The sequence below is a fragment of the Marseilla massiliensis genome (assembly GCF_016899855.1).
In the GTDB taxonomy this organism is placed as follows: domain Bacteria; phylum Bacteroidota; class Bacteroidia; order Bacteroidales; family Bacteroidaceae; genus Prevotella.
Genome location: NZ_JACJJG010000007.1, coordinates 1 through 57,671, shown reverse-complemented (window position 1 = coordinate 57,671; position 57,671 = coordinate 1). Strand labels below are relative to the sequence as shown.

The 57,671-nt window shown below is 43.1% G+C and carries 50 protein-coding genes and 1 tRNA gene; 33 read left to right on the top strand and 18 right to left on the bottom strand.

What is annotated here, in order from left to right; translation table 11 throughout:
• Positions 1-202: 202 nt before the first annotated feature.
• The 11 genes from H6A34_RS03135 to H6A34_RS03085 form a co-directional block, all read right to left on the bottom strand.
• Positions 203-778, bottom strand: a complete 576-nt coding sequence (locus H6A34_RS03135; RefSeq protein ID WP_420870800.1) for a transposase — start codon at positions 776-778, stop codon at positions 203-205.
• A gap of 444 nt (positions 779-1,222) precedes the next feature.
• Positions 1,223-1,296, bottom strand: a tRNA-Arg gene (locus tag H6A34_RS03130).
• 292 nt (positions 1,297-1,588) lie between these two features.
• Entirely contained in the window at positions 1,589-1,888 is a 300-nt protein-coding gene (locus H6A34_RS03125) for a glutaredoxin-related protein (protein ID WP_205103392.1), read from the bottom strand.
• A gap of 402 nt (positions 1,889-2,290) precedes the next feature.
• A complete protein-coding gene (locus H6A34_RS03120; protein WP_338088584.1) occupies positions 2,291-2,533 on the bottom strand; it encodes an aldo/keto reductase in 243 nt (80 codons plus the stop codon).
• 71 nt (positions 2,534-2,604) lie between these two features.
• Positions 2,605-3,582, bottom strand: coding sequence for a bile acid:sodium symporter family protein (locus tag H6A34_RS03115; RefSeq protein ID WP_205103391.1), 978 nt, complete (start codon positions 3,580-3,582; stop codon positions 2,605-2,607).
• 372 nt (positions 3,583-3,954) lie between these two features.
• Positions 3,955-6,384: a ferrous iron transport protein B gene (gene feoB, locus H6A34_RS03110; protein WP_205103390.1), complete on the bottom strand. Its 2,430-nt coding sequence runs from the start codon at positions 6,382-6,384 to the stop codon at positions 3,955-3,957.
• Between the two features lie 306 nt (positions 6,385-6,690).
• A complete protein-coding gene (locus H6A34_RS03105) occupies positions 6,691-10,173 on the bottom strand; it encodes an Ig-like domain-containing protein (protein WP_205103389.1) in 3,483 nt (1,160 codons plus the stop codon).
• A 502-nt stretch (positions 10,174-10,675) separates the two neighbouring features.
• The gene (locus tag H6A34_RS03100; RefSeq protein ID WP_205103388.1) at positions 10,676-11,404 is read right to left on the bottom strand and encodes an ABC transporter ATP-binding protein; all 729 of its coding nucleotides are present in this window, start codon (positions 11,402-11,404) and stop codon (positions 10,676-10,678) included.
• 114 nt (positions 11,405-11,518) lie between these two features.
• Entirely contained in the window at positions 11,519-14,893 is a 3,375-nt protein-coding gene (gene secA / locus H6A34_RS03095) for a preprotein translocase subunit SecA (RefSeq protein WP_205103385.1), read from the bottom strand.
• Positions 14,894-15,000: 107 nt separating this feature from the next.
• A complete protein-coding gene (locus tag H6A34_RS03090) occupies positions 15,001-16,440 on the bottom strand; it encodes an alkaline phosphatase family protein (RefSeq protein WP_021948606.1) in 1,440 nt (479 codons plus the stop codon).
• A complete protein-coding gene (locus H6A34_RS03085) occupies positions 16,440-17,681 on the bottom strand; it encodes an Lnb N-terminal periplasmic domain-containing protein (RefSeq protein ID WP_239480733.1) in 1,242 nt (413 codons plus the stop codon). The genes H6A34_RS03090 and H6A34_RS03085 overlap by 1 nt, the downstream gene beginning before the upstream one ends.
• 504 nt (positions 17,682-18,185) lie before the next feature.
• On the opposite strand from H6A34_RS03085, the gene bamG reads away from it, so the two are divergent.
• The 3 genes from bamG to H6A34_RS03070 all read left to right on the top strand — a co-directional run bounded on the left by bamG (position 18,186) and on the right by H6A34_RS03070 (position 22,441).
• Complete coding sequence (bamG, locus tag H6A34_RS03080; RefSeq protein ID WP_021948609.1) at positions 18,186-19,490, top strand: BamG family beta-barrel-assembly machinery protein; 1,305 nt, start codon at positions 18,186-18,188, stop codon at positions 19,488-19,490.
• On the top strand, positions 19,490-20,152 hold the full coding sequence (gene lptC, locus H6A34_RS03075; protein ID WP_205103384.1) for an LPS export ABC transporter periplasmic protein LptC: 663 nt from the start codon (positions 19,490-19,492) through the stop codon (positions 20,150-20,152). The genes bamG and lptC overlap by 1 nt, the downstream gene beginning before the upstream one ends.
• Before the next feature lie 147 nt (positions 20,153-20,299).
• The gene (locus H6A34_RS03070) at positions 20,300-22,441 is read left to right on the top strand and encodes a peptidylprolyl isomerase (RefSeq protein ID WP_021948611.1); all 2,142 of its coding nucleotides are present in this window, start codon (positions 20,300-20,302) and stop codon (positions 22,439-22,441) included.
• A 230-nt stretch (positions 22,442-22,671) separates the two neighbouring features.
• Here the strand turns inward: H6A34_RS03070 and H6A34_RS03065 are convergent, their stop codons facing one another.
• The 3 genes from H6A34_RS03065 to H6A34_RS03055 form a co-directional block, all read right to left on the bottom strand.
• Entirely contained in the window at positions 22,672-23,454 is a 783-nt protein-coding gene (locus H6A34_RS03065; RefSeq protein ID WP_420870801.1) for a carboxylesterase family protein, read from the bottom strand.
• A gap of 48 nt (positions 23,455-23,502) precedes the next feature.
• Entirely contained in the window at positions 23,503-24,384 is an 882-nt protein-coding gene (locus H6A34_RS03060) for a nucleoside phosphorylase (RefSeq protein ID WP_205103379.1), read from the bottom strand.
• Positions 24,385-24,537: 153 nt separating this feature from the next.
• Positions 24,538-25,701 carry a TolB-like translocation protein gene (locus tag H6A34_RS03055; protein WP_205103377.1) on the bottom strand — a complete coding sequence of 388 codons (1,164 nt, stop codon included), beginning with the start codon at positions 25,699-25,701 and terminating at the stop codon, positions 24,538-24,540.
• Between the two features lie 967 nt (positions 25,702-26,668).
• Here H6A34_RS03055 and rplU point away from each other — a divergent pair.
• From rplU to H6A34_RS02990, 13 genes are all read left to right on the top strand, one after another.
• On the top strand, positions 26,669-26,986 hold the full coding sequence (gene rplU / locus H6A34_RS03050) for a 50S ribosomal protein L21 (protein WP_021948616.1): 318 nt from the start codon (positions 26,669-26,671) through the stop codon (positions 26,984-26,986).
• An 18-nt stretch (positions 26,987-27,004) separates the two neighbouring features.
• A complete protein-coding gene (rpmA, locus tag H6A34_RS03045; protein WP_021948617.1) occupies positions 27,005-27,268 on the top strand; it encodes a 50S ribosomal protein L27 in 264 nt (87 codons plus the stop codon).
• Between the two features lie 274 nt (positions 27,269-27,542).
• The gene (serS, locus tag H6A34_RS03040) at positions 27,543-28,832 is read left to right on the top strand and encodes a serine--tRNA ligase (RefSeq protein ID WP_205103375.1); all 1,290 of its coding nucleotides are present in this window, start codon (positions 27,543-27,545) and stop codon (positions 28,830-28,832) included.
• Between the two features lie 129 nt (positions 28,833-28,961).
• Entirely contained in the window at positions 28,962-31,334 is a 2,373-nt protein-coding gene (locus tag H6A34_RS03035; RefSeq protein WP_205103374.1) for a bifunctional dihydroorotate dehydrogenase B NAD binding subunit/NADPH-dependent glutamate synthase, read from the top strand.
• Positions 31,331-31,699, top strand: coding sequence for a DMT family protein (locus H6A34_RS03030; RefSeq protein WP_021948620.1), 369 nt, complete (start codon positions 31,331-31,333; stop codon positions 31,697-31,699). Before H6A34_RS03035 ends, H6A34_RS03030 begins: the two co-directional genes overlap by 4 nt.
• A gap of 30 nt (positions 31,700-31,729) precedes the next feature.
• A complete protein-coding gene (locus H6A34_RS03025) occupies positions 31,730-32,461 on the top strand; it encodes a tRNA 2-thiocytidine biosynthesis TtcA family protein (RefSeq protein ID WP_205103372.1) in 732 nt (243 codons plus the stop codon).
• A gap of 186 nt (positions 32,462-32,647) precedes the next feature.
• Positions 32,648-33,064 (top strand): helix-turn-helix domain-containing protein, encoded by a 417-nt coding sequence (locus H6A34_RS03020; protein WP_205103370.1) that lies wholly within the window; start codon positions 32,648-32,650, stop codon positions 33,062-33,064.
• Between the two features lie 29 nt (positions 33,065-33,093).
• The gene (locus H6A34_RS03015; protein WP_205103368.1) at positions 33,094-35,055 is read left to right on the top strand and encodes a dipeptidyl-peptidase 3 family protein; all 1,962 of its coding nucleotides are present in this window, start codon (positions 33,094-33,096) and stop codon (positions 35,053-35,055) included.
• Between the two features lie 3 nt (positions 35,056-35,058).
• The gene (locus tag H6A34_RS03010) at positions 35,059-35,679 is read left to right on the top strand and encodes a DNA alkylation repair protein (protein ID WP_205103366.1); all 621 of its coding nucleotides are present in this window, start codon (positions 35,059-35,061) and stop codon (positions 35,677-35,679) included.
• A gap of 63 nt (positions 35,680-35,742) precedes the next feature.
• A complete protein-coding gene (locus H6A34_RS03005; RefSeq protein WP_021948625.1) occupies positions 35,743-36,252 on the top strand; it encodes a Fur family transcriptional regulator in 510 nt (169 codons plus the stop codon).
• A complete protein-coding gene (locus tag H6A34_RS03000) occupies positions 36,233-37,507 on the top strand; it encodes an adenylosuccinate synthase (RefSeq protein ID WP_205103364.1) in 1,275 nt (424 codons plus the stop codon). The genes H6A34_RS03005 and H6A34_RS03000 overlap by 20 nt, the downstream gene beginning before the upstream one ends.
• Before the next feature lie 140 nt (positions 37,508-37,647).
• Entirely contained in the window at positions 37,648-39,015 is a 1,368-nt protein-coding gene (hisS, locus tag H6A34_RS02995) for a histidine--tRNA ligase (protein ID WP_205103362.1), read from the top strand.
• A gap of 96 nt (positions 39,016-39,111) precedes the next feature.
• Positions 39,112-40,014 (top strand): rhamnogalacturonan acetylesterase, encoded by a 903-nt coding sequence (locus tag H6A34_RS02990; protein ID WP_239480732.1) that lies wholly within the window; start codon positions 39,112-39,114, stop codon positions 40,012-40,014.
• Between the two features lie 119 nt (positions 40,015-40,133).
• On the opposite strand, the gene purN is transcribed toward H6A34_RS02990, so the two are convergent.
• From purN to H6A34_RS02970, 4 genes are read right to left on the bottom strand one after another with little or no spacing between them, the layout of a single operon-like run.
• A complete protein-coding gene (gene purN, locus H6A34_RS02985) occupies positions 40,134-40,706 on the bottom strand; it encodes a phosphoribosylglycinamide formyltransferase (RefSeq protein ID WP_205103358.1) in 573 nt (190 codons plus the stop codon).
• A 50-nt stretch (positions 40,707-40,756) separates the two neighbouring features.
• Complete coding sequence (locus tag H6A34_RS02980) at positions 40,757-41,203, bottom strand: RNA-binding S4 domain-containing protein (RefSeq protein WP_021948630.1); 447 nt, start codon at positions 41,201-41,203, stop codon at positions 40,757-40,759.
• Complete coding sequence (gene pth / locus H6A34_RS02975) at positions 41,193-41,774, bottom strand: aminoacyl-tRNA hydrolase (protein ID WP_021948631.1); 582 nt, start codon at positions 41,772-41,774, stop codon at positions 41,193-41,195. Before pth ends, H6A34_RS02980 begins: the two co-directional genes overlap by 11 nt.
• A 12-nt stretch (positions 41,775-41,786) precedes the next feature.
• A complete protein-coding gene (locus tag H6A34_RS02970; protein ID WP_205103355.1) occupies positions 41,787-42,389 on the bottom strand; it encodes a 50S ribosomal protein L25/general stress protein Ctc in 603 nt (200 codons plus the stop codon).
• Positions 42,390-42,612: 223 nt separating this feature from the next.
• Between H6A34_RS02970 and nusB the strand changes: the two genes are divergently transcribed.
• The 17 genes from nusB (at position 42,613) to rsxA (ending at position 57,506) form a co-directional block, all read left to right on the top strand.
• Entirely contained in the window at positions 42,613-43,560 is a 948-nt protein-coding gene (gene nusB / locus H6A34_RS02965) for a transcription antitermination factor NusB (RefSeq protein WP_205103353.1), read from the top strand.
• A 25-nt stretch (positions 43,561-43,585) separates the two neighbouring features.
• Positions 43,586-43,924 carry a preprotein translocase subunit YajC gene (yajC, locus tag H6A34_RS02960; protein ID WP_205103350.1) on the top strand — a complete coding sequence of 113 codons (339 nt, stop codon included), beginning with the start codon at positions 43,586-43,588 and terminating at the stop codon, positions 43,922-43,924.
• Positions 43,925-44,046: 122 nt separating this feature from the next.
• Positions 44,047-44,907 carry a CdaR family protein gene (locus H6A34_RS02955; protein WP_338088583.1) on the top strand — a complete coding sequence of 287 codons (861 nt, stop codon included), beginning with the start codon at positions 44,047-44,049 and terminating at the stop codon, positions 44,905-44,907.
• A gap of 10 nt (positions 44,908-44,917) precedes the next feature.
• Positions 44,918-45,472 carry a dephospho-CoA kinase gene (coaE, locus tag H6A34_RS02950; protein ID WP_205103403.1) on the top strand — a complete coding sequence of 185 codons (555 nt, stop codon included), beginning with the start codon at positions 44,918-44,920 and terminating at the stop codon, positions 45,470-45,472.
• Positions 45,473-45,540: 68 nt separating this feature from the next.
• On the top strand, positions 45,541-45,972 hold the full coding sequence (locus tag H6A34_RS02945) for a DUF5606 family protein (protein ID WP_205103347.1): 432 nt from the start codon (positions 45,541-45,543) through the stop codon (positions 45,970-45,972).
• Positions 45,956-46,606 carry an endonuclease III gene (gene nth / locus H6A34_RS02940; RefSeq protein WP_205103401.1) on the top strand — a complete coding sequence of 217 codons (651 nt, stop codon included), beginning with the start codon at positions 45,956-45,958 and terminating at the stop codon, positions 46,604-46,606. The genes H6A34_RS02945 and nth overlap by 17 nt, the downstream gene beginning before the upstream one ends.
• Positions 46,607-46,646: 40 nt before the next feature.
• Positions 46,647-47,345, top strand: a complete 699-nt coding sequence (locus tag H6A34_RS02935) for a DUF2461 domain-containing protein (RefSeq protein WP_205103346.1) — start codon at positions 46,647-46,649, stop codon at positions 47,343-47,345.
• Between the two features lie 146 nt (positions 47,346-47,491).
• Positions 47,492-48,598, top strand: coding sequence for an alanine dehydrogenase (ald, locus tag H6A34_RS02930; RefSeq protein ID WP_205103345.1), 1,107 nt, complete (start codon positions 47,492-47,494; stop codon positions 48,596-48,598).
• A 667-nt stretch (positions 48,599-49,265) separates the two neighbouring features.
• Positions 49,266-50,771, top strand: coding sequence for a glycoside hydrolase family 10-like protein (locus H6A34_RS02925; protein WP_205103399.1), 1,506 nt, complete (start codon positions 49,266-49,268; stop codon positions 50,769-50,771).
• A 66-nt stretch (positions 50,772-50,837) separates the two neighbouring features.
• Positions 50,838-51,275, top strand: coding sequence for a hypothetical protein (locus H6A34_RS02920; protein ID WP_205103344.1), 438 nt, complete (start codon positions 50,838-50,840; stop codon positions 51,273-51,275).
• Between the two features lie 626 nt (positions 51,276-51,901).
• Positions 51,902-52,327, top strand: coding sequence for a SoxR reducing system RseC family protein (locus H6A34_RS02915; RefSeq protein ID WP_239480730.1), 426 nt, complete (start codon positions 51,902-51,904; stop codon positions 52,325-52,327).
• Between the two features lie 60 nt (positions 52,328-52,387).
• Positions 52,388-53,287: a Fe-S cluster domain-containing protein gene (locus H6A34_RS02910; protein ID WP_205103342.1), complete on the top strand. Its 900-nt coding sequence runs from the start codon at positions 52,388-52,390 to the stop codon at positions 53,285-53,287.
• Positions 53,284-54,636, top strand: a complete 1,353-nt coding sequence (gene rsxC, locus H6A34_RS02905; protein ID WP_205103340.1) for an electron transport complex subunit RsxC — start codon at positions 53,284-53,286, stop codon at positions 54,634-54,636. Before H6A34_RS02910 ends, rsxC begins: the two co-directional genes overlap by 4 nt.
• A 33-nt stretch (positions 54,637-54,669) precedes the next feature.
• The gene (locus tag H6A34_RS02900) at positions 54,670-55,680 is read left to right on the top strand and encodes an RnfABCDGE type electron transport complex subunit D (protein WP_205103338.1); all 1,011 of its coding nucleotides are present in this window, start codon (positions 54,670-54,672) and stop codon (positions 55,678-55,680) included.
• Positions 55,677-56,300 carry an RnfABCDGE type electron transport complex subunit G gene (locus H6A34_RS02895; protein ID WP_205103336.1) on the top strand — a complete coding sequence of 208 codons (624 nt, stop codon included), beginning with the start codon at positions 55,677-55,679 and terminating at the stop codon, positions 56,298-56,300. Before H6A34_RS02900 ends, H6A34_RS02895 begins: the two co-directional genes overlap by 4 nt.
• 15 nt (positions 56,301-56,315) lie before the next feature.
• Complete coding sequence (rsxE, locus tag H6A34_RS02890; RefSeq protein WP_021948648.1) at positions 56,316-56,900, top strand: electron transport complex subunit RsxE; 585 nt, start codon at positions 56,316-56,318, stop codon at positions 56,898-56,900.
• A 3-nt stretch (positions 56,901-56,903) separates the two neighbouring features.
• Entirely contained in the window at positions 56,904-57,506 is a 603-nt protein-coding gene (gene rsxA, locus H6A34_RS02885) for an electron transport complex subunit RsxA (protein ID WP_205103334.1), read from the top strand.
• Positions 57,507-57,671: the final 165 nt, after the last annotated feature.

Here is a 57,671-nt window from a genome sequence, read left to right as displayed (position 1 = left end):
TACAGATTTACAGAAAATTTCTATTATATTTGTATCAGTCATGGGAATGGATGTTTTTATGTAACTTATTGATTGTCAACTATAAAGGTACTAAAAACATCTCATCCCCACAACTTTTTCAATCGTTTTCTTATACCGAACTCACGTAAATTTAGTGTGGATAAGCTCTAAGTTAGCAATACGAAATAAGAAAAACTTCTTGTCAATAACCCCATGGGGGTCGCTCTAAAGATTTTGATTTTTGCATTGGCTGATTTAGCAAGTGCTTATTGTAGAAGTTGAGTATCTCATCATAATGCTCATAGAAGGTGGCTGCGATGACATTAAAGGAGCGGAATCCCGCTTCTTCGACTTTGTTGTACCAGCGTGCCATGGATAGGCGTACGGCATCCTTGATTGTGTTTTTGGCGAAGATTGTCCGCAGTGAATGGCACAGCACGTATGCAGTCTTGATGTCAGGGTATTCTTCGAACAATATTTTGGCCCTGTGCTTTTGTCTGCCGGTCCATTTGTCTGCAACTTGAACAACAGGTAACGCGAGCGCAAGAGCTTCATGGTTAGTTACAAACGTGTGCATCTCACCGTTGGAAAGCGAGGATTCGTCGATAGACAGACGAGGGCCGACATAGTACGGGAACAGCAGCCTTTCGTCCGCATGTTCTAACTGCTCCCACTGACAGAAACCGCTTAGTACTTCCTTGTACTGCTTCTCGAACGTATGACCGTCTATGTGGTAGAAAGCCTCAAGCGTACGGCAGGTCATTGGGGACGCCTCCATACGTCTCTTTTAAAAAGCTCCAAACTCTTTGGAGTAACAGGAGTCATTGGCTGCGGTGTCAAGGTCTATCGGAATGCTTAAGCCTTTGCCGTGCGTATGTCTGTTCAACGCTTGCGACGAATCTCTAGAATCACTTTGTGGTCACGTATGGGGAAGTCTGTCACGCTTACGGCTTCAATAAAGCCATTGGATTTAAAGTGTACGTATTGCTTAATTCCGGATACATCTTTTAGTCCAGACGATGTGTATTTCCATAGAATTCTGGGATATACGCCCACTATTGAGAAATAATCCAATATCCGGATTAGCAGTACTATACTGGCCAGCAAATTCAAATAATCGTTTTCCATTCTGCAAAACCTTATAATAACGCCAAAACACGCCAATTCTAACAAAAGAAAAAAGCTAAACAGTTGGATTTCAACTATTTAGCGTTCTCTTAAGTGACCCCGACAGGATTCAAACCTGTAACCTTCTGATCCGTAGTCAGATGCTCTATTCAGTTGAGCCACGGGGCCTTTCCCTTAATTGCGATGCAAAGGTACGCACTTTTTTTTTATCCACCAAATGTTTTGCGAACTTTTTTTGAAAAAATGTTGTTTTTTGTGTTTTTGATGAATTTTCTTTGGTTTCGTGATATTTTTTGTCGACTTTAATTTGCCTTATATGATAATAAGGCAATCTTTAGCTTTTATCTAATTTATTAGCAATAAAAAGTTTCCCTATTATTATATGTTTTTATTGTTTATAAGGTGTACAATTTAGTTCAGTCATCAATGATAAGCCTCAAATCCAATGGCGGAATTGTTTTTAACATCCGCTTCCATCGATGCTGCATGAAGAACCGTCCACCTTGGGGCGTGATTTCAAACCGGCTTCCTCTGGTCTAAGTGTTACTCTTCCGTCTTCTAACACGAAGCATGGGATTCCTATTGCCCCAACTCTTTTCATAACATTAAACGCCGGTTCCTTGTCTCGCAGACGTAAAAATGTTTTAAGGTTTTTAACGTGTCGACCGATATCGATAATCTCGTAGTTGTCATTATTTTTAACCTGTTCTTCTACATACGTACAATCCGGACAGGTACTCATTCCGAAAATTTTAATCATATTTGTATTCAGTTCTAATGGTTGAAAAACTATAATATATCCAAATGCTCACAAATATACGCATTATTTATGGTACGATGGCAGAAAAAATATAAAATTTATGAATGTGGTGAATTAATATTGTTTACATATTTCAACGTTATGTCTTGTCCTGGCAAAAGTTGACACATTTTTTATTGTTCATAAATGTGTCAACTTTTGCCAGGACAAGACATTTTGTGTGGCCGTCCATTTCCTTATACGAATTAATATATTAACGGTAAGGCAAATTAATGCATTCTGATGCGCCGAGTTATACTGTCAAAGCACAGTGCTTGCCTGTTTATAAGCATTTCGAACGCATCTTTTCTTATTCTTGTTGTTCCTCCGAAATGTTCTGTTTACGATAGTTCAATCGTTCATTTAGGTGTTCAAGTAAATGCGTTCTTTGTCTTTCAGTGGCATGTTGAAGAATCTTTTTTCCTTGTTGAGCGAGCGCATTTGCCGCATTTCGTTGTCGGTCAGTGCGAAGTCGAAAATCCTGATGTTCTCTTTTATGTAGTCGGGGGTTGACGCACAGGGTATTATGGAGAATACATCTTGTATGTGCCAGCACTGTATGACTTGTGCCGGAATCTTACCGTGTGCTTCGGCAATCTTTTTGATTACTGGATCCTTGAACAGGGCTCCTTCGCTCGTTGCGCTTCCTAAAGTGAACCAGCATTCTACCGTCGTTATTAATATGTTTGTCGGTTGTTCTTTTCTTCAGCCCTTTGTTTGCGCCAAACTTGCCACGAGTTGAATATGTTTTGCCAAATTATATACGTGCCTGGAGCTACTGACAATACGGGCGTTAGATACGTATATGTCACCCAAATGGCAAAGATTGTGTTCTTCTGCCCAAGGCCCTGTCCGCCACCTATGCGTTCTCCGTACGCAGCCCCAATGCTTTTCCCAAGGCAGAATTGCAGGATGCAGGCAAGAAGGCTTACGAGAGATAGTGTCCATTTGACGTTTGCGCTAACAGGACTGTCGGCAAGAAAACGGCATGTTTGCCCTACAGACAATATCAGGCCGAAGCCCCATAAGTAGAAAGCTAGGTTGCGGCAATAGGCAACCACTTGCTTATGCGCATTCGGGAAGAACTCGCGCAGTCCCCATGCCAGGAGAAAGGGGAACACCAATAGCGGGAATACATGACGCAGTATGGTTATAAACTGGCTAAGGAAGGAGGCGTAAGCGTGTTTTTCGACCAGTGGAAAGACCAATGGTATTATCACCGCAGCCGCTAAATTACTTAGTATTGTGTACGTGGTTAATGATGTTTCGCTGCCACCGAGTTTGCCTGTTATTACCGCGGCAGCCCCTGCTGTTGGGCATACCAGGCATACCATGAGCCCTTCTGCCGGTAACACAAAACTTAAGTTAGGTTCAAAATGCAGCAATAGCGCAATGCATGTACATGCCGCTAATTGGAACAATACAAGCCATACGTGCCATCCTGTAATGCGCATGTCGCGTGGATTGACCTTACAGAATGTTGCGAACAGCATAATGAACAGTACCGTCGGCATGAGAAATTCCGCTGTAGCCTGTGTCGCCGGTTTTATAGGTGACAATGCCTTGATATAATGAAAGGCAAGAAATCCCAAAAGACCGCATGACATGCCGAGAGGTAAAGTCCAGTTTTTTAATATTCTAATAGCTTTGTTCATAACAGTGTAACGTTGTATTTTCAAATGCAAAGTTACGCCGTATTGTTGTATTAGTCAATACACGTATTACAGATTATACCACCAATTTCAACGCAGAAAACTGGATGGTAGACGATGGTTGGCTGATAAATGAATTATAAAAAATAAAAAAAGGATTATGAAGCTGGTAATTATAGTTTCCTTTTTTATTGGGTTCTAATCAAGTCAAACTTCAAAGGGCGCATAATGCTATTTTGCTTGGTGCTATAATAGCGATATACGCCCTTTGATAGTTCAATGACAAGTCTTGTTGTTACTTGGCGTTGTTTTATTTATATAGTCTTTTTTGATACGACGTTATATGGGTGTTATCGGTTAGTCCTGATTATTTCACTACGACAAGAGGCAACCTATTTGGTAAACACAGGCTGATACAACCCAGGCTAACGCCGTGGTATATATTGCAGCGAATGCAGCCCAACGCCAACTGCCGGTCTCACCCTTGACGGCTGCTATTGTCGCTATGCATGGGAAATAGATTAGGACGAACAGAAGATAGGCAAAGGCGATAAGTGGCGTTATTCCGTCCGCTGTCATTTTTTGTCTTAACAGTTCGTATTTTTTTGTGTTGTCTGCTGTCTCATCGGCTACGGTTTCATCATCGGCATAAAGCACTCCCATTGTTGATGCTACTATCTCTTTTGCTCCGACTCCTGCAATGAGGCTTACGTCAAGTTTCCAGTCAAATCCTTGTGGGCGGAATACAGGTTCTATTGCCTTGCCGATGTGTCCAATGTAGCTTTGTTCTTGTTGGGCCTGTGGCGGGAGACTGTCATTATGGGGGAAATATCCTAACGCCCATACAATTATGCTTGCCACGAGGATTATGCCTCCCATTTTTTTTAGGTATTGTCGCCCCTTCTCCCATGTGTGGCGTGCCATAGCCTTGGCCGTAGGGAAGCGGTAGGGGGGTAGTTCCATGACAAACGGGGTGTCGTCTCCTTTCACGAGCCAACGGCTGAATATGCGGCTCATAAGCACAGCTAACAGTATGCCGGCAGCATAGAGTGATATCATGATTAACGATTGGTACTTGGCGGCGAAGAAAGTGCCTATTATCATTATGTATATAGGCATACGCGCGCTGCAGCTCATCAGCGGCAATACAAGTATTGTGATTAGTCGGCTGCGACGGCTTTCTATGGTACGTGTGGCCATGACAGCTGGTACATTGCATCCGAAACCCATGATAAGTGGAATGAATGATTTTCCATGTAATCCCATTTTATGCATGAGCTTATCCATAATGAATGCTGCACGTGCCATGTATCCTGAATCCTCCATGAAAGAGATGAATGCATATAGGATCAGGATTTGTGGCAGGAATACGATAACCGAGCCGACGCCGCCTATTACGCCGTCGGCAAGCATGGCTTTTAATGGACCGTCCGGCAGTGTGGATTTAATCCAGTCGCCCAGTGCTCCTACTCCTGCGTCGAGCCAGTCCATAGGATATTGGCCGAGAGTGAACGTCACCTCGAACATTATATATAGGAACAGGAAGAACAAAGGAAAGCCTATGTATCTGTTGGTTATTATCGAGTCAATGACATGTGTTGTCTGATATGTGTCGGTCTTTGTTCCTTCCTCGCAGCCCGCCTCATGCAATGCGCCGTGTATTATGCCGTATTTAGCGTTCATGATGGCAGTCTCACTATCTTCTTTTGTTTCCTTCATGATGTATTCGGCGGCGCTGTCACGTGTGGATATTATTTCCCGTCCGTTGGGTAATGACATAACCAGCTCTTCTGCCTTTGCATCTTTTTCAAGTAGCTTTATTGATAGAAAGCGGGTTGAATACTTGTATCTGATCTGTTCGTTTTTTTGAATTTCCTTTTTAACATCCTCTATTGACTGCTCGATGTATTTCCCGTGATTCAGGTGAATGTGGCGTATTCCGCTTTTACCTGGTACAGGACGGCCTTCGTATATGTCTATGACAGTCTTGAACAGTTCCTCAACTCCACGTCCGCTCTTGAATACTGTTGGGACTAAGGGTATGCCGAACAACTCGCCCAGCACGTTATAATCGAGTTTGTCTCCACGTGATTCAAATTCGTCGAACATGTTGAGCGCACCTACAATTTTGAGGTTCATGTCGACCAATTGCGTGGTTAGGTATAAGTTTCGTTCGATATTACTTGCGTCGATTACGTTGATGATGACGTCAGGAGTGTTTTCTATGATTTGTTTTCTTACATAAAGTTCTTCAGGACTGTATGCCGATAGAGAGTATGTACCTGGCAGATCGACAAGGTTGAATTGGTAGCCTTCAAATTGTGCGTGTCCTTCTTTCGCGTCTACTGTTACCCCGGAATAGTTGCCAACCCGTTCATGTGCCCCGGAGGCGAAGTTGAACAAAGAGGTTTTTCCGCAGTTAGGATTGCCTACAAGGGCCACGTTTATAGTATGGCTTTTTTTTATGGCTGCCCTGTGCAACTGCTCGTCTGTAACGTTGCCGTCTTCCGTGCCTACACTATCTGATATTTCCGTCATGCCAAGTTTTCGTGCTTCCTCTTCTTCCAGCTGTCGTGCCTCGTTTGTAGACATCACTTCTATCATTGCGGCTTCAGTATGCCGTAATGATATCTCATACCCCATTATCTTATATTTTACGGGGTCTTGGAGTGGAGCGTTGAGCAGAACAGTGACGATTTTGCCGCGTATGAAACCCATTTCCACAATGCGTTTCCGGAAGCCGCCGTGCCCCAGTACTTTTACTATAACGCCTTTTTCTCCAGTCTTCAGTTCAGATAGTCTCATTTATGGTTCTATTAAAGTGCAATGCAAAAGTAACAAAAAATACGGACTTACAATATGTCAGCCCGTAAAATACCTAATAATGATGATGTGTACTCTGTTATTGCGTCTGTGCGGGGCTTGCTAACGGATAGATATATAATCTGATGAATGTCCCCGTTGGAAACCAACGTGTTGGTAACACGTCATGCCTGCCATTGTAAAATGTCGCCTTTTGGAATACAAAAGGCGGCATTTTAGCGTGTAATACATGGCCTTTCATGAAGCAAAAGGCCATGTATTGTATTATCAGCTATAAACAGTTGTTTGTCATCTCAATACAACCTTTACGGTAGAACGCTTCCCGGCTGCGTCAGTTGCCACAACAACGTAGACACCTGCAGGCAGTGAACCTACCTCGGCACGGCTGCCTCCAGCGGAAGCAACCTTGTTGCCGTTAATGCCGAACACTTCAATACGTACGGCGTTGTCAGCAGTAACGACACCACCTGCTACATGTATGCCCGTATCGCGTGTTGCCGTTACGTCCTCTATACCTGTTGATGTGGCTGTTATCTGGCAGGTGGCACTCAGTCCGTCTATCGAAGCTGTAATGGTGGCTGTTCCCTCTGCCATGCAGCGTATTACGGCAACGGCAGTGTTGCCTTCAGCTTCAACAGATACTATTTGTGCTACAGCTGGGTTGCTCGAGGTGAACTCGACCCTCTCGGCTGACGAGCCCTCAACGGTGGCAGTGAGACTAATCTCGTCATCCGCAACCATCTCGGCCGTAGTCTTGTCAAGTGTTATGTCTGTTGCCACGTTTTCGAAGAACAGTATCGGGAACGCTGTTTCCGTTGCCTTCCAAGGCTCTTCGGCAGTAGTGCCGTATGCAAAGCCGAGCGTTTCTTTAAAGAAGTCGTCGCTCAGATCGGCACCTGCAACATCTGCGCCTTCAACAGTGGTAGCGTCCTGTGATGTCGTCGTAGTGCCGTTTATCGTCATTTCTACTATTGCATAGTTGTTGGCCAGACCTACTTCCGTGCGCGGTTCCTCGCCTTCCATCCACTCTTCGTCGGCAATGCTGCGGCCTACGATACGGTGTACGGCCTTTGCCTCCGCATTCTCGGGAAGGGTTACAGACTCTATTGCGGCAAGGTTGCCGGTCGCAACAATAGTCGTTGAGCCGCTCCAGTCGGTTTTCAGGTCGCCTATTATTCCGCCTACGTTATAGTTACCGCTCCATCGGTCAGCCTCAGTCGCTGTTATGCTGCCTCGGCTGTAGTTATTGCTTATCAGGCCTCTTGACGATTCACCTGCAATACCGCCTATCGTGTTTTTGCCCTTAAGGGTCATGTCAGCATGGCAGTTGGTTACCGTAACGTCGTTACCGGCAGATCCGACGATACCTCCAATATTGCTGGCTGCGGTTATGCTTCCGCTTGCAGACGAAGCAGTAAACGACGTGCCTGTACGCGAATCACCAGCAAGGCCGCCTACGCCTTTTGCTTCGGGAGCGTTTATAGTAATATTATTGACTTTACACAGCGACACTGAAGAATTGCTGGTTATTTGACCCACGAGGCCGCCAATGTAGCCTGAGTATGTCTCGTCGCCTGTGATCAAGGCGTTGTTTACTTGTACGTTGCTTATCGCAGCAGCTTCACCCGACAGCATACCGGCTACAACTCCTGCATAGAAACTGTTTGACTCTACATCTATTACGGGACTGTTGAACGTTACGTTCTTTATTTCGCCGCATTCCGTAGCGTTTCCGAACATACCGGTGCTTGACTGGCTTCCGTCAATGACAAGATTGTCAATAGAGTTGCCACGGCCGTCAAATCCTCCGCTAAAAGCGTCTACCGGCTTGAATTTTCCGTAGAATTTACTCATATCGAGGTCGTTGGCCAGTGCGTAATATGCCGAAGGTGATTTACGCATTTGGTTAAGGTCGCCCGGGGTTTCGATGATATACGGGTCATCTTCTTGGCCACTTCCGCCGGCAAACATGCTGAACGGCAGGTTGTATGCATCAAGCGTGAACTCGCTCTCGTCGTTCATGAATCCTACAAGCAGTTTCGGATTGTCAGTTGTAGCCCCGCTCAGATAGCCGAAATTGTAGGCACCCTTAGTGTCGTCGCCTGCAAACTGGTATTTCAGTTCGCCATTGTCGTTAGCTATGCAGAGTATGTTGTCGTTGGAGCCGGCAGCATTCTCAAATGTTCCTATCAATATGTATTCATGCTGGTCGTCAGTGTTGAACAGATAGGGGTTGAGTGAACCTGTCACGAAATAGTGCTGGGCGAAGATTCCGTTGCTGCCAAGATTGATGTTTGCGAAGTGGTCGAGCGTGAGATCGGGGTTGTACCAGCCAATCTTCGTAATCGTATTGCCGTTGCCGTCGTCGTATCCGTTGCCGAGAGCAATGACATACTGATAGCTGTCACCCTTCGGATAGCGGTCGAGATTGGTTGACAGCAGGTCACCGTTGAGTACGCCTGGGAATGTGACTACTGTTTCACAACTCGGCACGTTGACCATTTGTATTGACTCGCTTGGTTCGTCGATATGAACGAGTGCGTACTGCCTGGGCTGACCATCTATGTCGCTGAGCTGCATCCATGTGGTAAGGTCTGAACCGATGGTGTTGACGAGTTTGCCCGATTCATCATAAACAAGAATGTCGTATTTGTAGTCTTCATCGTTGCCTACCGTGTAATCGTAACGTGTAACGATGAAATTGAACTGGTCGTCGCCGGTATAGTCGCCGCGGCAAAGGTCGTTATACGAGAAGAAGCCGAACGTGTAGAATGTGTACAGTGCACCGTCCTGCTGTTCAACGGGCAGCTTCAGCTGGCTTACCTGGTCGAACTTCCTGTCATATACGGTTATGAGGTAATTGTTGTCTTCGGTGGCGATAGGATTCCAGTTTTCGTCGTAGTCCGATACGTAAGGCTTCTCGTATTGCGAAACAACGAAGTAAGGCTCGCCGTCGATGTTGTAATAATTAAGGTAAGGACCGTCACTGTATTGAAGATTGTCAGACGGAATCTTGAACGTATGCTCAAGCACGGGTTTGTCTGAGGCGTAAGATGCCGGGGCGTACACGCTTGCGTTGAGATAGTAACCGTCGTCTTGTAGTTCTTCATTGACGAAAATGTAACGCTGGTAGGTGGTGAAATTCTCTGTAGTGCTGTAGTAAAGGGCGTTTGAGGCTGAATATGACGTTACGAGCGTACCGTCAGTTATCGAATATACATCAATCGTTCCTATTTGTGAGTAGTCTGCTCCTATCTCATGGAGATATACCGTAAGCTCATATGTGTTGGCGTCAAGATCGAAAAACCTGTTGGTAACCGTACCGAACACCTGTATGTCGTTCACTCTTCTTTCCGCGGGAATGTTGATTGTAAACGTGCCAACCTCTTGATAATCATTATTGTAAATCGTTATCTCCGATGTCCTGATATTCGAAAATCCCTCAATGGTGTTCGACTGCTTGAACAACCATTCAGAATTGTCCGGACCATTGATAACGCCCCAACTTGTAGTCGGACCGATTGTGACCGACGGGTCTATGGACTCATTTCGAGGCGCAATGTATCGTGCATCACGGAATTTGTCAGCTCCGAACACCGGAACAAGTGGTTTTGCCGACCGTGGAGCGGCAAAGGCTACAGGTTTACCCCCACCCGTTAATTTTTGTAAAATGGGACTCTTTACTTTGTTTTCTTGTGCCGTGATCGTTGTTGCGGACACAGTGGCAAATGCCAATGACAACAAAGCAATACATCTTGTAATACTTTTCATACGCATTAATTTTATTAAGTTAATAATAAAGAAAAACATTGATTTGTTTTTTGCAAAGATAATATTTTATTTACAATAAATTACTTTTTTTGTCGCTGTTTTTAATTAAAATTTTTATATTTAGTCTGACTTTCTGTGTGTTTTACTTTCAAAAACAGGGTTTTGTCGATGTTATTCATGTCATTTGTGGGTAAATATTAAGGAGTCAGATGTACTGCGTAAACAGATATCTCTGTAATTGTCTGGTGGTCAGCTGTTTAACAATATACGGCAAATCACGTTGCAAAAGGTGGCATTTTAGCATGCGAAATAGGGCCTTTTGCAACGTGATTTGCCGTATATTTAATGTTTATCCGCTGTTCTGTTGTATAGAATCAGCTTAACCGCATACACAGAGTAGTCTTTGTGATTAGTTATGATTAAATGAGTAGGTTACAAATATCTCAAGGTACCTACAGTTGTCTGCATTTCGGATTTCAGTCGGCGGGCTTTGTGTCGGGTGTCAACGGTTGAAATAGTCTTCAAGTACTTTGGCTGCACTGCCCTCTGTGTTGGGCAGGTCGTTGATTATCAAGCCGCTTTCGAGCAGCGCTATGCGTGTTGATATTTCAACTGTATGTGTCAGGTTATGGCTGCTTATCAGTATTGTTGCGCCAGTCTTGGCATTGTAGTCCTTGATAAGGTGCATCAGTATGTTCTGGCTTGTGGGGTCAAGGAAGTTGAAGGGTTCGTCGAGTACGAGCAGTTGTGGGTTGTTGATGAATGCCGATATTATCCCTATTTTTTGCTTGTTGCCAGCTGAATAGTTGCGTATCAGTTTCTTTTGTCCGAGTACCTCACCATTCATGAAGTGTTCGAAGGAGGCTACGCGGCTGTCGGTTTCGTTGTCGGTAAGGCCGTTGACCTTGCCGATGAACCTGAAATATTCCTCGGGCGTGAGGAAGTCGATGAGGAATCCCTCGTCGATATAAGCCCCAGTGACGGGTTTCCAATTTTCCGATTCTGAGGGGTTGATGGTCACCTGCGTTCCGTCATCGTTGTTTATGGTCATTGTTACCGTTCCGCCGTCGGCCTTTATCAGGTCGAGCAGCAGGCGGAACAGTGTGGTCTTGCCAGCCCCGTTGTTGCCTACAAGACCGAGGATTTCGCCGTCGTAGACGGTAAAGGTTGGTATATCTACGGCTGTTTTATCTCCAAATGCCTTTTTCAGGCCGTTTATGTCGATTTTCATATTTTTCGGTTTATGGGATTGTTGGATAAAAACAAGAGCCAAGAAAACTATTGCCGACGTGGTTGTACGCCAATGCATTTTTTCCTGGCTCTTGGTCGTGTTTATGTATGGTTGTTATACAAGTCCTCTGCCATGGCAGTTCTTGAACTTTTTACCACTTCCGCATGGGCATGGATCATTGCGTCCCGGCAACTTATCCTTGCGGATGGGTTGCCTCCTTACCTCTGCATTCTGTCGAGTATCCTGGTTTGCTGCGGCACGCTGTGCCGGATTGTCGAGATCTGCTTTTTGTTCTGTGTATCTCTGGCTTCTCTGCTCCGGAGCGGCCTCGCGAACCTCCTCACGTTGTATTTCCGGTATTTGGGCTCTCATCAGCACGCCTACTATTCGATTATTCATCTGGTTAACCATATCATCGAACAGTTTGACACTTTCGAGCTTGAAGATTACCAATGGGTCTTTTTGCTCGTATGAAGCGTTTTGTACGCTATGGCGCAGTTCGTCAAGAGCACGTAGGTTCTCCTTCCAACAATCGTCAATGGTGTTGAGTAGGATGGCCTTCTCGAATTGTTTTACAACGCTTTTACATTCAGTGTCGTAAGCCTCTTTCAGATTACATGGGATGTTATATATTCGTTTTCCGTCGGTTATCGGCACCATGATACGTTCGTAGCGGTCGCCTTGATTCTCATATACTTCCTTAATGACGGGCCATCCCACAGACTGAATGCGGTCGGTTTTGCGTTTGAAGTCGGCCATTGACATCTGGAACGCCTTTTCAGCCAATGTGTTATGGTCCTCATTTGTGAACTCTTCGAAAGTAAACGGGCATTCCATTGCAAGCACTTTCAAGAACTCGTCCTTGCATCCTTCGTAATCATTCTTGTCGATAATTTCGACCACACGGTCCCAGATTATATTCGTGATATCCATGCCAATGCGCTCGCCCATAAGTGCGTGACGGCGTTTTTCGTATACAACGGTACGCTGTTTGTTCATGACATCGTCATATTCGAGCAGGCGTTTTCGGATACCAAAGTTGTTTTCTTCCACTTTCTTTTGTGCCCTCTCGATATTTTTTGTAATCATCGGGCTTTCGATACGTTCGCCGTCCTTAAATCCGAGACGGTCCATAACCCTGGCAATGCGCTCGCTTGCGAACAGGCGCATAAGCTTATCTTCAAGGCTTACATAGAAGACTGAGCTTCCAGGGTCGCCTTGTCTACCGGCACGTCCGCGCAACTGTCGGTCCACACGGCGGCTTTCATGACGTTCAGTACCTATAATAGCAAGACCACCAGCGGCCTTAACCTCTGGTGACAGCTTGATGTCAGTACCACGACCGGCCATGTTGGTAGCTATGGTTACGGCTCCAAGCAGACGTTCCTCGGTATGGGTGGTTCCGTCTGGGTCAGTGATGGTTACCTTGCCGAGTGTACTTTGACCAGCCTCAGCTACGATATTAGCTTCTTTCTGGTGGAGCTTGGCGTTAAGGACATTATGCGGTATATGGCGCATCTGGAGCATTTTGCTCAGTAATTCAGATATTTCCACGGACGTGGTACCTACAAGACAAGGACGTCCAGAGTTGCGCATTGCTTCAATTTCCTCGATTACTGCATTGTACTTCTCACGTGCTGTCTTGTACACGCGGTCGTCCATGTCGTTACGTATTACAGGCTTGTTGGTTGGAATTTCAACCACGTCAAGCTTGTATATGTCCCAGAATTCGCCTGCTTCAGTGATGGCAGTACCTGTCATACCTGACAGCTTATGGTACATACGGAAGTAGTTTTGCAGGGTGATAGTGGCGAAAGTCTGCGTAGCCTCCTTCACTTTTACGTGCTCTTTGGCTTCTATTGCCTGGTGCAAACCGTCACTCCATTGGCGTCCTTCCATGATACGACCGGTCTGTTCATCGACGATTTTTACCTCACCGTCCATGACTACATACTCGTCGTCCTTGTTAAACATAGTGTACGCCTTTAGCAATTGTTGCAATGTATGCACCCTTTCGCTTTGTACGGCATAGTGATTGAGCAGTTGGTCTTTTTTGTCAAGGCGCTGCTGGTCGTCAAGATCTTTCTCGTTTTCAAGAGCCGATAATTGTGTGGTTATGTCCGGCAAGACGAACAAGTCTTTGTCGTTGACTTGTTTCGCAAGCCAGTCGGTGCCCTTGTCTGTTAAGTCTACGGAGTTAAGTTTTTCGTCAACAACGAAATACAGAGGCTCTACAGCCTCGGGCATTTTGCGGTTGTTGTTCTCCATGTAATACTCTTCAGTTTTCAACATGCCTGCCTTTATACCTTCTTCTGAAAGGTATTTTATGAGTGGCTTGTTTTTAGGAAGAGCCTTGTGTGAGCGATATAAGCTAAGGAAGCCTTCGTCCTGTAACTTCTGGTCGTTTTTCTCGCGGCCTTCTGTTATCTTCTGTTTAGCGTCGGCAAGGTATTGTGTAGCCAGTTTGCGTTGTACGTCAACAAGCCGTTCAACAAGCGGTTGATACTCTTCGAACATCTGGTCGTCACCATTAGGAACCGGACCAGATATAATGAGTGGTGTACGTGCGTCGTCTATGAGCACAGAGTCAACCTCGTCGACTATGGCATAATTATGTTTTCTTTGCACAAGGTCGGCTGGAGATATCGCCATGTTGTCACGCAGGTAGTCAAATCCGAACTCGTTGTTTGTTCCGAATGTGATATCCGCCTGGTATGCCTTTCTTCTTTGCGGGGTGTTCGGACGGTGTTTGTCTATGCAGTCAACTGACAAGCCGTTGAATTCATATAATGGTCCCATCCATTCAGAGTCACGTTTAGCAAGGTAGTCGTTCACGGTGACAACATGAACACCGTTGCCTGTGAGTGCATTGAGGAATACCGGCAATGTCGCTACTAATGTTTTACCTTCACCGGTGGCCATCTCGGCAATCTTACCTTGATGAAGTACTACTCCGCCAAATAACTGGACGTCATAGTGCACCATGTCCCACTTCATGTCGTTGCCGCCGGCCATCCAATGGTTACTATAGATAGCCTTATCGTCTTCAATTCGGACAAAGTCTTTTGTTGTAGCCAATTCTCGGTCAAAGTCGTTGGCAGTAACGATAACTTCATCATTCTCCGCAAAGCGGCGTGCCGTGTCTTTCATTATGCTGAAAGCTACGGGCAAGACATCATTGAGTGCTTTCTCGTATATTTCGAGAACCTCGTTCTCCAATTTGTCTATCTGGTTGAACAGGCCTTCTCTTTCGTCTATAGGTATATCCTCGATTTGTGCCTTTAGTTCTTCAATCTTTTTCTTCTGTTCGGCAGCTGAGTCCTGTACGTATTTTTGTATTTCTTTAGTCTTTGCACGCAGGGCGTCGTTGTCGAGAGCCTTTATTGCAGGATATTCAGCCTTGATCTGTTCGACTATAGGCTGTATCTGCTTCATGTCTCTTGCGGATTTGTCACCGAAAAGTGACTTTAAAAAACTATTAAATCCCATTTTATCTTAATTTCTTTTCTTCTTGATTGTGATATATTTATGCAGAAATTACCGGTTCTGCCGTTCATTCCGCACGTTGTTTCCTAATTCTGTTGTTTGATGATATGTTAATATAAAGGCGCGGCCGTGCATGCGTTTGGCGCCCTTATGCGGATTGATTTAGCTATCGTTGGTGCAACCCTGTCGATAGTGATGGGTGTGGTTATTTCTTTCGCGACAAAGCCCGTACCGTAGAATATAAGCGGAAAGGGCATTGTGCTTTCCTTTGATAAGTATTGTTGGAAATTCTCTTCGTTCAGAAGTTTCCATCCTGGGGAAACTTCGATGATTATGTCTCCGCAATTATTAGGGTTGTACCAGTTTCTAAGTCTTGAGCCATTGTCACCTGAAGACAGAAGCAGGTTTTTGCTGGTGAATACGTTGCTTACGCCAGACAGCTGCATAATGAATGTCTGTGCACGGCTAAGCAGCTCACTGAGGTTGATTCGTTTCAGCTCAATTTGCCTTATATTAAAGAATATCTGGTTGTAAAAACAGTTCTCTACGTATTTGTCTTGCCCATAAATGGCTCCGAGATAAACGTTAAGAAGATTTGCCGTACGGTCCATGTAGAATGTTCCGCTCGGTATTCTGTATTTTGCGTAGTCTACCTCTTTCTCGTTACAATATCCGGTGCTGGTAACGATGAAAAGTACATTATGCTTGCCAAGCTTGTTCTCTATTTTTGTAGTGAGCTTTTCAAGTTCCTTGTCCAGTTGGATATATTTATATTGCAGTTGTTGCTTGTTGAGGACGTCCTTTTCTATAGGTACCTGCGCATCGTATGTCAGTGACAGCATGTCAGGCACGTTGTCTGCTCCCATGCCGTTTGAATCGATGCACTGCAGGGCTACATTTGTTATGTTTGCGTTGATGTTGTCATTTGTAAATGAGTTGACGTACAACAAGTTGTATGATTCGAGCCAGCTTGGAGCTTTTTTATAGTAGTATGTCGACGAGCACCAGCACATATTGTCCTTGTTGAACCATATTGCGCCGTCTGCCGCATGGCCGCCGCCAATGATGGCCGCATCGCGGTCCATGGCAATGCTGAACACCTTACCATCACCGTCAGTAGCTATCTTGAGTTCGTCGGTGATAGTAGTCGTCGCGATGTTCTTTGGAGAGGATTTTTCCTTTGTGAATATCCCATCATACTCGTTGTCGTCAACACAGTTGACCGGTATGAGTGAATTTTTGTCAAGCCACTTAAATCCTGTAATGCCGTTGTGCGACGGTGACGTGCCTGTAGCAATCGACGCTATGGATGATGCACGGTCGACAGGGGCGAATGTATATTGGGCATTGTAATATACAACGCCGTTTTGGAACAACTTTTTAAAGCCATTGCTGCCGTATGAAGGCATGAAAGCCTCAATATAGTCTGTGCGCAACTGGTCTATTGTTATGTTGACGACAAGTCGCGGCACGGGCCTTGATATCTGGGCTTCAGCCAGACTGCTTGAAACTACGGCCAGGATTGTGGCTGTTATATATTTGTTTATCATCACTTCCCGGGTAAAAATCTATTTTGGTAAACAATATTCCATACACATCTTATCAGCAAAGATAATGCCAAGATGTACATTCCTTCGGCATAGCTTTGGAAAAATCCTCCGATAAGGAACATTACCAGCATGCATGCCGCATATTTCCATAATGGCTCATAGCGTTTCTTTATAGCCCGTTTTGCAATGCCGTAGGCAAAGAATAGAGGCAATGGATTGAACAGGAGGATTTGCAAGTTTGTGCTTGTGGTCGGGTGTTCCGAGAAAAACATCAGGAAGATTATTATTCCCACGCAGCCGTCTAATATTAATAATAAGGTGTCAAACGGCCATAATTTCCTTTTTGTAATTAGCTCGAATGCCGAGATAATTATTACTAAGGCGAAAATTATCCATGCACATGCGCTTGGGCTAAGTGGAAATCCGCTGTTGTGTTCCTGTGCGCCAGCCGGTATTATGTACGAGCTCTTGATGACAAGCGGTCTTGTCGTGCCGTCGGGAGACTTGATTTTAGCGTGCTCAAAATCTTCCATCAGCCGCAACGGCAGGAATTGTTGTTCCTGCAGGTCTGTCTTTTTGTCAGACTTTACGCCGAGCAGGAGGTCGTTGCCGAAACGGGCCCATGGGGCGTTCCCGTTCATCGAGTGTACTAACTCGCGGTATGAAGGATACTCTTCTTTTGCGTCAGGAAATACAACTGCCCCTTTTATATTGTCAATAATTATATCGCGCGGGCGTGTAGTACAGTTGTCGTAGAAGTAATTATACCTGTACGTCCTGTTTTCGGGAAGGAAATTATTGTCAAATGCCCTGCGCATTTCGGCTTTCTCTTCGTTTGTAAGGTTCAGTTCCTGCTGGTACACCCATCTTCCTTCCGACCTGTATTCGTCACAGAAATAATCGAAAGGCACTATTCCCATCTCGTAGTCGGTTATACCGAAGATGAATCTCAATACGAAAAACGGCTTGTTGAACGAAAATACGCCATAGTTTATGGCAACGTCTATATTTTTGCCATAATCCGTATATCTAACGGCTGTATGTCCGTAAAGGCTGTAAACTTCAGTACCTGGTGCGCAGGTTAGCAGGCTTATCCTTACAGAATCAGTGTCTGCAAATGATTGCTTTTCTTGTGCGTACGCCCGTATATTGCTGAATATCAGCATTATAGAGCACGCAATGACTGCTATTGGAATGTATCTTGAGCATTTCACGGTGCAAAAATAGCTTATATTTCTCATTTTGCGTACGTTTATTCCAAAAATTTTCAATAATTTTGCAAGCCGTAAACCAATCGCTCGTAAAGTACGATGGCATGCATTTAGACGAAATGTTGCAGGATGCGATACATTTGTTTATTTATAATGCCGTAACTGTCTGGAAAACAGATGTTTGTTACTGAAGTTTTAAAATGTGGCCTTTTATGTTCCGAAAAAGCACCTTTTGCACGGTCGAAGGCCATCTTTTGCACAGCAGAAGGCCTCCTTTTATCAGGAGATTTGTCTATAGGCTGCCATTAAGTACGTATATAATGCCGGAATGAGTGCCGGAAATGCCTTTTAGGCAAATAAATCATTCCACACTCCTGGATAAAGGAGCGTAGGGTAGGGTATTTGAAAAATATCCTTAACTTTTGGTTTATTTAACTGCCAGGGCGCATATTGATTTGGTATTTTCATAAAAAATCCCCAACTTTGCAGGCGATTTTGTCGTCCTTTGGGGCATAACAGATTATAAGAAAAAAGATGGGTTTTTATAAAAAAGTATTAGGCGCAGGCATTTTAGCGTCAGTCTGTATCACTCCGGCGGTGGCCCAAAGTGGCACTAATTCGCCTTATAGCCAATACGGACTCGGCTTGCTTAACGAGCAGTCGAGCGGTTTTAACAGAGGAATGAATGGTCTGGGATTGGCTTTCAGGGAACATAACCAGGTGAATTACATAAACCCCGCTTCATATTCGGCGCTTGACTCGTTGACGTTTATCTTTGATGCCGGCTTGTCTGGACAAATCACAAATTTTAACGAGAACGGCCATAAGATCAATGCGAACAACGCCGATTTCGAGTATGCAGTCGCAGCTTTCCGTGCATTCAAACACGTAGGAGTAAGTTTCGGTATCGTTCCTTTCACCAATGTGGGTTATAACTATGCAATAACCGATTATCTTAATGACGACAGGGATGTGGCATACACAAACACTTACAGTGGAAGCGGCGGTATACATCAAGTGTATTTCGGCGCTGGATGGGAATTTTTGAAAGGCTTGTCTGTCGGAGCCAATATCTCATATCTGTGGGGCGACATTGACCGTTCCGTGATCAACAGTTACAGTGACGGCTCGATAAATACCCTGTCAAAGTATTATACGGCCTCGGTAAAGAGCTACAAGCTTGATGTAGGACTGCAATACCAGCTTGCCCTTGACAAGAAAAACGCTTTGGCTATAGGACTGACTTACGGGCTCGGGCACAAACTTGGCACGGACCCGACATGTAACATCATATCGACAAACACGATGACGGCTGTGGCCGATACTGCTTCATTCACGGTAAACAATGGTCTTGAGATTCCGACATCATTCGGTGCCGGCGTGATGTGGAATCATGCTAACAAGCTTAAGTTGGGCGCTGATTTCTCATACCAGCAGTGGGGCTCTCTGCAATATCCGGTTTATCGTGTCGTGAATGACGAACCGAGGTATGAGCTGACTGACGATTATTATAAAGACCGTTATAAAGTGACGGTCGGTGGAGAGTTCTGCAACGACGAGATGAGTCGTAGGTTCTTTGACCGAATCCGTTTCCGTGCCGGAGTTTCTTACGCTACTTCATATTATAAGATCAACGGTCTTGACGGTCCAGATGAAATCAGCGCGAGCATAGGTTTCGGCATTCCAATAGTGAACGCCTATAACAACCGGTCTGTGCTGAATATCTCCGGGCAATGGGTTCACTCGGCCGCAAACGGATTGCTTACTGAAAACACGTTCCGCATAAATATCGGCATTACGTTCAACGAACGGTGGTTCATGAAATGGAAAGTCGATTGATGTCATTTTTCCCAAAACTGGCAGTGAAACTGACTCCTGTATTGTTAGTTTGTGGCGTGTCTCTGATGATGGCATGCGAGGAGAGGCGTGAACATACGGCTCCTGCTGTTAATCCGAGAGATTCGGTGGCAATGATGACGTCATACGGCGTGAACACGCTTGTGTCCGATTCAGGAATGATGAAATACCGTATTGTTGCTGAGTGTTGGGAAGTTAACCAGGTTCGCAATCCTTCACGTTGGATTTTCGAAAAAGGACTCTTTTTGGAACAGTTTGACCCTAAGTTTCACGTTGAGGCTTATATACAAAGTGACACGGCTTATTATTATGATCAGCAGAAGTTGTGGGAATTGCGTGGACGGGTTAGGGTAAGGACTGTCGACGGATTAAGATTCTCAAGTGAAGAGTTGTTCTGGGACCAGAATAAGCATGAGCTTTATAGTTTTAAGTATTCAAAACTCATTACTCCGGAGAGGGAAATGGAGGGTACATACTTTCGTAGCGACGAACGGATGACGCGTTATACGGTCACAAACTCCAAAGGTTCGTTCGTTAAGGGAGGAATGGGCGAGAGCGAAGGCGACTCTATATTGACGGCGCCTGATACCGTTAAGGCGAAAAAGCGTTTACCTACAACTCCGTCTGCGAGGAAAACACAATAGGAAAAGTTGGATAAACCGCTTAAAATCAACATGAAAGAAAGTTTTTAACTGAAATATAATTGTTTTTATATTCTTTTTTGTAATTTTGTGCGCTAAATTGTTCAACCCCGAAAAGAAAATAAATAAAAGAAATAAATAATTGTAATAATGGCAGTATTAGGAAAAATTAGAAGCAAAGGCGTAATCCTTATCGTAATAATAGGACTTGGCCTTTTTGCGTTTATTGCCGAAGAGTTCTTCAGGTCTTGCGATGCCGCAAGTAATGAAAGAAGGGCGCAAGTAGGCGAGGTGTTAGGTGACAAAGTTAATGTCCAGGACTTCCAGAAACTCGTTGATGAATATACCAACGTTATCAGGATGACCCAAGGACGTGACAATCTCACCGATGAGGAGCTTAACCAGGTAAAGGACGTAGTTTGGAATACTTTTGTCCAGACTGAGATTATTAGCCATGAAGCTGAGAAACTTGGTTTGACCGTAACAGATAAGGAGTTGCAGAATGTCCTTAACGCTGGAACAAACCAGATGCTTCTTCAGACACCATTCGTTAATCAGCAGACAGGACGCTTCGACGCAAACATGTTAAAGCAGTTCCTTGCAGAATATAAACAGGCTCAGGCTGCAAATCCTCAGATGGCTGATCAGTACCGTAATCTTTATAATTTCTGGACATTTGTTGAGAAGTCATTGCGTCAGCAGCTTCTTGCACAGAAATATCAGGTTCTCTTTGCTGGTTGCCTGCTTTCTAATCCAGTGTCAGCCCAGATGGCATATAATGACGAGAATCAGGAAAGCAACATACAGTTGGCTTCATTTGCCTATTCTTCAATCAATGATAATAAGGTAAAAATCACGGAAAGCGACCTTAAGGCTAAATATGATGAACTTAAGCCGCGTTTCAAGCAATACGAGGAGACCCGCTCAATCAAATATGTTGATTACCAGGTCGTACCGTCTCAGGCAGACCGTAAGGCGTTGAACAAGACCGTTAACGAGTATATGGTTGCTCTTAGGGATACGGCTGATCCTTCAGGTGTCATAAGAAAGAGTGGCTCGACCGTTCCTTATTTGGGAATACCGCAGACAAAGTCTGCCTTCCCGTCAGACATTGCAGCAAAACTTGATTCTATTTCTGTGGGCTCAACAACCACTCCTGTGGAGAACAAGATAGATAACACATTGAATATAATAAGGTTGATATCTAAGACTCAAATGCCTGATTCTGTACAGTTTAGAGCAATTCAAGTTATGGGTACCACGCCTGATGAGGCTGCTAAGCGTGCTGACAGTATTTATACAGCATTACAAGGAGGGGCGGAATTTGAAACTATTGCCAAGAAGTATGGACAGACAGGCGCTAAGAATTGGATAACTTCCGCACAATATCAAAATGCGCCGTCTATGGATAATGATACCAAGTCATACATCCAGTCTCTTAATACTTTGGGAGTGAACGAGACCAAAAATATTAAGATGGCGCAAGGAAATATAATACTTCAGGTAACTGACCGTAGAGCTATGACCGATAAGTACGTAGCTGCAGTGATAAAGAAACCTATTGAGTTCTCAAAGAATACATATTCAGACGCATACAACAAGTTCAGCCAGTTTGTTAGCGAAAATCAGAGTCTTGAGGCGATGCAGAAAAATGCTTCAAAGTATGGATTTACGGTTCGTGAGCGTGCTGACGTTCGTAATTCAGAGCATTATCTCGTGGGTATAAGTGATACTCGTGAAGCTATGAAATGGCTGTTTGAGGCTAAGGAGAATGAAGTTTCTCCACTTTATGAGTGTGGAGAGAACGACCGTCTGTTGGTTGTTGTACTTACGAAGATAAATAAAGAAGGCTATCGCACTTTGGATGACGAGAACGTAAAAAATTATGTACGTAGCGAGGTTATTCGTGACAAGAAGGCAGAAATGCTTATGGCACAAGTTAAGGGTGTCAAGGATGTCAACGGTGCAAAGTCTAAAGGTGCTAAGGTCTCTACAGTAAATCAGGTTACGTTTGCTGCACCTGTATTTGTTCAGGCTACCGGAATGAGCGAGCCTGCACTTAGTGGTGCTGTATCGGCTATCGCAAAAGGAAAGTTCTGTGCGCAGCCTGTAAAGGGTTACGGAGGTGTTTATATGTTCAAGGTAACAGACAAAAAGACACGTCCGGTTAAGTACAATGCCAAGGAGTATGAGCAGCGTCAACGCCAAAAAGTGATGCAGTATGCTGGCAACTTCATGCAGGAGCTTTACATTAAAGCTAATGTAAAAGATAACCGTTACATGTTCTTCTAATTGTAATTAAGTATATTAAACAACAAAAAAGCACGCAAATCCTAGCGTGCTTTTTTGTTGTTTAATATACTTAATGGTAATAAGTGCCTTATGAAAATCAAAGAAATAAAATTCCGATAAACTGTTGTCTCCTGTCTGTTTACGATGTATTTATTATTGATAAAAATTCTTTTATATCCGTTCTTGTAATAAAATTTACATCTTGTTAATTTCAATACGCATCATGCCGCTTAGTAAATGGTCTTGTCGTAAATGATTTCAGGATCCGGAGCTCCTGTTATCATGTCGTCATAGGCGTCTGATAAATCGCTTTTGTCAATGTTTATTTCAGTGTTAACCATTCGTTCTTTATCAAGCAGTGAATGCGAAAACAGCCATTCGTATGTTTTTTTCAGATAAAATATTCTTGCCAATGCGCCGTGGGATGCACCTTTCATCCACGTGAATCTCAGGCGTTTGTCGTTTCCGTCTCTTTGCAATGACTCGACAACTACTTTTGAATACTTTATAGGAACGGCACGGTCAGCTGTTCCGTGCATTATCCATAAAGGAAGTTTTCCAAGTCCGCTGACGTCGTTATATGAGCAACCACCACACAAAGCCATTGCTGCTGCTATTTTGTCTGGATATGTAGCGGCGAAGTCAAGTGTACCATAGCCTCCGAGGCTCATGCCCATGACATATACGCGTGTGGAGTCCATGGCATAATGTTTTTTTGTCCATTCGAGTACATCGTTGATTTTCTTTGGATTCCATGCTCCTCCAGGATTTTGCGGAACTATTACAAGAGCCTCTATTTGGCGTCCCTTTACTATGGCGTCCAGCGGTCCGTAACGTTTTACCCTGTTCAGGTTGTTGCCGCATAGGCTGCGGCCATGCAGGAAGATAATAACCGGTGTACTGTCGTACGAGTAGTAATAATCCTGCGGAGTGTAAATCCAGAAATCATAACCGCCCGGTATTGAGTCTTTTACCGGGCGTAGAAAATCGTATTGTGCGAAAGTCTGATGCATTGCGCACAATGCGAATATTAGTAATATGATATGTCTTTTCATTTCATGTTATATTCTGTCGAGAACAAGTTTTATCAAGTTGTCTATGTGATTTTTATATCCTGTGTCACTTTTTTGTGTCACACGGTTAGCTATTACCATGCAGCATGTAGTAGCCTTGTGTCCCATAAGACGTGCCAGTCCTGCGAGTGCAGAACTTTCCATCTCGAAGTTGGTGATTTTCATTCCGTTATATTCGAATTTCTCAATCTTCTCGTTCTGTTTTGGGTCGGCTAACGGAATGCGCAGCTGTCGGCCTTGTGGTCCAAAGAAACCGCCGCATGCTACCGTCACGCCGCGCACCATATCGTTGTCGGCTATACGGTCAACGAGTTCGGCATCGGCGTCTACGACGTATGGCGCAGGTGCGCAGATGTTGCCAGTCCAGCCAAGGTGGTTAAGCAGGGCACGCTCCATTGGCAGGTCACATACAGCGTTGCGCCCTTCATAGAAATTCAGCAATCCGTCAAAACCTACCGACTTGACCGAACAAATGAACGTACCTTCAGGCGTGTATGGCTGTAGTCCGCCGCAAGTGCCAATGCGCACTATTTCCAGTTGGCGTAATGTGTCTTTTTCCGTGCGTGTGTTGAAATCTATGTTGGCAAGGGCGTCCATTTCATTTATTACTATGTCGATATTGTCACAGCCGATACCTGTCGACGTTACGGTTATGCGTTTGCCGTTGTAACGTCCGGTTACAGTGTGGAACTCGCGACTCTCCACTTCGCATTCTTTCGTCTCGAAATGTGAGGCTACAAGGTTTACGCGCCCCGGGTCACCTACGAGGATTATTTTGTCGGCCAAGTATTCCGGTTTCACATGCAGGTGGAACACGCTGCCGTCAGGATTGATTATCAGTTCTGATTCGGCGAAATATCTTTTTACCATAGTTTTATTGGTTTATGAGTTTATAAATAGAGGATTGAAGCAACAATCCTATGTCATTTATTCACGCCTGCAGAGCGTAATGATGGATTAGAAATGCAGCTATCCGCCTATTCCTTGTCGCGTTTTTTATTAATGTAGGAAGCGACCGTGTTTTCACATGCTCAGGTTTTCAGCGTTTCGTATTTCCTTTTCCATTTCATGTATTTGCGCATCAAGGTGCTCAAGCTGTTTTTCGGCTGTCATGATGTTGTCGGCTAACCGTTTTTTTTTTGTTGCGTTACTTGTGGAATATGTACGGCGCAGTGCTTCAAGCTTTTCATCCATATTTCTGGCCGTTGTTTTCATTTGCTGTAGCTTTCCGAAGCGTTCACGGTTGGTGGGTGATTTGAAATCGTTGATATCATTATATACGGTGTTGTCGTTGACAACGAACGATATGCGGTTCGTGCTGATGTCCGTATTTCTTGTTTGCAGGTTTTTCACTCGGTTGCGTGCAGCCTGCAATTTGGCATTGTCGGTCCAAGTGTCGGTAATGCACCTGATATCGGCCAGGCTTCGTAACATTTCGTCGCCAATAGCGTCAACGTCGTAAGCCGTGCGTGTATCAGCAGGTACAAAAGTATATATGCAAACCTTGCCGGCAGGCTGGTGGCGGTCAGTCACGAGCCATCCAATGTTGTCAAATTCGTCTATTGCGCAATAATAGTCGTTGGCTGTAGAGTTGTATGGCAACCCTACATTCTCCGGACGATAGAAGCGGGCAGAGTCTGTGTCGTACCGAGTTACGTAAATGTCGTATCCGCCAAGGCTTTCCTTACCCTTTGCCGCAAAATACAATGTCACTCCGTCTGCCATCATGTACGGATAACTTACGTCCTCAAATTCGTTTCCGAATTCATCGATTAGTCTTGCCGCAGTCCATTCGCCGCCCAGTTTGTCCGTAGAATATAAGGCGTAACGCCCGTCATTACCTACTGTTGAGAAGTATATCCTGTTTCCGAATTCATTGATATAAGCAGCGCCGCCAGCCAGTCCCGTGTCACCTGTAATGCCGGCAGTGGTGCCGATACGGCCCGACTCGCGGTTGAGCGGTATCCGGCTTATGAAATCTGCCGAGTCAACCACTATGCTGTCTATGAACATTACTTGCGCTGTCGAGAGCAACATCGTTTCGTATAATTCCTGGGCCGCTTCCTGTTGGGCTGTCATTTCTGTTTTAGGCTTGCCCTTGGCGCGTTTGTTCTTTACTTGGGCATGTGACTGTACACCGGCCATGAGCAACAGTATGGAGAGGATAACGGATTTAGTTTTCAGCATATTATGTTTTTGTTAAATGTTTGATTGTTAAGCGCTTTTGCGGCGCAGACTATCTGCAAAGATAATGTTTTTCGGCGAAACGGTTGCCGTGTATGCCTGTTTTTTCGCTTCGACAGTTTACGTTTTAACTAATTTTATGTACAATGAGTCCCGTTGCGTGAGGCGTGTTGCAGATATTACGTAATGCAATAAAATTGTCGCTAATGGTTTCATATTGATTTTCGTTGGATGAAATACTGGGCGTTTTTGCGACTTATAAATTTCCGGTCGTAAATATCTCCATTTTGAGTGTGCAACGCTAGTGCGTTGATAACAATGAAATTAAGCGTAGTACATTGTTATTTGTGCAATATTCTGTACTCGGTAATGTTAGTAAAAGCCGTCCAAACGCATGCTTTTAACGGCCTAAACGTGCTTTTTTGACGGCTTTTTAGCTTGTCATTAGTGGTCTTTCGCATTGTAAAACATGGCCTTTTACATTTCTGTTGACCGTCTTTTGTTACTCAATATGCCGTTTGTCTCATGCCGTTATACGAAAGAATGTCCTTTTACCGTTCTACTTTCAGTTTTTCTGTGTACATTTGTAATTTGACAAATTGTTTCGGATTTTTTGTTTTTCATTCCATTTTTGTTGTTTATGTAAGCGTGAAAATTTTGTAATTCCATTCAATTATTTTATTCGGAATTGCATGTTGCAAATCGGTTGTGGATAGGTGCATATAGTAAATTTCTGTATTCTTAATTTCTGTATGTGTAAATCTGTAGGCATTAAGACAAGAATGTAACGATAGAAAGTTTTGGTTTGCCGTGTCAAAATTACTTAATGCTTATATTATTTCGGTTGATAAAATTTGGGTGTTTCGAATAAAAGTTGTAATTTTGCCGCCGATTTAGTCCGCAAAGGCCGATTCAAGTTGTGGCAGGTGGCCATACGCCTTACGGAAAAACCCGTTTAACATATATATTAATGTACGCAATTGTAGAGATTAACGGTCAGCAGTTCAAGGCTGAAGCTGGTAAGAAGCTGTTTGTCCACCACATGAAGAACGTGGAGGAAGGCCAGGCTGTTGAGTTCGACAAGGTACTGCTTGTCGACAAGGAAGGTTCAGTACAAGTCGGCGCGCCGACAGTAGAGGGCGCCAAAGTAGTGTGTGAGGTTGTGAATCCTCTTGTCAAGGGTGACAAGGTCATCGTATTCAAGATGAAGCGCAGAAAGGACTACCGCAAGAAGAACGGTCACCGCGCTCAGTTCACCGAGGTAAAAATCAAGGAAGTAATCGCTTAAATTCAGGAGGAACAGAAAATGGCACATAAAAAAGGTGTAGGTAGTTCTAAGAACGGACGTGAGTCAGCTTCTCAAAGATTAGGCGTTAAAATCTGGGGCGGCCAGAAGTGTATCGCAGGTAACATTATCGTTCGCCAGCGTGGTACGAAGCATAACCCTGGCAAGAACGTCGGTATAGGTAAGGATGATACGTTGTACGCACTGGTTGACGGTGTTGTGAATTTCCACAAAGGCCGTAGGGATAAGAGCGTGGTATCAGTAATCCCTGAGACGGAAGCCTAAAAAGAGTTTTTAATTATTTATTCCAAACAAACAACAAAAATCCCGATTCTCAAGCGAGAATCGGGATTTTTGCCGTTATATGTACACTCGTAAGGAATATTTTTGTATTTTTGCAGGACGAAAACGTAGTGTGTAATATGGCAGGACCGTCAGTAATGATATTGATGGAGATGCTTGACTTACAAATACTTCGATGGCGGAAATGTTTAGGTAGGTTATACCCACCGTATGCTATAATTAATGTATAATGAAAATTTGATTAAAACATAAAGATATGCTTACGCTTAAACTTATCAGTGAAGAGACTGAACATGTAATTAAAGGATTGGAGAAAAAACACTTCAACGGGGCAAGGGAGGCTATTGAAAACGTGCTGGCACTCGACAAGACGAGGCGTGCCACTCAACAGCAGCTCGACAAGAATCTGCAGGAGGGTAAGAAGATGGCTGCCCGTATAGGCCAGCTCATGAAAGAAGGCAAGGCCGACGAGGCTGCGACGATTAAGGCTGAGGTGGCCGGTCTAAAGGAGGCTGCCAAGACTCTCGAACACGAATTGTCTGATATCCACAACCGTTTGACCGAGCTGTTGTGTACCATTCCTAATGTACCAAATGACGACGTACCGGAAGGCAAGGATGCCTCAGATAATGTTGTTGTTAAGGAAGGTGGGCATATTCCTGACTTGCCGGAGGATGCACTCTGCCATTGGGATTTGTGCAAGAAATACAATCTTATAAACTTTGACCTTGGTGTTAAAATCACCGGTGCGGGTTTCCCTGTATATATAGGTAAAATGGCACGCTTGCAAAGGGCGCTTGAGGCATTCTTCCTTGACGAGGCCCGCAAGAGCGGATATATGGAGATACAGCCTCCGTACGTAGTGAATGAAGCTTCAGGGTATGGTACGGGGCAATTGCCCGACAAGGAGGGACAGATGTATCATTGTAACTTGGACAACCTGTATCTTATTCCTACCGCAGAGGTTCCGGTGACAAATCTTTTCCGTGACGAAATACTTGACGAAAAGGATTTGCCCATCAAGTATTGCGCATATTCGGCTTGTTTCCGTCGTGAAGCCGGTTCGTATGGTAAGGATGTGCGTGGACTAAACCGTCTGCACCAGTTTGACAAGGTCGAGATTGTGCGTATTGACAAGCCGGAGCATTCGTATAAATCTTTGGACGAAATGCTTGCCCATGTAGAAGGCTTATGCCAGAAGCTGGAGCTTCCGTATCATATATTACGCCTTTGTGGTGGCGACATGAGCTTTACTTCTGCTATTTGTTATGATTTTGAAGTTTATAGTGCTGCTCAGAAAAAGTGGCTTGAGGTATCATCGGTCAGCAACTTCGAGAGTTACCAGGCTAACCGTTTGAAATGCCGTTACCGTAATTCCGAGACCAAGAAAATAGAGTTGTGCCATACTCTTAATGGTTCGGCTTTGGCTTTGCCTCGTATCGTGGCTGCCATTATGGAGAATAACCAGACACCAGAGGGTATCAGGGTACCGAAAGTGCTCGTGCCATATTGTGGCTTCGAAATGCTTGACGACAAGAATTTCTAATATAATTTTGCAGGCATTTGGCTGGTGGCATGTCGACGGATAAACAAGGAATAACCGACAACGGGAGTTCCTTGTGTGTTCGTTACGTGTGTGATTATTCCTTTGTTTTCTCGTCAACTAAAAATATATATGAACAAGATAATACGTAAGGAGCAGTTTTCGGAAAAAGTATTCCTCTTTGAAGTTGAGGCTCCGCTAATAGCCAAAAGCCGTAAGGCCGGCAATTTCGTGATAGTGAGGGTTGGTGATAATGGCGAGCGTATGCCGTTGACCATTGCTGATGCAGATGTAGCCAAGGGCACTATCACTATTGTTGTGCAAGAGGTTGGCCTTTCTTCGATAAAACTTTGTTCGTTGAATGTAGGCGACTATATCACTGATGTGGTTGGTCCTTTAGGTAATCCTACGCATATAGAGAATTTCGGTACAGTGGTATGTGCCGGAGGTGGAGTTGGAATAGCTCCCATGTTGCCGATAGTCAAGGCTCTCAAGGCTGCCGGCAATCGAGTTTTGTCCGTTATTGCAGGGCGAAGCAAGGAACTCGTGATTCTGGAGGATGAGGTTCGTGCTAATAGCGATGAAACTATAATCATGACCGATGACGGTTCGTATGGAGAGAAAGGAGTCGTAACTGTAGGTATTGAGAGGCTTATTAATCAGGAGCATGTCGATAAAGTTTTTGCTATCGGTCCTCCGGTGATGATGAAGTTTTGCTGTCTGCTTACAAAAAAATATGGTATTCCGACAGATGTCTCTCTTAATACGATTATGGTTGACGGAACCGGTATGTGTGGTGCGTGCCGTTTGACAATTGGCGGTAAGACTAAATTTGTGTGCATAGACGGCCCGGAATTTGACGGCGCTCTCGTTGATTGGGACGAGATGTTTAAGCGAATGGGAACGTTTAAGCGTGCAGAGCAGGAAGAGATGGAGCATTTCGAGGAACACCTCGCTTCCGTTAATGCAGGACATTCCAATACAGGTGGCAGTATGGCTGCTGAAGATTTGAAGATGGACGTATCGCCGACCGATGAACCTCTTGAGTTGCTTATTGACCGTAACGCAGACTGGCGAAAGGCGTTAAGACAATCAATGAAGCCTAAGGAGCGTATGTCCATACCACGCGTGAATATGCCTGAATTGTCACCGGAGTACAGAATAACGACGAGATATGAGGAGGTGAACAAGGGGCTGACCAAGCAGATGGCTCTTATTGAGGCAAAGCGATGCCTTGATTGTGCAAAACCAACTTGTATGGAAGGCTGCCCGGTAAATATAGATATACCGTCTTTCATTAAGAATATTGAACGAGGACAGTTCTTGGCTGCGGCAAAAGTGTTGAAAAATACATCCGCACTTCCTGCTGTTTGTGGCCGTGTATGTCCGCAAGAAAAACAGTGCGAGAGTCGTTGTATACATCTTAAGATGAATGAACCGGCTGTTGCTATAGGCTATCTTGAACGTTTTGCTGCGGATTTTGAGCGTGAAAGCGGTAATATGTCCGTTCCGTCCCTTGCTCCTTCTAACGGCATGAAAGTTGCAGTTGTAGGTTCGGGACCTGCCGGATTGAGTTTTGCTGGAGATATGGCAAAGCGTGGATATGATGTTTATGTTTTTGAAGCATTGCATGAGATTGGTGGTGTGCTTAAGTACGGAATACCTGAGTTCCGTCTTCCTAACAAGATTGTCGACGTTGAGATAGACAACTTGCGCAAGATGGGCGTGCATTTCCAGACAGACTGTATTATAGGTAAAACTATAAGCGTAGACCAGCTTGAGCAAAACGGTTTCAAAGGAATCTTTATCGGTTCGGGTGCAGGTTTGCCTAATTTTATGGATATACCTGGTGAGAATTTGATTAACGTAATGTCGTCTAACGAATACTTGACTCGAGTAAACCTTATGGATGCGGCAAATCCTACGACAGACACTCCTCTTAATATAGGAACGAAAGTCTTAGTTGTCGGTGGCGGAAATACCGCCATGGACTCATGCCGAACGGCGAAACGACTCGGCGCGGACGTGACGATTGTTTACCGTCGTTCAGAGGCTGAAATGCCAGCACGTATCGAAGAGGTGAAACATGCTAAGGAGGAAGGTGTTAACTTCTTGTGTTTGCATAACCCGATAGAGTATGTTGCGGACGAAAGCGGAGCCGTGAAGCAAGCAATCTTGCAGGTTATGGAGCTTGGTGAGCCGGATGAATCAGGCCGCCGACGTCCGGTACCTGTCGAAGGGAAGACTGTTACGATAGATGTTGATCAGGTAATCGTGTCCATCGGAGTATCCCCTAATCCACTTGTTCCCAAATCGGTAAAGGATTTGGAGCTTGGTAGAAAGAACACTATCGTGGTCAATGAAGAAATGCAAAGCTCGCGTCCAGAGATTTTTGCCGGTGGAGATATTGTGCGTGGTGGCGCGACAGTAATACTCGCCATGGGTGACGGTCGCCGTGCTGCCGCAAACATGGATAAACAATTACAAGGTATAAACGTAAGATGAACGGACTTTATACTATAATATTGCTCGTACTAAGCAACGTCTTCATGACCCTTGCTTGGTATGGGCATTTAAAGCTGCAAACCTCGGGAATATCTGCAAAATGGCCATTGATAGGCGTTATCGCATTTTCATGGGGTATTGCTTTTTTTGAGTATTGTTGCCAGGTACCTGCCAACCGTATAGGTTTTACGGGTAACGGAGGTCCATTCTCGTTGATTCAGTTGAAGGTAATACAGGAATGTATCAGTCTTGGTGTGTTCGCTGTCATTATCAATATATTATTTCAAGGCCAGACTCTTCACTGGAATCACATACTTGCATTCTTATTAATCATTTGTGCGGTATATCTTGTATTTATGAAGTAAGGCTTTTTATAAATGATTTAAGATTGCATAATGCCATTACTCTCCAATGAACAAAAACTTGAGAAAAAAATCATAAGTCGCTTTCAAAAAGCGATTTATGATTATCAGCTTATTACTGATGGTGACCATATACTTATTGGTCTGTCCGGTGGTAAGGATTCGTTATGCCTCGTTGAGCTTCTGTCTAAAAGACAGGAAATACGAAAGCCGTCATTCACCGTTGATGCATTGCATATAAGGATGGAAAACATAAAGTATGAGTCGGACGAGGCTTATTTGCGGGATTTCTGTGAAAACCGAGGAGTGAGGTTCCATTGCGTTACGACATGTTTTGATTCTTCTACGGATAATCGTAAGTCCCCGTGTTTCCTTTGTTCGTGGAACAGGCGTAAGCAAATGTTTGTAATGGCGCAAAGGTTGGGGTGTAATAAAATAGCTTTGGGACACCATATGGATGATATTATACATACAGCCATGATGAACCTCTATTTTCAAGGCAGTTTTTCCACGATGCCTGTGTGCTTGAAGATGAGAAAAATGCCGATAACCATCATCCGACCGTTGTGTCTTGAGGCTGAGGAAGACTTGCGTATATTTGCCGCTAATAAAGGCTATGAGAAGCAAGTGAAGCTTTGTCCTTACGAAACAGATTCACACAGAACCTCCATGCGTGAATTCTTCAAAAAGATTGAGATGATGAATAATGGGGCACGTTATTCAGTTTGGAATGCTTTGGAGAAAGAAGGCAAATTAGTCGAATAAGGTGTTTTTTGTAGTTTATCCGTAAAGGATAAATGCAATTTATATTAAAATCTTTGTTTTATAAACCAATTTGTCGAAAAAATATTACCTTTGCATATAGGTAAAAGTCGCAAATTGGATGATGCGAATTGTCGTTGTCCGGTTTGTTTGTTTTAGAGTAAAAAGATTTGATTTTAGGAGGCAGGTATGACTAAGTATAACATTAATTATGGTAACAAGAAGGAGGCTGTATACCGTTCCCTTGTTAATCCCAAACTTATGAATGAGCTTAAGGGGCAGATAATAAGTATTTTGCTGAAAAGGAAAAAATATAAGGATAAGGAATATTCGGCAAAAAGATTAGCTGAAGATTTGCATACGAATACGCGTTATGTTTCAGCTGTGGTTAATGTTTGTTTTGATATGAACTATACATCGCTCGTGAATAAATACAGGGTTGATAATGCCAAATTGCTGTTAACCGATAAGCGTTATGCCAAACTACGTATGGAGGAGATAAGCGATTTGGTCGGCTTTTCTAACCGACAGTCGTTTTATGCGGCATTTTATAAATACACTGGATTGACCCCGAGGCAGTATAAGCTTGATAATACAAAAAACTGAAATAGTCCAAAAATCCATAAATACGTTTTATGAACTCTGATAATTTCAAATACACGGATGAACGGTTTGCTGATATCATGATGTTACGGTACCGTTTGGAGAATTTTGATTCTTTGTCTTTGCGTCAAAAGAAACTCGTATATTGTTTGTCACAAGCTGCTTTATTCGGCCGTGATATTACTTTTGACCAGTTTGGTAAGTACAATCTTGTTATAAGAAGCGTTCTTGAAGCCGTGTATATGAATTATGAGGGTTCTCGTGAAACTGATGATTTCAAGGCTTTTGAAGTTTATTTGAAGCGTGTATGGTTCTCAAATGGAATATACCACCATTATGGAAGTGACAAATTCAAGCCGGGTTTTACCCCTCAGTTCTTTATAAATGCTGTAAAGTCATTGGATTGTCGTGTGCTGCCTTTGGCTGACGAACAATCTGTAGATGAGTTGTGCGATACACTTGTTCCTGTTATTTTTGATTCTGATGTATATCCCGTAAAAGTTTGCAAGAAGTCAGATGTTGATTTGGTACAATCGTCAGCATGCAATTTTTACGAAAACGTAACCCAAAAAGAGGTTGAGGATTATTATGCCTCCATGAAAAAAACAGATGGTGGCGATCTGTTATCTTATGGACTTAATACTACTGTTGTCAAGAACGATGGTAAGGTCAGTGAATGTGTATGGAAGGTGGGCGGTAAGTATGGCGCAGCAATAGAAAAAATTGTATTTTGGCTTCAGCAAGCGTTAAATGTAGCGGAAAACGATAAACAGCAAAATGTAATAGAACTGCTGATAAGTTATTATAAATCAGGTCTGTTGCGTGATTTTAATGAATATTGCATTGAATGGGTGGAAGAAAAAGATTCGTTGGTTGATTTCATCAATGGTTTCATAGAAGTTTATGACGATCCGTTGGGACTTAAGGGTACATGGGAAGGTCTTGTTGAATATCGTGACATTGAAGGAACTAAACGAACAAAGGTAATAAGTGAGAATGCCCAATGGTTTGAAGATCATTCGCCAATAGATCCGAGATTTAAAAAGAAGCAAGTCAACGGTGTATCAGCGAATGTAATTTGTGCGGCAATGTTAGGGGGTGGTGAGTATCCGTCAACGGCAATAGGCATTAATCTTCCTAACGCGGATTGGATAAGAGCTGTCCACGGAAGTAAGAGTGTAACGATAAGTAACATTATATCAGCATATAACGAAGCTGCACGTGGAAACGGTTTTGATGATGAATTTGTTATAGATGAAGAAACGAAGGATATGATCCGTAAATATGGTGATTTGTGTGATGTTATTCATACAGATCTACATGAATGCCTTGGGCATGGCAGCGGTCAATTGTTGCTAGGCGTAGATCCTGATGCGTTAAAGGCATATGGTAATACGATAGAAGAGGCACGTGCTGATTTATTCGGATTATATTATTCGGCTGATGTAAAAATGGTTGAGTTGGGACTTTTACCAGACAAAGACGCATATAAGGCCGGGTATTATTCGTATATAATGAACGGCATGCTGACGCAGTTGGCACGTATAAATAAGGGGCATGATATAGAAGAAGCGCATATGCGTGATAGGGCCCTTATAGCCAGATGGTGTTATGAACAAGGAAAAAACGATAATGTCATAGAGTTGGTAGGCAATAACGGCAAGACTTTTGTGCGTATAAATGATTATGAAAAGCTAAGAGTTCTGTTTGGATGTCTACTTGCAGAAATCCAGCGTATAAAAAGTGAAGGCGATTATTTATCTGCTAAAGATTTGGTTGAGAAATATGCCGTGAAAGTAGATCCGATTCTTCATGATGAAATACTTACAAGATATGAACGATTAGGAATCCCACCTTACAAAGGTTTCATAAATCCAGTCTTGTTGCCTGTTACAGACGATGCAGGTAATGTAATAGATATTTGTGTGGATTATTCAGAGACTTATACTCAACAAATGTTGCGTTATAGCAAGTTTTATTCAACGCTGGTTTAGAAAATGGAGCAGGATACACAAGACAAGCTCAAGCAAATAAAAGCAAGTTTTAGATTGCAGATGAATGGTGTTGCGTCACAGTCGATGCGCGACAAAGGGTTAGGGTATAAAATTAATTGGGGAATAGGACTTCCGTTGCTAAAATTTATTGCCAAGGAATATGGCAAGGATTATAATCTTGCCATAGAATTATGGAAAGAGAATATTCGCGAATGTAAAATATTGGCGACGATGATCATGCCACCGTCTGAGATGGAGCCTGATATTGTTGATTTATGGATAAGTCAGATTCCTAATCAGGAAATAGCAGAGATGCTTGCTTTCAATTTGTTTCAATATTTGGATGATGCAAAGAACTATGCTTTAAGATGGTTAGCAGCAGATAAGGTGAATGAAGTGATTTGCGGATACAATGTCCTTGCACGGTTATTTGCCAAGAATGTGGAGTTTAGTGAGCGGGAAATAAATGAATTTATTGACCAGGCTCAGGCTACTTTGAGTGATGAGAATGTTTCTGTTCGGCATTCTGTGGTTAATGCCTTGACTCGTTTTGGCCAAATGGATGGGGGACATAATAAAATATTGAAATCGGCATTTAAATCATACGATTTGGATATTTTTTAATATAATAGGCACCTAATACGGGAATTTGTTGTATTTTTGTAACACGATACGACAAGTTGAGGAATGAAAGGTAATTCATACGAAGCCGCAAGACAGGTTTTGGACAATTATATTGAACAAAACAATTGTCGCAAAACTCCAGAAAGGTTTGCGATACTGGAAGCGGTGTATGGTTTTACTTCTTATTTTTCCTTGCAGGATTTAAGTGGTCGACTTGAGGAGATGAATTTCCCCGTGAGCCGCGCCACGCTTTATAATACAATAAAATTATTGTTGGCATTGCGCTTGGTTGTTTGTCAGCGCTTATATGACGGTATGCGTTATAAAGCATGTTATGGTGACAACAGATGTGTTCAGGTATGTACTGTTTGTGGTAAGGTAATGGAGGTGAAGATTCCTGAAATTGCGGAAACTTTGGACGGTATACATCTGAAACGCTTTCGTAAGGAAAGTTTTTCTGTATATATTTATGGTACATGCAGTACGTGTCAAGCCATGCTGACCCGTCAGAAAAAGAAAGAAAGTACAAACAAGAATAAACATTATAATGAATATGGAAAAAGGCAAAGTTGATGTGCTGTTAGGTTTGCAGTGGGGCGACGAAGGCAAGGGGAAGGTCGTTGACGTGCTTACTCCGGGATATGATGTAGTCGCTAGATTTCAAGGTGGTCCGAACGCAGGTCATACCCTTGAGTTCGAAGGTGAAAAATATGTGTTGAGAAGTATTCCTTCCGGAATATTCCAGGGAGGTAAAATCAACATTATAGGTAATGGTGTGGTTATTGCTCCAGATCTTTTTATGGAAGAGGCAAAAGACCTTGAACGAACAGGGCATCCATTGAAAGAAAGACTTTATATATCAAAAAAGGCTCATCTTATAATGCCGACCCATAGACTGCTTGATGCTGCTTATGAAATGGCTAAGGGTAAGGATAAAGTAGGTACAACCGGTAAAGGCATAGGCCCTACATATACGGATAAGATTTCGCGTAATGGTTTGCGTGTCGGTGATATATTTGATGGTTTTGAGGAAAAATATGCAGCCCACAAGGCACGGCATGAAAAAATGCTGAAGGCTTTGGGTTATACTGATTATGATATAACTGATGTTGAGAAAAAGTGGATGGAAGGGGTCGATTTTATCCGCCAGTTCCATGTCATTGATTCCGAGCACACAATAAACAATGCCTTGAAAGAAGGTAAAAGCATTTTGTGCGAAGGCGCACAGGGCACGATGCTTGATGTTGACTTTGGAAGTTATCCTTTTGTCACTTCATCCAATACAATTTGCGCGGGAGCTTGTACCGGATTGGGTATAGGCCCGAATAAGATAGGTGAAGTTTACGGCATTATGAAAGCTTATTGTACACGTGTCGGCTCAGGGCCGTTCCCGACTGAACTGTTTGATGAGACAGGTGCAAGGATTCGTCAGTTAGGGCATGAGTACGGTGCCGTTACGGGGCGCGAGCGTAGATGTGGATGGATAGACTTGGTTGCTTTGCGTTATGCTATAATGATAAACGGAGTTACGCAACTTATAATGATGAAGAGCGACGTGCTTGATGGTTTTGATACAATAAAGGCATGTGTGGCATATAAACGTAATGGAGGGGAAATAACAGAATTCCCGTTTGACATAGAGCATGATATAGAGCCCGTTTATAAAGAATTGAAAGGCTGGAACACCGACATGACAAAAATGACGAGTGAAGACGAGTTTCCAGCGGAGTTTGTTGATTATATCAAATTTCTTGAGGCCCAGTTGGATACTCCTATCAAGATAATATCTATTGGGCCTGACCGTGAGCAAACGATTATAAGGAAATAATTATTGTTAAAATGAAGAAATCAAGGAGATGGCATATTTACTGTTTATGGCATAATCCTTGATTTCTTTAATTGCTTTTATTGATATTAATTTAATAGAGAATATCTCTAATCTACGTTTTTATTTAATTCTCAATAAAGATGAACAAATCTTCAATACCTAAAGGTACGCGCGATTTTTCACCTATAGAAATGTCAAAGCGTAATTATATATTTGATACGATTAAGTCGGTTTTTGCTTTGTATGGGTATAAGCAGATAGAGACTCCTGCTATGGAAACATTGCAGACTTTGCTTGGAAAGTACGGAGAAGAAGGCGACAAATTGCTATTTAAAATATTGAATAGCGGAGATTATTTAAGCAAATTAAGCGATAATGAGTTGCAGAATGGTGATTCGCTTCATCTTGCGTCAAAACTCTGTGAGAAAGGATTGAGATATGATTTGACTGTTCCTTTCGCACGTTTTGTGGTAATGCATCGTGATGAATTACAATTGCCTTTCAAGCGTTATCAGATTCAGCCGGTATGGCGTGCTGACCGTCCGCAGAAGGGACGTTACAGGGAGTTTTACCAATGTGATGCAGACGTTGTAGGAAGTGACTCTTTGCTGAACGAAGTTGAGCTTGTGCAAATTGTTGACACTGTATTCAAGCGTTTTGGTATTCGTGTACAGATAAAGATTAACAACCGTAAGATTCTTACAGGAATAGCTGAATATATAGACGAGGCTGATAAAATCGTGGATATTACGGTTGCTATTGATAAATTAGATAAGATCGGAATAGACAACGTTAATGCGGAATTAGCGGCAGACGGCCTAAGTGCCGAAGCAATAGAGAAACTTCAGCCGATAATATCCATGTCTGGTAGTAATGAAGAAAAGTTAGACGTAATAAGTGGTCTGCTCAAGGATTCGGAAATTGGACAAAAGGGTGTAGAGGAGTTGCGTTACATCTTTGGCGTGCTTAAGAATATAGGTCTTGAAAATGAGTTGCAATTTGACCTGACATTGGCGCGTGGCTTGAATTATTATACAGGAGCGATATTTGAGGTTAAGGCTTTGGATGTACAGATAGGCAGTATAACCGGCGGAGGGCGTTATGACAATCTTACAGGTATATTCGGAATGCCTGGCCTTAGTGGTGTAGGTATTTCGTTCGGAGCCGACAGAATTTTCGATGTGCTTAATGCGTTGGATTTATATCCAGACAATGCTGTATCGGGAACGCAGCTTCTGTTCATAAATTTCGGAGAAAGAGAGACTGCATATTGTTTGCCCATAGTGTCAAAAGCCCGTTCGTGCGGGATATCAACGGAAATATATCCTGATGCGGTGAAGATGAAAAAGCAGATGGCCTATGCCAATAATAACAAAATACGTTATGTCGCTCTTGCTGGCGAAAACGAGATGAAAGAGAACAAGATTACGTTGAAAAATATGGTTGACGGTGAACAGAAACTTGTTGACGCAGACGAGCTTGTCTCGATTATCTGCAATGAGAAATAAGGTTTAGGTATGAGACTCGTTAAGTATATATTTTTGGCTGTGGCAGGCATACTGGTTTTATCTGCCTTCAAAAGTGAACAAAAGGTCAGGATATTTATGATTGGCGATTCAACTATGGCCAATAAAGATGTCAGTGGCGGTAAACTTGAGAGAGGATGGGGCATGATGCTCAAGAATTTCTTTACGGATAATGTCATCGTCAACAACCATGCGCTGAACGGAAGGTCGTCAAAAAGTTTTATCGCCGAGGGACATTGGCAAAAGGTCGTTGAACAGATAAGGCCGGGTGATTATGTTTTTATACAATTCGGGCATAATGACGAGAAAGCCGACACCTTGCGCCATACGGACCCTGGAACGTCTTTTGATGACAATTTGCGCAGGTTTGTTAATGAGACCCGTCGCAAGGGGGGAATACCGGTCTTGTTTAATAGTGTCGTAAGGCGTACATTTGCAGACAGCAAGACTGCTGTAGAAGATGACGACAGACGTGATAATTCATCCAATTATCTTGCTGAAGGTGACACTTTGGTGGATACTCATGGAGCATATTTGCTTTCGCCGCGTAATGTAGCCGTGGAGTTGGACGTTCCTTTTGTTGATGCCAACAAGATAACTCATGATTTGGAGGAGGGACTCGGACCGGATGGTTCAAAGAAATTGCACATGTGGTACAGGCCGGGTGAGGTGGAATACTTGCCTGACGGGAGGCAAGACAATACTCATTATAATGTCTACGGCGCATATATTGTAGCAGGACTTTTGGCCGAAGCTGTGGCGGATGAAGTGCCAGAGTTGAAGGATTATTTTAGGCATTATGATATGTCTGTGGCAAACGACGGCTCGGGATTGTATTTTGATTTACAAAGCGCAATAGATGCAGCCGAGCCAGGGCGCAGTGTTACTATACTTGTCGGTGACGGAGAATGGGCTAAGCCTTCGATTCCGAAGAACAAGAAGATAAAGTTTGTTTTGAGTGCCGGCGCTAAGTGGCTGTAAATAATATTATGATTAACGGCATATTGCGATGTCAAAGGTGTCTTTTGGTTACGCAATATGCCGTTTTTTGTGAGGTAATACATGGCGTATTACCAAGTTGTTGAGTATCTGCGTTTTGTCTATTTTCTTTCGGTAATTGTATTTTCTATTACCTGTGGATAATGCTGTTGTTCAAGAATGTGTATTTTTTCCTCAATGTCTTCAACTGTATCTGTGGGCGATAGGTTTGTCTTGAATTGTGCGATTATTTCTCCTCCATCGCATACGTTGCTTACGTAATGTATGGTTATTCCCGTTTCTGTTTCTCCTGCAGCCTTAACAGCTTCATGTACATGATGGCCATACATGCCTTTTCCTCCGAACTTCGGTAACAGGGCAGGGTGTATATTTATGATTCTATGGTCAAACTTGTTGATGAGAAAATCTGGTATCATGAGCAAAAAGCCTGCAAGCACGATGAAATTGACATTATATGTTTCAAGTATTTTCATTGTGTTTTCCTCATCATAAAGTTCCTGTTTCGTCAGTACTTTGGATGGGATACCGTATTTTGCGGCGCGTATTAAGGCATAGGCATCGGCTTTGTTGCTTATTACCAGGCAAACGTTGATGTCCTTTTTGTCGCGGAAATACTTTATTATGTTTTCACAGTTTGTTCCGTTGCCGGAAACGAAAATCGCAATATTGGTCATGTTGCTCAGGATAAATAATAGGTGCGTGAAAAAAAGTAGGTTGGCTACAGTCAATAATCGGTATCTTCGTTAGAATCGGTGTCATCATCATAATCGTCGTCTTCAAATCCGAACATGGCAGGTTCAATGAACGCGTCAAGACTTCTACGTTCTTTTTTGGTAGGTCTTCCGGTACCTCTTGCCCTGTTGACAAAACCGCTTATCCGACTCATTTCCAGAAGTTCATACTGCTTTGCGTCAGTTACGTTTTCATATATACCGGGAATAAGTTTTGCCCCGACACGTTGTTCTATGCATTGCAACACCTTGAATGAATAGGTTACGGGCGGTTTTTTTACACTTATTATGTCGCCGGTTTTTATCATATGTGATGGCTTGACGTTGACACCTTTAATGGTTACACGCCCGTTCTTGCATGCAGAAGCGGCTATTGAGCGCGTCTTGAATATCCGTGAGGCCCAGAGCCATTTATCTATTCTTGCAGTATCATTTGCCATTCGCGTGCTTGTTGTTAAATTGGTTCATCGTTATGTTGAGGCCGGCTAAGACAAAGCTTTTTATTATATCTACAGCCGAGTCTATGCTCGGACCGAGGACTTTCATGTCTTCTTCATCGTATTTTCCTAAAACCCAGTCAACTTGCATGCCTTTTGGGAAATCATTGCCGATACCGACTCTAAGCCTTGCATATTGTTGTGTGCCGATAACGCTTTGTATGTTTCCAAGTCCGTTATGTCCACCATTGCTGCCTTTGCCTTTAAGGCGTAATGCGCCTAAAGGTAGTGACAAGTCATCAACTATGACCAGCAGATGTTCCAATGCGATGTTTTCTTTGTTCATCCAATATCTGACGGCGTTGCCACTGAGGTTCATGTACGTGGTGGGTTTTAGCAGGATCACCTTCCGTCCTTTCAGGCTTGTCTCGCATATAAATCCGTAACGCTTATCCTCAAAAACAATATTGGACGCCTTCGCAAAGGCGTCCAATACCATAAATCCTGTATTGTGGCGGGTTCCATCATATTCATCGCCTGGATTACCCAAACCAACAATCAAATATTTGTCCATTATCGCCTGTCGTTATTCAGCAGATGCGGCATCGTTTGCTGATGCAATAGACTTACGTGTAGCCTTGATTGAGCATACGACAACATCCTTGCTTGTAGCGAGCTCGAGTCCTTCGAAATGCAAGTCGCCGACCTTAATGCTCTTGCCAATCTGGAGACTTGTAACGTCGATGTCGAGATGTTCAGGTATATCCTGGTATTTGGCTGTAACGTTGATCTTGCGTACAGACAGGTTCATACGTCCACCGTCACGCACACCTTGAGCCAAACCTGTAAGTTTTACCGGAATGCCGATTGTTATAGGCTTCTGGTCGTTAATCTCGTAGAAATCAACATGCAACAGTGTGTCTGTAACAGGATGGAACTGAAGTTCTTTCAGTACGGCAGTGTGACTCTCTCCGTCAATAATCAGATTGATTACATAAATGTGAGGAGTGTAGACGATTTTACGCAACTCGTTAGTCGGAACAGCGAACGACATTGCTTCCGGATTTCCGTTCTCGTCTTTTTTCTCGCCATAAAGGTTACAAGGTACAAGACCTTCTTTTCTTAACAATTTTGAAGCTTTCTTGCCTGTTTCAACTCTTTTCTGGCCTTTTACATCAATTTCTTTCATAATGTGTGTTACTCTAAATTAAGTTATTAATGTTGCTTAATTCGCCATCACACGGAATGATTCTTCACGTGATGCTTTTGAAAAAGCGGTGCAAATTTATTACTTTTTATTTTAACACACAAATTATTACAAAAAAAACGGATAAAAACATACTGAATTTCTTGCAGATAAATTAATTTTTGCATACTTTTGCAACGTAAAAGTAGAAAATGTACATTGAGTAATGATTAACAGGGAATTGATTAGAATAAAGATAGTCCAGTTAACCTATGCATACTATCAAAACGGAAACCGAAATTTGGATGCAGCAGAAAAGGAGCTGTTGTTTAGTCTTTCCAAGGCTTATCACCTATACCATTATTTGTTGGCGCTGATAGTAGCAGTCTCAAAAGAGGCTCGGAAATACTATGATGTTGAAGTTGCCAAGGCAAATCGTGAAGGCTTGCCGTTGCCTTCGAGTAAATTTGTGGATAATAAATTCGCGACCCAGCTTGAGGAGAACAAACAATTGTGTGATTTTATCGCAAACCAAAAGCAGACATGGGATGATGATGTTGAATTTGTTAGAAAGTTATATTCACAAATAGCTCAAAGCCGTATATATATAGATTATATAGAAAGTGACGACTGCTCGTATGAGGCTGATCGTGAGGTTTGGCGTAAGTTGTATAAAAGCCTTATAATGGATAATGACGAGCTGGATACCGTTCTTGAGGAAAAAAGCTTGTATTGGAATGACGATAAGGAGATAGTCGATACGTTTGTATTGAAGACAATAAAGCGCTTCGAACCGGAAAATAGCGTAAAGCAAGAGCTTTTACCTGAATACAAGGATGAAGACGATAAGGATTTTGCCCGAAAATTATTCCGTGCAACGATCTTGAACGCCGACCAGTATCAGCGTTATATGAGCGAGACATCACGTAATTGGGATTTTTCCCGCCTCGCTTACATGGATGTGGTTATAATGCAGATTGCTATTGCCGAAATGTTGAATTTCCCCAATATACCTATAAACGTAACCATTAATGAGTATGTTGATTTAGCAAAAATATACAGCACGCCAAAGAGTTCAGGTTATATTAATGGCATGCTTGACGCCATTGCACGTTACCTAATATCTTCGGGAGTCCTGTTAAAGCCGATGGGGGAAAAGACACGAAAGAAATAATCATCAATATTATATTTAACAGAAAATGAACACATTTATTTTATTGGCCTCACAGCAGGGCGCACAAGGAGGCAGTGGCATGTTCCTTATTTTTATGGTGGCAATATTTGTCATCATGTGGTTCTTTATGATTCGTCCTCAGCAGAAGAGGCAGAAGGAGATAAGGAAATTCCAAAACAGCCTTCAAGAAGGAACTAATGTCGTAACCGGAGGAGGTATTTACGGTGTTGTAAAGAAGATAGATCTGACGACAAATATTGTGGACATAGAAATTTCTAAAGGAGTCGTTATTCGTGTAGACAAGAATTACGTATTTGCAGACGTAGCGTCTAATATGGGCGCTGCAAATGTACAAAACAAATAATGGGCGACTCAAAATTGTTTCACATATTAAAACTAACGAGGAACTTCCTATTCAGTTGGGTGAATAGGGAGTTCTTGATTTTCTTGTTCTTTTTGGTTTTAAGTGGAACATTTTGGCTCCTTATGGTCTTGAACGAGACATACGACCGGGAATTGGATGTCCCGGTACAGCTTGTTGAGATACCGCAAAACGTGGTGCTTACAAGCGATACGACGACTAATGTAAGAATTACTGTTCGCGATAAGGGCTTCTCTTTGTTGGCGTATATTTATGGAAACAAGATACAGCCTGTGAAAGTGAAGTTCAAGAATTATGCGAAGAAAACAGGTTCAGGCGTGTTACCATCTTCAGAGTTGCAGAAGATGATAACTCGTCAATTGTTCAATTCGACACAGGTTATCGGCATGACACCCGATAAGTTTGAGTATTTTTTCAACTATGGCTTAAAGAAACGTGTGCCTATTAAATTGTTGGGCCGTATTGTTCCAGGCCAAAGTTATTATGTGTCAAAGCTGTTTGTTTCTCCGGATTCGGTGGATATATATGCAAGCAGTGAAATGCTTGATAGTATTAAGAGTGTTAATACCCAACCGGTTAATGTCACTAATCTTACGGATACTTTAATAAAGAATGTGGGTTTGCGTAAAGTGAAAGGAGTGAAGTATGTTCCGGAAGAGGTAAAGATTTCTATTTGTCCGGATATTCTTACCGAGGAAAAATGTGAAGTGCCCATAGTTGCTGTTAATATGCCTGAAGGTAAGGTGTTACGTACCTTCCCCTCACGTGTCACAGTAACCTTTACGGTTGGGGCCAGTATGTTCCGTTCAATTCGTCCGGAACTATTTAAGGTGGTGGCTGACTATAATGAAGTGGTGGATAATCCGTCTGAGAAATGCAATATTTATTTGCGTTCTGTTCCACATGGAGTGCGCAATGCAAGAATAAATGTTGACCAGGTGGACTATTTGATAGAGGAGCAGTAATATGGCAAAGATTAAGGTTGCCGTGACTGGAGGCATTGGTAGTGGCAAGAGTTATGTTTGCCGCTTGTTTGAAAAGCGTGGCGTTGCGATATATGATTGTGATAGGGCGGCTAAGCGCATAATGGCCACATCAGAGGAACTGCAAGCAGCATTGACCGAAATTATAGGTAAAAACGTTTATTTTAATGGCGTGTTACAAAAGGCTGTACTTGCTTCTTATTTGCTTGAAAGTGAAGAACATGCCCATAAGATTAATTCCATTGTACATCCAGCTGTGGCAGATGATTTCATCCATTCTGGATATACATGGATGGAATGTGCAATTTTGTATTCAAGTGGTTTTGACAAGTTGGTGGATAGGGTTGTTTGTGTTACAGCTCCGCTTGAGACCAGAGTTAATAGGATTATAAAGCGTGACGGGATTTCACGGGAAAAAGCTCTTGAATGGATAGCAAGGCAAATGCCGCAAGAAGAAGTGATGAGCCGTAGCGATTTTATAATTGAGAATGACGGTATTCAAAATCTTGAAATCCAAGTCGATAGGGTTTGCGCTTCTTTGGTATAATTTCAGTATAAGTTTAATTGATATCTTGAATAAAATATAAATCTAAGTAGTAAAATTATTTTAATAAAATGGAACAGACAATTCTTTCTATTTCAGGAAAGCCGGGACTTTACAAACTCGTATCGAGAGGTAAGACAAACTTAATAGTTGAAAAGGTTGACGAAACTCATAAACGTCTTCCTATATTCGCAAGTGATAGTGTTACAAGTTTGAATGACATTGCAATTTATACAGAATCCGACGATATCCCCCTTACAAAAGTATTTTCCAATATTTTTAAAGGAGAAAACGGGAAGGCTTTGTCCTTGAACTATAAGAAATGTAGTTCAAAGGAGTTGCGTGATTATTTTGCGAATGTCTTACCAGAGTATGACCGTGATCGCGTTCATGACAGTGACATAAAAAAACTGATGCAGTGGTATGATATCCTGGTGAACAATGGGATAACTGATTTTGATAATCCCGCGAATGCAGGCGACGGGGATGAAAAAGAAGGATAGATATAATTTTGTTCTTGAGTATTTCAGTAAAGAAATGCCAAGAGTAACTACTGAGCTTGAGTTTGGCAGTGTCTATCAGCTATTAGTCGCTGTCATTCTCAGTGCCCAGTGCACTGACAAACGCGTGAACATGATAACTCCGCGACTGTTCGAGTGTTATCCTGATGCAAAGTCAATGGCTGCAGCCGAAGCGGATGAAGTATATGAGTTGATAAAGAGTGTGTCGTATCCGAACTCAAAGTCGCGTCATTTAGTTGAAATGTCTCGAATGCTTATGGCTGAGTATGGAGGCGAGGTGCCTAATACAATGGATGACCTGATGAAGTTGCCGGGAGTTGGGCGGAAGACGGCTAACGTAATACAGGCTGTTGCTTTTGGACGTTCCGTGATAGCAGTTGATACACATGTTTTCAGGGTCAGCCATAGATTAGGACTTGTTCCTAAGAGTTGTGACACACCTTTGAAGGTAGAGAAGGAACTGATGAGGAATATCCCTTTGGATATGGTGGCAGATGCGCATCATTGGTTATTGCTGCATGGACGGTATGTTTGCACCAGCCGTGCACCACATTGTGATAAATGCCAGTTCGAATCTTTTTGTCCGAAACAGATGGAAGGTTCCAAGCTGGAGTGATATTGAATTACCGAGTTTAGGATTTAATAATTATGAAGGTATGCAGGCCCAAAGAATCTTGAATTTTCTCAGCGGTATAAAGCAGAACAACAACCGTGAATGGTTCGCTGCAAACAAGTCTGAGTATCAGGCTGTTAAAAGTGATTTTGAGGATGGTATAAGCAAGGCTATTGCCCGAATAGCGGAATTTGATCCATCTGTTAAACATCTTACTGCAAAAGATACTACTTACAGGTTTTACAGGGATACTCGTTTTTCTTCAGATAAATCTCCTTATAAGACACATCTCGGCGCATACATCGCAGCTCATGGCAAGAAAGCGCTTCATGGTGGATATTATATTCATTTAGAGCCTGGGCATTGTCTTGTCTCTTGTGGAAATTATTGGTTGCCAACTAACATTTTAACGTCATGTAGAAATGAAATAGTGGCGAACATAGACCAATGGCGTAGTATTGTTGAGGATAATCGTTTTATTAAATTTTTCGGAAGGCCTGGAGAAAATACATGGGATGATGCGAAAGGGTTTGGTCTTGAAAACTTAAAGACTGCTCCGTCAGGATTTCCGAGAGACTATGAGTTCATTCAATATTTGCGGATGAAAGATTATTGCTGTTGGCATGGCGTGTCTGATTCTTTTTTCGAAGGTGACGGATGGCTTGACGGTATCGTTGACATTTTGAAAGTAGGGAAACCGATGATGGACTTTATAAATTCGGTTATTGATGATTATGAATGAGATAAATCCTGTCATATGTAACAATATGACAGGATTTATTGTTTTTATATGTATTTGAAGCAATTTTTTTATTAGGGATGTATGTGTAACGGAAAATTTTGTATATTTGCAAAATCCAATAATTATTAACCAAAAAACTTCAAGCTATGAAAATCGGTATTCCAAAAGAAATTAAGAACAACGAGAATCGTGTAGGCATGACCCCGGCGGGTGTTTCAGAACTGGTAAAGCACGGTCATGAAGTTTATGTTCAGGCAACAGCCGGTTTGGGCAGTGGATTTACTGATGAGATGTATATTGGGGTAGGTGCCAATATCTTGCCGACGATTGAGGACGTGTACCGTATATCAGAAATGATAGTAAAGGTAAAGGAGCCAATTAAGCCTGAGTATGGTCTGATACGTAACGGGCAACTCGTGTTTACTTATTTCCATTTTGCATGTAGTCGTGAACTTACTGAAGCGATGGTAAAAAGCGGTGGAGTATGCCTGGCATATGAGACTGTGCAATTGTCAGACGGTTCATTACCGTTGTTGACGCCAATGAGTGAGATTGCCGGCCGTATGGCTACTATAAACGGAGCGCATTATCTGCAAAAGACCAAAGGGGGCAAGGGTAAGTTGATATGCGGAGTGCCAGGGGTACGTCCTGCCAAGGTTGTCGTTCTTGGCGGAGGTGTAGTTGGCCAAGCTGCCGCAAGGGTTGCCGCTGGAATGGGAGCCGATGTGGTCGTTACAGACATATCGTTACCATTGTTGCATGATTTGTCGATAAATATGCCTGCTAACGTCAATACGGTTTATTCTTCTACTAATAACATAATTACTGAAATCAAGGATGCGGATATCGTGATAGGCGCTGTCCTTGTTCCCGGTGACAAAGCTCCGAAACTTATAACCCGCGATATGTTGAAGCTTATGGAACCAGGTACGGTACTTGTTGACGTAGCGATAGACCAAGGTGGATGTTTTGAGACGTCCCGGCCAACAACACATAGTGAGCCTACTTATGATGTGGACGGAATTGTACACTATGCCGTGGCTAATATTCCTGGTGCTGTTCCTAACACATCTACAACGGCTCTTACCAATGCGACATTGAAGTATGCAGTGGCATTGGCCGACAAGGGGTGGAGAGAGGCCTGCAAAGCTGACCCTGCATTGTATAAGGGACTTAATGTCGTTGAAGGAAAAATTGTTTATAAGGCAGTGGCCGATGTTTTCGGTATGCCATACGAACATTTGGATTTATAATTTAGATAACCGTCTGCCAAATTATTTGGCAGACGGTTTTTTTGTTTATAACGGATAATATATGTCCGGCATGCATTCCCTATATCTCAGTAGTTGTATAAATTCTTGAATTTCAAGCATATAGGGATGTATTTTTAATATGTGCTTTATTGGGTAGCGAAAGATGGCTTTTTATCTTCTAAAAGGCGGCGTTTCAGAAACTGAAAGGCGTCAAATTGTAACATGGCTTTCAAAACCGTTTTTCCTAGGCAGTTGTGATTGATTAAGAGTTGTGGCAATCGTGGGCTTGAGTATAACCGTATAATAGTGTTTAAATGTATGTGATTTATGGCAAAAAATAAAGCGATGGCCTTCACAGGCAACCGCTCTATATCTTCAATAGGTATTAGTTTTTTAAGGTAAAAAGATTGTTTTCAGGATAACAGTTGCAAATATAACCACTTTTTTTATATTAACCAAATAATATAAAAGATTTATTTTTTGTAAAAATAGTGTGTGCCCACACAAAATATTATTTTAACATTGATTAGTAAATAAGCGTAAAAATAGCTCTTGTTTTTACAAGTAGTTTTAATTATCCTGTTGTCTTGATGGATATTTTTTGTTTGATATATTTGTTTTTATGGATAAAACATCGTAACTTTGGCGTATGAAAAAATATGGATACATGCGGCTTAAATTGTTTTTAACAGTTTGCCTTCTTCTTTTGAGCAGTATTTCAGCCTATTCCGACGGTTCTTTGAAGCGTGAGTTCAGGGGGGCATGGATACAGTGTGTTAATGGTCAGTTTCTCGGAATGGGGACACGCCAAATGCAAGATGTATTGTCGTCCCAGCTTGATATTCTCAAGGATTGTGGCGTTAACGCGATAATATTCCAAGTTAGGCCGGAATGCGATGCTTTATATAATAGTCCTTATGAGCCGTGGAGCCGTTTCCTAACCGGAAAACAAGGACAGGCGCCATCTCCTTATTGGGACCCGTTGGAGTGGATGGTGGAGCAATGCCATAAGCGTGGAATGGAGTTGCATGCGTGGATCAATCCTTATCGTGCCAAGACCAAGACTACGACGGAGCTTTCGCGCAAGCACATAGCAATAAAACATCCCGAGTTGGTATTTGCCTATGACGGCCAAATGATACTTAATCCAGGAATTCCTGAAAATCGTGATTATATATGTAAGGTTGTGGCCGATATAGTGGCACGTTATGATATTGACGGACTGCATATAGACGACTATTTTTATCCGTATCCTGTGGCTGGACTGTCCATACACGACAATGAAGAATTTGTAAAATATAATAATGGCATAAAGGATATTAACGATTGGCGCCGCTTTAACGTCAACTTGTTTATGGAGCAGCTTTACAAGACCATCCATGATGTAAAGCCGTGGGTTAAGTTCGGGGTGTCGCCTTTCGGTATTTACCGAAACAAGAGAAGTGCGCCTTCGATAGGAAGTATGACCACTGGCCTCCAGAATTATGACGATCTGTACGCGGATGTCTTGATGTGGGTAAACAATGGTTGGGTGGACTATTGTGCGCCGCAGTTATATTGGCAAATCGGTAATAAAGCGGCTGATTATGAAACGTTGATAAAATGGTGGAATAAATATGCCGGCAAGAGACACCTTTATATAGGTGAGGACGTTGAGCGTACTGTAAAGTATGCCGACTTGAACAACAGCAGGATAAACCAACTGCCTGCAAAGCGTAAATTACATGCAGAGATGGATAATGTAAACGGCACTGTCCTTTGGTATGCCAAGGCTGTTGTCGATAATGTTGGCAATTACCGTTCACTCCTGAAGAATGTTTATTGGAAGTATCCGGCTTTTGTTCCTACAATGCCATATATTGACGGTAAGGCTCCCAAAAAGGTTCGTAAGGTCAAGATTGTCGATATAGACGGTAAGCCAGTTCTTTTCTGGAAGAAACCTAAAGGCAATGGGTGGAAGAATGAGGCTGTGCGTTACGTGGTTTATAGATTTTCGGACGGCGAGCGTGTCAATACAGATGATCCGTCGAAAATTGTAGCGGTTACTACGGACGAGTTTTATGAAATTCCTGTACGTGATATTGAACCAGGGTGTAAGATTCGTTTTGCTGTTACGGCTCTTGACCGTATGAGTAATGAAAGCAAGCCCAAAGATAAGAAGATAAAGTTTTGATCAAGGAGATCGGACGGTATTATTATTTATGAAGAATCAAGACGGAAATTCGAAAATATAAATAAAATGAAAGCAAGTGAAGCAACGATAACACAGATTGAACGGTTCATCAGGAAGATTACCCAGAAATTTCCTCCTGTTGAGGAACCTACTGTCATGACAGACATACACCTGAGTCTTGCACAGGACAGTGGGGAGCTTATGGCATTTGACGATAACGATAACGAGATAACACGATGTGTTATAGGTGAATGGATCAACGATACGTCTACTGATTTTTATGATAATGCTGCCGACGTAATACGTTCGGTGATTAGCGGTATGCAGGACAATGTTGAGCACATGAGCATTTTGAAACCGTACAGTTTTGTTCTTGAGACAGACGAACGTGAGCATATCTCTGAGCTATATCTTGTGGATAGCGATATTAAGATTATCGGTGGCGACTTGATGAAAGGACTTGATGAAGATCTTGACAAGTTTCTTGATGAACTTCTAAAGTAATGTTTGAAGTGCCTGTCGGTTCATGTCCAGTGCATTGGTGTATTATGGCGTCAAGCAATGGATAATCATGTAAAATTTGTCTTGTGGCCGGTTGTGGAGCTTACATACTTACTTTTTGCTTGCCGGTATGGGATTACGCAAATGTTTTTACAACCGTTTGCCATGAGTAAAGAATGATATGACGAACCATCATGAGCCGTCTTGTATAACAGGGGATATAGAAAACCTGTTTCTTTTTTTCTTACATGTTGAATGTGTCTTTATTGCCAAGCATGTAAAAGGCCGTGTTTAGATGTTCCAAAGACCGTCTATACGGTACGAAAAGGCCGTGAATTCATCGTCGATAGACAGTCTTTTTTATTTAAAGAATATGTGTTCTGTCTAACAGGTTGGCGTTTAACGTGTTATGCTACCATTCTTTTTTTATGTTGGTAGGATTATAGTATTGCTTTACCTGAAAACTTTGCGGCATTCACATAAATAGAGCATTAAGGCAGGATATTGTTTTTGTGGTTACGGAAAAACGTTAAAATCGTAATTATTTGTATAAAATTTTCTTTTTTCTTGCTTACTTTGAAAATATAATATTACCTTTGCATTTGCAAACTCGAGTTTGCAAAACCATCATGAACAACATAAGTGCGAATATTAAACATCAAGGTATAATTGACGAAATAACGGATGACTGCATAAAGGTGCGAATCATCCAGACTTCAGCGTGTGCTTCATGCAAGGTTGCAGGACATTGTAATGCGTCAGAAAGTAAAGAAAAGATTATTGACGTCGGTAAATGCGATGGCCATGACTATAGAGTTGGTGATGAGGTTGTAGTCATAGCCTCACAGAATTCAGGGCTTTTTGCCGTATTGCTTAGTTCTGTCGTTCCGTTATTCTTGTTGGTTGTGGTGTTGTTTGCCGTGATGTCGTTGACGGGCAATGAAGTCAATGCGGCATTGGCAAGTCTTGGCTCGTTGGTGCCATATTACTTTATTATATATATGTGCCGTGATAAAATCCGTGCTCGTTTGTCGTTCCGCGTCGAGCGTGAATAAATATATTATTAATGTGGGGATAAAATCAAATAACAATAACTAAAACAAATTACAAAACTTATGAACTTTATTTTGATTGCAGTGGCTGTTCTTGGAGGCATTGCGCTGGTGTCGGCTGTGGTGCTATATGTTTGTTCCAAGAAGTTTGCTGTGTATGAAGACCCTCGCTTGGGACAGGTGACGGCATTGTTGCCTGGTGCCAATTGCGGCGGTTGCGGCTATCCCGGATGTTCGGGTATGGCTTCAGCCTTGGTCAAAGGTGCCGATGCCGGTTCGCTCGATGGGCTTTACTGTCCGGTTGGAGGAGCTGAGGTGATGGGGCAGGTTGCCGATTTATTGGGTATGGCGGTAGCCAATACCGAGCCTAAAGTTGCCGTTGTCCGCTGTAACGGGACGTGTGAATTACGTCCACGTATAGCTGAATACAGCGGGTTGCGTACATGTACGGCTATGAATTCATGCGGAGCCGGCGAAACTGGATGTGGGTATGGATGTCTCGGCTGTGGTGATTGTGTCAGCGCATGTTCGTTCGGAGCAATCAAGATTAATGATGAAACAGGATTGCCAGAGGTTGATGAAGATAAGTGCACGGCCTGCGGTGCATGTGTGAATTCTTGTCCTCGCCATATTATCGAATTGCGTAAGCGGGGCGTGAAGAACCGCCGTGTTTATGTACGTTGCGTCAATAAAGACAAGGGGGCCGCAGCGATGAAGGCATGTAAAGCCGCTTGTATAGGTTGCGGAAAGTGTGAGAAAGAATGTAATTTCGGTGCAATAACAATACAGGGCAATCTTTCATATATTGACCCCGACAAGTGTCGTTTGTGCAGAAAGTGCGTTGAGGTCTGTCCTACACATGCCATCGTGGCCATTAATTTTCCCGCGCCGAAGGCCAAACCCGTTGTAAGTGACGTGGAGAAAGATGACGTAGAACTCAAACAAGAGGAGGTAAAAGCATGAAACTCAGAACTTTTAGAATAGGCGGAGTACATCCAGAGGAAAATAAATTGTCTTCTGAGTCGGTTACTCAGGTGGCAAAGCTTCCACAGCAGGCAATATTTCCGCTTTCTCAACATATTGGAGCGCCTGCAAAACCTGTAGTTAAGAAAGGCGATAAGGTAAAAGTCGGAACCTTGTTGGCAGAGGCTGGAGGATTTGTTTCTGCACCTGTATATTCGTCGGTTTCGGGCACAGTTATGAAGATAGATGAAGCCATCGACGCGACTGGATACCGTAAGCCGGTGATAATTGTTAAGGTTGAGGGTGACGAGTGGGAGGAAAGTATTGACCGCTCGGATAAACTTGAGACTTTGGACGCCCATCCAGAACTTACACCAGAGGAAATAATTGAGCGTGTGAAGAAAGCCGGAGTCACCGGTATGGGCGGCGCAGGCTTCCCCACATTTATAAAGTTGTGCCCTCCGCCTACAGCCAAGGCCGAGTGTGTTATATTGAACGGTGTAGAGTGTGAGCCTTACATCACTTCGGATTATAGGCTCATGATGGAACATGCAGACGAAATCCTTGTTGGCTTAGACCTGCTGATGAAAGCGGTAAAGGTAAACAAAGGATATATCGGTATTGAGGAAAACAAGCCTGCCGCGATACGGCTTTTTGAGGAGAAGACCAAAGATAATCCCAATGTTGAGATTGTTCCATTGGCAAAGAAATATCCTCAAGGTGGCGAAAAGCAGCTTGTTGACGCAGTGATACGCCGTCAAGTACCGGCTCCGCCTGCCATCCCCGTCAATGTAGGGGCTGTTGTACAGAACGTTGGAACGGCGTATGCTGTATATCAGGCAGTAATGAAAAACAAACCGTTGTTTGAGCGTTACACAACCGTAACTGGCAAGAAACTTGCCCACCCGGCAAACTTTCTCGTACGCATGGGTACTCCCATGATAGACTTAATCAATGAATGCGGCGGAATGCCGGAGGGCGACAATAAGTTGTTGGCTGGTGGCCCTATGATGGGCAAGGCGCTGACTTCAGTCGAGGTTCCTATTTGTAAGGGAACCAATAGTGTAACTATTTTGAGCGGTGATGAAGCAAAGCGTAAGCCTGCACAACCGTGTATACGTTGTGCCAAGTGCGTAAGCGCATGCCCTATGGGACTGGAACCTTATTTGTTGGCAACTGCAAGTGCGTTGCATGATTGGGAAAAAGTTGAGGCGGCAGGAGTTACGTCGTGTATCGAATGTGGTTCATGCCAGTTTACTTGTCCTGCCCATAGGCCAATGCTTGATAACATACGTTTTGGCAAGAGTACCGTTATGGGCTTGATTAAGGCGCGTAACGCGAAAAAATAAATTACAATTAAAGAAATTGCAAACGAATTAAAGATGAATAAACTGATAGTATCATTGTCGCCGCATGCGCATGGCACGGATAGTGTTGAGCGCAATATGTACGGTGTAATTATAGCCTTGGTGCCGGCATTGCTTGTGTCGTTCCTGTATTTTGGCGTCGGTTCGGCTATAGTCTGCGCATCGAGCGTTGCAGCTTGTGTATTCTTTGAATGGGCGATAACCAAATATATGCTTAAGCGCCAGCCTACGATTACTGACGGTTCAGCTATATTGACGGGATTGCTTCTTGGTTTCAATCTACCTTCAAATATTCCTGTGTGGATTGTTATAATAGGAGCCTTAGTCGCAATTGGCGTGGGAAAGATGACTTTCGGAGGCTTGGGATGCAATCCGTTTAATCCTGCGTTGGTCGGACGTTGTTTTCTTTTAGCATCATTCCCTGTACAGATGACTTCTTGGCCGATAGCCGGACAGGTTGCGTCTTACGTAGACGCACAGACAGGGGCAACACCGTTAAGTATAATGAAAGCCGCAATAAAGAGCGGAGATGCGTCTGTTCTCGATAAGCTTCCTGACTCTTTGTCGCTTTTACTTGGTGATCCAGGTTTAAACAACGGTGCGGGAGCGATAGGCGAAGTGTGTGCTTTAGCGCTCCTTATAGGCTTGGCGTATATGTTATGGAAGAAAATAATAACCTGGCATATCCCTGTAAGCATACTTGCCACGGTGTTTGTCTTCAGTGGGTTGCTGCATCTTGCAAACCCTGTTTACGCCAATCCAGTTGCTACATTGCTTAGTGGTGGACTTATGCTTGGCGCCATTTTTATGGCAACAGATTATGTGACTTCACCGATGACGCATAAAGGTCAGATAATATATGGCGTCGCAATAGGTTTTCTTACCGTTGTTATAAGAAATTGGGGAGCGTATCCAGAAGGTATGTCTTTCGCTATTCTTATCATGAATGCGTTTACACCGCTGATTAACACGTATGTGAAACCCAAGCGTTTTGGTGAAACAGTAAACAAGGAGGGTGGAAAATGAAGAAACTTGAATCAACGATAACGAACATGGTTGTTGTTCTGGTAGGTGTAGCTTTGATAACGGGCGGAATCCTGGCTTATGTAAACCATGTGACGGAAGCGCCCATAAGACAGCAGGCGCAAAAGGCTCTTGCCGATGGCATAAAGTCTGTTATGGGTGGTGTGGAACTGACCGTTGCGAAAGATGATACCGTAAGGCAAAACGTGGCGGGTAAGGAAATGCTTTTCGTTATACACGAAACCGTTGGACCTGACAAGCAGCCTTTAGGTGCGGCTGTTGAAAGTACATCTGGAGGTTTTGGTGGAGACTTGAAGGTATTGGTCGGTTTCGATAACGAAGGCAAGATTTTGGGATATACTATTCTCCAGCATTCAGAAACTCCAGGACTTGGCGCAAAAGCCGATAAGTGGTTCCAGAAAGATGGTAAAGGATGTATTGTAGGGAAACATCCGGCAACTGACAATCTCACCGTGTCAAAAGACGGAGGCACGGTTGATGCGATAACGGCTTCAACAATAACGAGCAGAGCTTTCCTGTTGGCGGTCAACCAAGCCTACCAGGCTTATAAGTCGCTGCCTGTTGACGCACATACAGGAGCTACGGGGAAACACAATAATTAAAAAACAGATGTTATCATGAATTATATTAAAATATTAATCAACGGCATTGTAAAGGAGAATCCTACGTTTGTACTTCTCCTCGGAATGTGTCCTACGCTGGCTACAACGACATCAGCCATGAACGGGATGTCTATGGGACTGGCTACCATGTTCGTGCTTATATGCTCCAACCTGGTAATATCCTTGATAAAGAACTTGACTCCGGACATGGTGCGAATACCCGTGTTTGTTGTGGTCATAGCATCGTTTGTCACGATACTGCAAATGCTTATGCAGGCATATGTACCGGCAATTTATGCAACACTTGGCCTTTATATACCGCTTATCGTGGTCAATTGTATCATTCTCGGACGAGCCGAGGCGTTCGCGTGCAGCCATGGGCCGATAGAGAGCCTTTTTGACGGTATCGGAATAGGTCTTGGCTTCAGTATTGCGTTGACACTGCTCGGTGCCGTTCGCGAACTGCTTGGTGCCGGTTCAATATTCGGCATGGTGCTTTTACCAGAGACGGCCAACATGCTTCTCTTTATTCTACCTCCAGGAGCGTTTATCACTCTCGGATTTTTGATAGCGATAGTTAATAGATTTAAGAAGGCGTAATATATGGAGTATTTATTGATTTTCATCTCGGCGATATTCGTGAACAACATCGTGTTGTCACAATTCCTCGGTATTTGCCCGTTCCTTGGAGTTTCGCAAAAGATATCGACGTCGCTCGGTATGGGAGCGGCAGTAGCGTTTGTGCTGACACTTTCAACAATAGTGACCTACCTTGTGCAGATATATGTGCTCAACCCTATGGGGCTGCAGTATCTTCAAACTATAGCGTTCATTCTTGTCATTGCCGCTTTGGTGCAGATGGTGGAGATTATATTGAAGAAAGTTTCGCCGTCGCTTTACCAGGCATTAGGCATATATCTTCCGCTGATTACCACCAACTGTGCCGTATTGGGCGTTGCGATTCTTGTTATCCAGAAGGAGTATTCGTTAATACAGAGCGTCGTGTATGCTTTTTCAACAGCGGTAGGTTTTGCCGTCGCATTGATTATTTTTGCAGGTATACGTGAGCAGCTTGCCATGGTAAGTATTCCTAAAGGTATGCGCGGCATGGCGATAGTTCTTGTCACGGCAGGTCTTTTGAGTCTTGCTTTCATGGGCTTTTCAGGTGTCGACGGAGGCTTGAAGGCATTGTTCGGATTGAACTGATATAGTGTAAATATTTATTATGGAAAAGTGTTTTGGTACCGGAGACAATCCTGTGGTGCTGAGACACTTTTCTTTTTTGTATTAATTTTACTTGAGTTCGGGATAAGGCACCATTAAAAGAGTTGCAGTTGCGCAGTTTTTTCAATGTGTACAGGCAAGGCCTCA

What these genes read in the sequence shown, in the direction of transcription:
- H6A34_RS03135 (WP_420870800.1), bottom strand. Translation starts at nt 778, where the DNA reads ATGGAGGCGTCCCCAATGACCTGCCGTACGCTTGAGGCTTTCTACCAC.
- H6A34_RS03125 (WP_205103392.1), bottom strand. Translation starts at nt 1,888, where the DNA reads ATGATTAAAATTTTCGGAATGAGTACCTGTCCGGATTGTACGTATGTA.
- H6A34_RS03115 (WP_205103391.1), bottom strand. Translation starts at nt 3,582, where the DNA reads ATGAACAAAGCTATTAGAATATTAAAAAACTGGACTTTACCTCTCGGC.
- feoB (WP_205103390.1), bottom strand. Translation starts at nt 6,384, where the DNA reads ATGAGACTATCTGAACTGAAGACTGGAGAAAAAGGCGTTATAGTAAAA.
- H6A34_RS03105 (WP_205103389.1), bottom strand. Translation starts at nt 10,173, where the DNA reads ATGAAAAGTATTACAAGATGTATTGCTTTGTTGTCATTGGCATTTGCC.
- H6A34_RS03100 (WP_205103388.1), bottom strand. Translation starts at nt 11,404, where the DNA reads ATGAAAATCGACATAAACGGCCTGAAAAAGGCATTTGGAGATAAAACA.
- secA (WP_205103385.1), bottom strand. Translation starts at nt 14,893, where the DNA reads ATGGGATTTAATAGTTTTTTAAAGTCACTTTTCGGTGACAAATCCGCA.
- H6A34_RS03090 (WP_021948606.1), bottom strand. Translation starts at nt 16,440, where the DNA reads ATGATAAACAAATATATAACAGCCACAATCCTGGCCGTAGTTTCAAGC.
- H6A34_RS03085 (WP_239480733.1), bottom strand. Translation starts at nt 17,681, where the DNA reads ATGAGAAATATAAGCTATTTTTGCACCGTGAAATGCTCAAGATACATT.
- bamG (WP_021948609.1), top strand. Translation starts at nt 18,186, where the DNA reads ATGGGTTTTTATAAAAAAGTATTAGGCGCAGGCATTTTAGCGTCAGTC.
- lptC (WP_205103384.1), top strand. Translation starts at nt 19,490, where the DNA reads ATGTCATTTTTCCCAAAACTGGCAGTGAAACTGACTCCTGTATTGTTA.
- H6A34_RS03070 (WP_021948611.1), top strand. Translation starts at nt 20,300, where the DNA reads ATGGCAGTATTAGGAAAAATTAGAAGCAAAGGCGTAATCCTTATCGTA.
- H6A34_RS03065 (WP_420870801.1), bottom strand. Translation starts at nt 23,454, where the DNA reads ATGCATCAGACTTTCGCACAATACGATTTTCTACGCCCGGTAAAAGAC.
- H6A34_RS03060 (WP_205103379.1), bottom strand. Translation starts at nt 24,384, where the DNA reads ATGGTAAAAAGATATTTCGCCGAATCAGAACTGATAATCAATCCTGAC.
- H6A34_RS03055 (WP_205103377.1), bottom strand. Translation starts at nt 25,701, where the DNA reads ATGCTGAAAACTAAATCCGTTATCCTCTCCATACTGTTGCTCATGGCC.
- rplU (WP_021948616.1), top strand. Translation starts at nt 26,669, where the DNA reads ATGTACGCAATTGTAGAGATTAACGGTCAGCAGTTCAAGGCTGAAGCT.
- rpmA (WP_021948617.1), top strand. Translation starts at nt 27,005, where the DNA reads ATGGCACATAAAAAAGGTGTAGGTAGTTCTAAGAACGGACGTGAGTCA.
- serS (WP_205103375.1), top strand. Translation starts at nt 27,543, where the DNA reads ATGCTTACGCTTAAACTTATCAGTGAAGAGACTGAACATGTAATTAAA.
- H6A34_RS03035 (WP_205103374.1), top strand. Translation starts at nt 28,962, where the DNA reads ATGAACAAGATAATACGTAAGGAGCAGTTTTCGGAAAAAGTATTCCTC.
- H6A34_RS03030 (WP_021948620.1), top strand. Translation starts at nt 31,331, where the DNA reads ATGAACGGACTTTATACTATAATATTGCTCGTACTAAGCAACGTCTTC.
- H6A34_RS03025 (WP_205103372.1), top strand. Translation starts at nt 31,730, where the DNA reads ATGCCATTACTCTCCAATGAACAAAAACTTGAGAAAAAAATCATAAGT.
- H6A34_RS03020 (WP_205103370.1), top strand. Translation starts at nt 32,648, where the DNA reads ATGACTAAGTATAACATTAATTATGGTAACAAGAAGGAGGCTGTATAC.
- H6A34_RS03015 (WP_205103368.1), top strand. Translation starts at nt 33,094, where the DNA reads ATGAACTCTGATAATTTCAAATACACGGATGAACGGTTTGCTGATATC.
- H6A34_RS03010 (WP_205103366.1), top strand. Translation starts at nt 35,059, where the DNA reads ATGGAGCAGGATACACAAGACAAGCTCAAGCAAATAAAAGCAAGTTTT.
- H6A34_RS03005 (WP_021948625.1), top strand. Translation starts at nt 35,743, where the DNA reads ATGAAAGGTAATTCATACGAAGCCGCAAGACAGGTTTTGGACAATTAT.
- H6A34_RS03000 (WP_205103364.1), top strand. Translation starts at nt 36,233, where the DNA reads ATGGAAAAAGGCAAAGTTGATGTGCTGTTAGGTTTGCAGTGGGGCGAC.
- hisS (WP_205103362.1), top strand. Translation starts at nt 37,648, where the DNA reads ATGAACAAATCTTCAATACCTAAAGGTACGCGCGATTTTTCACCTATA.
- H6A34_RS02990 (WP_239480732.1), top strand. Translation starts at nt 39,112, where the DNA reads ATGATTGGCGATTCAACTATGGCCAATAAAGATGTCAGTGGCGGTAAA.
- purN (WP_205103358.1), bottom strand. Translation starts at nt 40,706, where the DNA reads ATGACCAATATTGCGATTTTCGTTTCCGGCAACGGAACAAACTGTGAA.
- H6A34_RS02980 (WP_021948630.1), bottom strand. Translation starts at nt 41,203, where the DNA reads ATGGCAAATGATACTGCAAGAATAGATAAATGGCTCTGGGCCTCACGG.
- pth (WP_021948631.1), bottom strand. Translation starts at nt 41,774, where the DNA reads ATGGACAAATATTTGATTGTTGGTTTGGGTAATCCAGGCGATGAATAT.
- H6A34_RS02970 (WP_205103355.1), bottom strand. Translation starts at nt 42,389, where the DNA reads ATGAAAGAAATTGATGTAAAAGGCCAGAAAAGAGTTGAAACAGGCAAG.
- nusB (WP_205103353.1), top strand. Translation starts at nt 42,613, where the DNA reads ATGATTAACAGGGAATTGATTAGAATAAAGATAGTCCAGTTAACCTAT.
- yajC (WP_205103350.1), top strand. Translation starts at nt 43,586, where the DNA reads ATGAACACATTTATTTTATTGGCCTCACAGCAGGGCGCACAAGGAGGC.
- H6A34_RS02955 (WP_338088583.1), top strand. Translation starts at nt 44,047, where the DNA reads ATGGTCTTGAACGAGACATACGACCGGGAATTGGATGTCCCGGTACAG.
- H6A34_RS02945 (WP_205103347.1), top strand. Translation starts at nt 45,541, where the DNA reads ATGGAACAGACAATTCTTTCTATTTCAGGAAAGCCGGGACTTTACAAA.
- nth (WP_205103401.1), top strand. Translation starts at nt 45,956, where the DNA reads ATGAAAAAGAAGGATAGATATAATTTTGTTCTTGAGTATTTCAGTAAA.
- H6A34_RS02935 (WP_205103346.1), top strand. Translation starts at nt 46,647, where the DNA reads ATGCAGGCCCAAAGAATCTTGAATTTTCTCAGCGGTATAAAGCAGAAC.
- ald (WP_205103345.1), top strand. Translation starts at nt 47,492, where the DNA reads ATGAAAATCGGTATTCCAAAAGAAATTAAGAACAACGAGAATCGTGTA.
- H6A34_RS02925 (WP_205103399.1), top strand. Translation starts at nt 49,266, where the DNA reads ATGCGGCTTAAATTGTTTTTAACAGTTTGCCTTCTTCTTTTGAGCAGT.
- H6A34_RS02920 (WP_205103344.1), top strand. Translation starts at nt 50,838, where the DNA reads ATGAAAGCAAGTGAAGCAACGATAACACAGATTGAACGGTTCATCAGG.
- H6A34_RS02915 (WP_239480730.1), top strand. Translation starts at nt 51,902, where the DNA reads ATGAACAACATAAGTGCGAATATTAAACATCAAGGTATAATTGACGAA.
- H6A34_RS02910 (WP_205103342.1), top strand. Translation starts at nt 52,388, where the DNA reads ATGAACTTTATTTTGATTGCAGTGGCTGTTCTTGGAGGCATTGCGCTG.
- rsxC (WP_205103340.1), top strand. Translation starts at nt 53,284, where the DNA reads ATGAAACTCAGAACTTTTAGAATAGGCGGAGTACATCCAGAGGAAAAT.
- H6A34_RS02900 (WP_205103338.1), top strand. Translation starts at nt 54,670, where the DNA reads ATGAATAAACTGATAGTATCATTGTCGCCGCATGCGCATGGCACGGAT.
- H6A34_RS02895 (WP_205103336.1), top strand. Translation starts at nt 55,677, where the DNA reads ATGAAGAAACTTGAATCAACGATAACGAACATGGTTGTTGTTCTGGTA.
- rsxE (WP_021948648.1), top strand. Translation starts at nt 56,316, where the DNA reads ATGAATTATATTAAAATATTAATCAACGGCATTGTAAAGGAGAATCCT.
- rsxA (WP_205103334.1), top strand. Translation starts at nt 56,904, where the DNA reads ATGGAGTATTTATTGATTTTCATCTCGGCGATATTCGTGAACAACATC.